The organism is Endozoicomonas sp. (genome assembly GCF_965196975.1).
Taxonomy (GTDB): Bacteria; Pseudomonadota; Gammaproteobacteria; order Pseudomonadales; family Endozoicomonadaceae; genus Endozoicomonas.
Genome location: NZ_OZ239981.1, coordinates 57,672 through 115,342, shown reverse-complemented (window position 1 = coordinate 115,342; position 57,671 = coordinate 57,672). Strand labels below are relative to the sequence as shown.

The following is a 57,671-nucleotide window of genomic DNA, read 5'->3' as shown; positions in this document are numbered from 1 at the left end:
GGTCATTGAAAGGCAGGCAGAGCACCTGATCAACATGGCTTTCAGCCAGTAGGGCCAGCTTCTCCCGAAGGCTGGACAGCCTCGGTGGTGAAGCATCACCCTGAAAATACTCTCTGGGCTGGGGTTCAAAGGTGATAACGCACACCTTGGCATCCAACTCAAAAGCCTGTTGTTTCAGGGCCTCAAGAATGGTTCTGTGGCCCACATGCACACCATCAAAATTACCGATGGTGGCCACGCATCTCTGATGTTCTGGCCTGATATTGTGCAACCCGCGGATCAACTGCATGGAGAGGCTCAGACTCCCTTACTTCCTGTATTCAACCGGTGTTTACCCGAGCCTGCCCATTCTGGCGAAGCTGGCTTAACGACGAAGCCGAGCAGTATACCCCAGCCGGTTCCATGGGTCACTGAGTTGGGAAAGAAGCAAAGGAATTTATGGAGAAATCATCAATCACGAGTAATGAGCCAGGCCATGAACAGTTATAACCAGCCTCAATTTCCAGCCAGCACGAAAAATTTACAACATCTCAAAAGATGCTTTACTGAACTTCGGCAAGTTGCACAATATAGCTATGGATTTCGAAGAATGCTCCAAAACCAGCAGCCATCATCCCTTATCGAATGGCAGGCCAGTCATACAGCCTACCAAATGGATTCAAGTCTGGAGCAGGCTTCGTGGAATTTTCGTAACTTGTACCCTGCTCAACAAGCAAATTATATCCCTATATATAGCTCTGCCCGCCCAGCCTCTTCATTTATTTTCAAACCGCAAAATGTTTACCCACTGGTTGAGCAAGTTCCTTCGGTAGCACCGGTTGATCATGCTCCTCACTCTCTACCCGTTCCTACTCTGCATAATGGCTGGCTTTATAATGGTATGGTGTATTACCCTGCCTCAGGCTTTACTCCTTCACTTCAGTGTCAGCCAGGCCATTCAATTGCCCAACCAGCCTATAGAGAAGCTGTAACATACCCTGTTGAGCCTGTCCGATATATACAAAACCCCGAGGAAGCCTCACAGTACTACCCACAATACTCAAGAGACACTGCTTTCGCAGCGGCAAGTACTTCCGAACAAAATATGGCCTTACCTCCTGTCAGCACTGAAATGAGTATGGCTGATGTCCATCTCTATTGTGAAGGCCAAACGGCAGGAGCCATGACACAAACTTTTAGTCCTCTCAGGATACCCCCAAGTGTTTCCTCTCAGGATTTTCAATGCACTCCAGAAATTCCAGCTGACCTACAATCAATTCAAACGGCCGAAAAAGACGAGCAGCATAAGACTCTCCCTCAAGCTTCATTAGGTAGCCCAGAGAAAACAGAAACTGAATCAGCAGATACATCTATTCAACAAAGCAGTTCGAGCACTGATACTGTTAAAGAAATATCCCATGTAGAACCAGCCTTGGAAACTCCGATAGATCCATTGGTTTCAGTACAATCAACGCCTCTTACTACTGAATCCGGACTTATAAGTCTGCTCCAACGCTTATCAACATTTCAGGCAACAAAACAACAAGAAACTTCCCCCCTTCGCTCAGACTCTGAACTCTCACACTTCAGCGATTTTATTCCCTGTGTTGACGGGGCAACATTTTCTTATCGCCCTTATTATTCATCAGTCAGAAAACTGGATCCTGATATAGAAATTCTTTTTTCCGAGAAAGACAGGAATCAAAAAGAAAAGCATTTACAAAGCTTGGCCAGATTTATGGGGGACCTTCCAAGCTTTAAAGAAACCAGCCAGCAGTTTCTGGAGGCTAAAACCCTCTTCACGGCCAGATCAAAGAAAAAAAAGCGATCAAAGGCAAAGCCTCCCACCAGCCTTACCCCTGAAATCTATATTGATCGAGTAATGTGTCCCGCTCAAAAAGGCAAAGTCGTTTTTTGCAAAGTGAATGCTGGCTTATTAAAACCCTATATCGTTCCCCATCTGGCAACGCCAGCATTAAAAGCTCATTTAATGAGTATCGACAGCCACCTCAGAAATATACTCAAATTTGAAAGATGCAATGTATCGGATTTTTTCAACAGTGAGCGGTATTTATACCTTTATTACTTACCTCTCTTCCAGATGCTTAAAGATACCTTCACAATGAAGCTCTTATCCTACCTGTCAGATGCTCAAGACGCTCCACCTGGCACAGTAACTGCTGATGATTTACACCTCCACGTCAATGTTGCCAATCATCTTCTGCAAATCTGCTTACTAAACTACTTAAGCGGTACCACCAACGGTTCGAAAGACAGCAACCATCACATCATGACAATAATTAATTGTCATATTGCCATGACTGAAACACTTCATTCACACCTGCATGATGACCATTTATCAAGCACCAGGCAGGAGTTTCATGAAGCGCTTTACCTTGACATGATTCGAGCACACATAGCTTTGTTAAACCATGACAATATGAGAATAATCCAACTTATCTCTCGATGGTGCCAGTCTGTACCTCCAAAAACCCGCTTTATTCAAGATGAGTTTTCAATGAGATACCTGATTACAATAAAAAACGTCCAGTCTCTTCTGCTGAATGCTCTTGATGCCACATTCAACAACCCTGACTATCAGCAACTGTATCTTGAAGTTATTCGAGTAATCTCAAACTCAAATCTGTTTTGCCCAATAGCTCCCGATGTTTTAAGAGAGCTACGATCGGCCAGGGTCTTTAATGCGGTGAGGTTTATCAATGATCTCACCGAGCAAGCCACCAGAATTTCAAGACACCTATCTGGGCTTATTGCAAAAATGGATGAACTGTCAGGCAGCGCATTCCCTGACGAGCCAGCAAAGTGCCAACAGCTGCTTAACAGCTTTCAGGAAGTCTGGGTTCCACTGCTGACCTGCAATATCGATAAGCTGTCTGGCGGCACTTTCACGATGAAAAGCTCTGAGAAGACTCGGGCTAAACTGGCAGCAGCCTATGAGGCTCTTAAAGAAAGAGAAAAGAGAGGGCATTGTATTAGAGAAAACGTCGACGAACTCGTTGAAAGCCTACATCTTCTGAGAGAAAAAATCGAAAAACTCAGCCAACAGCTCAGGGCTGACGAAGACGCTGAAATTGACCGGTTTGCTAACGAGATAGGGGAAATTCCACATTCCCGTCAACTCAAGGGCGCCATGAAAAACGCAAAACGACAGCCTCCTCCAACTCAGCTACATTCTGTTGAAGTCTCAGAAAGGTTCAGTGAATCATCTGTTGAGCAAATACCCCAACCGCCTGTTCATAAAGAAGCTTCAGAGTCCCCTCCTGCCAAAAGCCTTTCAGCGTTTCTTGAGACCATCCCCCATCAAAAGCCTGCTGAATGTATATTAGCTTTAATTCACTCCGAGCTTGAGGATGGAAAAGCTCTTCCATCGCAAAGCTTTTGCCTACATGCAGAAGTCGCTCTTCATCTATTACGCTCTCAGGATAAAGCGATGGCAAGACTGGTGAAAGCTATTAAAGACATTCAGGTTCTGCATAAGCAGACAGAAGTGGCTATTAAAGACTTACCCGAATTATGGCCCGACAGATCATCGGCTCTTCAATGGCTCGCTTATTATTTTCCGAAAGGTGAGCTGGAGAGTAGAAACATTATTAAAACTCTGGAAGCTATCCAGCTAAAGAAACTCAATCAGGCTAAAGAATCCATTAATTCAGTGGCTATTCTTCTTAAACATGCTCTTGAGGTCATATCACCCTACATAGATAAAGACATTGCATGGGGGCCCCCACAGGACAGTACAGATGATTCAAACGGTAGTTTAAGCTCCATACCATCCAGAGAAGATGTTGTTTTTTTATTTGACACCAGCATAACCGCACTCGAAGTAGCAGATCGCCTGAAACGGGATTTATCGACAACAATTCCCGTCAACGAAGCTCTGAATAATAGAAGCAATATATTCGCTGCACTGGAACTCCACAGGAAAACCTCAGCCCCCGAGCAAGAAACTCCGGCTTTCCGTGAAAGAGCGTTAATGCTTCAACTGAAAAATGACTTCTCGAAGCATAGAAATCAATTTAACAAACATAATGATGAGCCTGGGGGATTTTGCACAACTGACCTGACCCAGTTAATTAGTAAGTACCAACAGGTTAAACAACAACTACCCCTCAAAGCCAAGATTAAAAAAGATTAACAGGAAAAGCAGTTAAATCTAAAAACATCAAGTCTGCTGATTATCCATGAGAATAAAATCTAACTGAGTGCATTAACAACCAGAGAAGCTACAGATTCACCACTACCAATTAAATCAGCATCTACAATCTAACCTTTCATTTCTCACCAAAACTCTTATACAACTGGATAAGGTAAAGGATTGAAATAATGGATAACCGAGTGTTTCAGAACGTTGCCCACCCTCAACAAGACTCATCTTATGACAGTCCAATGATGGCTCTTAAACAAATGGAGAAAGATCAGGCAGAGTATCACCAATATAGCCTGTCAGTTTACTGCTCAGAAAAAGCAGAGACTGATGAACTAACGGACAGATTTATACAAATAAACAGTGGTCTGAAATATTTCTTTAACTATAAGTAACTAACCATATGAAACCCTATTTTCTGAGTAAGTGGTTAGTCACCCTGAAGCGATACAACTTTGGTCACATAGCTACGGCTATGCTCCCACCGTTGTGCCTTGCATAGTAACTATCCACTCACCCAGAAATATTCGATTCCATATGGCCAGCTACTTAGCAAAGCGACAGGAGCGATCCCCAAACAACACTCTGCCTATCGTAATGGGTGGTATTAAGGATGAAAACAGGTGGAGTAAGTAATGAAAGGTCAATTAAATCACTCCAACACAGGCTGAATATTCATATTTTCAGTGTTATATCAATGCAAACTCTAGTCGCTATATACGGCTAGAGCACATTCACAAAAAAGTATTTAATGCCTGAAGTGTCTGGGCCTGACACCACTGCTCAATAGCACAATAAGGTAAACCACTATCCCGGACAGGACCAGCAGGCCGGTCTGGGATGCCCGCTCCCATAGAGACCAAGCCAGCCATTTCTCAATATCTGCCGATAGCCAGATCAGTGTTGCTGCCATGGCCAGGTTCGCAGCGGACAGCCGTGCAAAATAAAGCAGCCAACCTTTTGCAGGCTGATAAACCTCAGACTGTTTCAAACCACGATAAAGCAAACCAGCATTCAGGAAGGCAGACATCGTTGTCGCCAGTGCCAGGCCCGCATGCTGAAGCGGGAATACCAGAATCAGGTTAAACACCATATTGGCCACCATCGCCTTAATGGCAATTTTTACCGGTGTTTTAGTGTCCTGCCGGGCAAAATAACCAGGTGCCAGCACTTTGATCAGCATGAAAGCAATCAAACCCAGGGAATAGGCTTTCAGACTCATGGCTGACATCAACACATCACGGTCGGTCATCTCACCATAATCAAACAGGGTCGCGATTAATGGCCCCGCCAGTATAAAAAGCGCAACAGCCGCTGGTACGCCAATCAGCAATACCAGACGAATCGCCCAATCCAGCGTTCTGGAGAAGTGCGTACCATCTGCTTCTGCATGCTTAGTAGAAAGACTGGGCAGAATCACTGTGGCAATGGCGATACCAAACACCCCCAAAGGCAGCTCGGATAAGCGATCAGAGTAATAAAGCCAGGAGACACTCCCGGTTTGCAGGAAAGAGGCCAGCACAGTATCAAGTAGCAGATTGATCTGACTGACAGAAACCCCGAACAACGCTGGCACCATCAGTTTCATGATTCTTCGACTGCCCTCATGCCGAGGCCCCCATTTGGGCATGGGCAAAAGACGAACCTGCAATAGAAATGGAATCTGCAATAACAGCTGGGAAATACCCGCAATCGCCACCCCCCAGGCCAGCGCCATGACCGGTTCATCAAAATAAGGCGTTAGCAAGAGCGTTGAGCCAATCAAGCTCAGGTTGAGCAGTACTGGAGTGAATGCCGGCACCGCAAACCGGCCATAGGTATTCAGGATTGAGCCTGCCAGTGCCGTCAGGGAAATTAACAACAGGTAGGGAAAAGTAATCCGCAGCATTTCACCGGCAAGCGCCAGCTTCTCAGGTTCATTGATAAAGCCCGGCGCAAACAGCCGGATCAATATAGGAGCTGCCAGAACACCCATAACCGTTACCAGCAACAATGTACCGGCCAAGGTTCCGCTGACTCGGCTGACCAGTTCGCGGACATCGCCAAAGCTTCTCTGGGAGCGATATTCCGACAGTACAGGCACAAAGGCCTGAGAAAACGCCCCCTCAGCAAACAGGCGGCGGAGAAAATTCGGGATTTTAAACGCCACAAAAAAAGCATCGGCGGAGGCTGTGGAGCCAAAATAGCCAGCAACCACCACATCCCTGGCCAGACCGAGTACTCGAGAGAGCATGGTCATTATCCCCACCACCAGGCTGGATCTCAGCAATCCGGACTTTTTCGGTTCTGGCTGATTGGATGGCGGACTGTTATCGGAATCACTCATGTTGCAATTGCATTAAAAAGCATAAGAATAAACGCTCCATCATATCCAAGGTAATAGCGATTGCCACATTTATTCTGAAAATCGTTGGATTTACCCATAAAAAGCACCACCTCCCAAGCTACCGGAAAACGCCACAGTCCGGCAGATTCAAAGCCCTGCAGGCAGTATGCCTTATTGACAAGACCGGCCTAAGTCGGCATAGTTCGGCGGCTAAATAGCCCTGAGCTGGATACAGCCCTGAGCTAAATTAAAGTGGGATATGGGCTGACAATGTCTTACCCGGGGCATTGACAGTAACTGCGGCAAACAACCTATTCCATGCAGGGTGCCCCAAAGCCGCCCTGAGACAACCCGAACGAAATTGATTTTCCAGGAGCACCGAAATGGCTAACTCTCCTTCTGCTCGCAAGCGCGCTCGTCAGGCTGAAAACCGTCGCCAGCACAACGCCAGCCTGCGTTCCATGGTTCGTACTTCTATCAAGAAGGTAATCAAGGCTATCGACACTAAAGACGTTGAAGCTGCTAAAACTGCCTTCACTGCAGCTGTGCCTGTAATCGACCGCATGGCCGACAAGGGCATCATCCACAAGAACAAGGCAGCTCGTCATAAGAGCCGTCTGAACGCTCAGATCAAGGCCCTGGCTACTGCCTAAGTCTTTCTGAGGCTGACAGCAACTCTGCGTTGTCAGGACATAAAAAAAACCGGCTTTTGCCGGTTTTTTTTTATGCCCAAAAATGCATATACCAATAAAAGAAAAGCATGACCGCTCATTATTTATGACAGTAAGACTAACAGCGATGTTAGGCATACACCTGCCGAAAAATAGGATCATAGTTCAGTTTAATAAAGAAAGAGCTAAACACCTTAGGGAACAGTTATGTATTAAGTAACTGGAGCAAGATAAGAGCTCTTTAATCATGAATACAAATAAGGATAATTGACATGAGTATACTTTCGGGCGTAGCAGATTACGCCCAATCTGCAGCATCATCAACTTGGTCTGTAACTAAGAATCTGGCCAAAACGGGTGCTGTCATGGCGTCAGGGCTCACTGAAGTCACTATGTCGCCAGGTCGATTCGTAGCTAGCTTTGCTGGTCATACCGTTGGCTATGCCATAGGTACAACCGTTGGTATTTTCAAAGCGATAAAATCTGACTCATCCCCCCATACGGAAATGAAACGCTCTATCCGTGACTGGAAGATCAGTGCTAGCAAATTTATTAACTCTCCGCTATCCAACAACATACCATCTATCGGTAAATGTTTGGGTATATGCAGTGCGTTAGCCTTAACAGGAGCTGCTGCCTCTTCACTTGGCCTGCCTGCAGCTACAAGGACAGCTGTAATAGTGGTGGCAAATTTACCGACATTTCACCCCATGCCAGAGTACTGGAGATAAGCTACAGAAGTTCAGACCCGCAAGATTTTAATTCCCAGATTGGGTCTGAACTTCTACAACTTAGCAGCCTCGAGAACCCTACCCAATACCAATTTTAGCCTTCCTTAGACTGACTACAATTCCGTGCTGTTAGGGTATAAGAAATACATATATACCAATATAAGAAAAGCAGTACAGCTTATTATTTATGACAGTAAAACGAACAACGTTGTCATAGATGCACCTGCCGTTAAATAGGAACATAGTACAAATTAATAAAGGAAGAGCTAAACGCCACAAGGAATAGGCATGTGCCAAGGAATTGGAATTAGTAGCTGTCGCCCCGCACTCTTAGAATTTCAAGATAGCCCTATGGCTATGGAGATTCAGAAAAAGGCAGTAACCACAAAATCAAACGACCTGCGTACAGTTAGAGTAATACCTGCCAGCAAAAATATTGCTCCACCCTGGAGTGTATTTAACTATGTTGCAAACCACATCAGTATTGGCTGGAAATGGACTGTATCACTGGTGAGCGCTCACAATCCTTTCCAAAATTACTTTTCCATAGCTACACCTGTTAAAGTAAGTGAAACCGTAACAAACACCATTGAAAACTCAACCACCAGTCCGATTCCAATATATTCTGAGCATCAACAAAAAGGCATCAGCCAGCAAGTGTGGTCTCCTGTTTTAAAGGCCGTAATATCTATCCCCTCTCAGGAGAATGACCCTGTTGGTTACGAGCTAGCCTGTGAAGCCTTTATGAAAGAAGGCCTAAATCCCAGAAAAAACGGAGTTTCACTGCACGTCATATCCAGAGAATTTGAGAGGCTCTCCCAACAATTTGAAAATCTTTTCAAAGAAGGCAAAGACGCCCTGAAAGCCTGTAAAGAACCATTGGAAAAATATGAAGAGCTTTTGGAACAGCTGAGGGATTATGAGGAAACACTCGAATCTGCAATAGAGTATGACACGGTATTAGAATTACTGGAGGAATACGAGGAAGCATTGGAGCGATTAACAGAACATGACAATGCACTCAAAGTGCTCGAAAAGCACGAAGTGGCACTAAAAAAATTAGTGGAATACGAAAAGGTACTGAATAAATACCGTTTATCTGACCCAGACAGCTTTGAAGATGATCAATTCACCGCTGACAAAATGAATCCATTAGATACCTGCGATCGGGAGACTCCCCGAATACCCTATAGTGAGTACAAAAAACTAACAGAAAGAACCACCAAACAAAGCCCTGTTCCAATCACTACTGAAAAAACATATAGGGATAGTGCCGAGCTGGCATACCGAGAACACATTCAAAAATGTGGCCTTTACCCAGTATCCAGCAGAACATCACAAAGCGTCGAATGCCTAGTAATTGAAGCATGAATCCAATAATTGAACTGCCCAGGCACTGAATCCAATATCAGCTTGAGCTGCACACGGCCGTCAGGATGAGAACACCATATTATCCCGATGAAGCAACTCAGGCTCACGCTGATAACCCAACAGTGCCTTAATCTGATGACTGGGCTTACCAATAATACGCTCAGCTTCACTGGCACCGTAATTGATCAGCCCACGGGCTACTTCATTACCGCTTTCATCCAGACAGGTAACCATCTCACCACGCTGGAAGCTTCCTCTCAGCGCTTTTACCCCCACGGGCAACAGGCTCTTGCCCTGCTCTTTCAGTACTCGTACAGCGCCTGCATCGAGCACCAGCTCACCCGCGGTTTTCAGATGTCCCTGCAGCCACTGCTTGCGTGCCGCCATTGGCTCCTGGTCCGGAAGTAACAAAGTACCCAGCTCTTCACCCTCAAAAACCCGGGTAATCACATTGTCCGCACGACCTCCCACAATCACCGTAGCGGCACCGGATGCCGACGCCTGCCGGGATGCGCGCAATTTGGTTTGCATACCACCACGTCCCAGGCGACCACTGCCTCCACCGGCCATGGCATCCAGAGACTCATCACGGGCACGCACTTCATGAATCAGTTTGGCATCAGGATTGGTTCTTGGGTCGGCGGTAAACAGGCCATCCTGATCCGTCAGAATAACCAGAACGTCTGCCTCAACCTGATTAGCAACCAATGCTGCCAGTGTATCGTTATCACCAAAACGGAGTTCGTCGGTAACAACGGTGTCATTTTCATTAATGACCGGCACCACACCCATTTCCAACAGGGTTTTCAGGGTGCTTCGAGCATTCAGGTAACGCCTGCGATTACTGTGGTCATCGTGGGTCAACAACACCTGTGCAGGCTGTACACCGTATTTCTGAAAACCAACTTCCCAGGCCTGCACCAGGCGAGCCTGACCAACCGCCGCTGCCGCCTGCAGCTGATGAAGCGCCGTTGGCCGCTCCATCCAGCCCAGCTTCTCCATTCCTGCAGCAACCGCACCGGAAGAGACCAGCACAACCTCCGCTCCCTGATCACGCAGCTGGCACATCTGGGTCACCCAGGCGTCCATGCGATCAAGATCAAGTCCCTGACCTTCATTGGTTAACAGCGCACTGCCAATTTTGATTACCCAGCGCCGGGCTGTCCGTAACCGATTGCGCTCACTCATACGTAGAACACCTCGACATCATGATCGTCGTCATCATCGTCGTCATCGTTATCAGCCGCTTTTTTCGCAGCACGTCGAGCACGACGCTCTTCGGCCAGCTCCCGCATGCGCATACGCGCCTCAGATTCCATCTTGCTCAGCTGCTCTTCTTCGTGTCTGGCCAGTTCTTCATCTTCACTTTGTTCCAGAGCACGTTCTTCAATGAAGGTCATGATGTTCTGGCAAAGAATCTCGGTACCCAGACCGGAAATTGCTGATGTCTGGTAAACGGGTCCAGTCCAGTTCAGCTCGTTGATAATATGCTGGCAAACGGCTTCACGCTGATCATCCGGCAGCAAATCCACTTTATTCAGTACCAGCCAACGATCCCGGTGAGCCAGTGTTTCACTGAACTGTTCCAGCTCATGAATGATCGCCTTAGCCGACTCAGCCGGATCGGTATCATCATAAGGTGCCACATCAACAAGATGCAGCAGGATGCGACAGCGAGCCAGATGCTTGAGGAAGCGAATACCGAGACCAGCACCTTCAGCAGCGCCCTCGATCAGACCGGGAATGTCGGCAATAACAAACCCACGATGACGATCCACTGCCACCACACCCAGATTTGGAACGAGGGTGGTAAATGGATAATCAGCAACCTTCGGACGAGCCTGGGATACGGCACGAATAAATGTTGATTTACCCGCGTTAGGCATACCCAGAAGACCGACGTCAGCAATCACCTTAAGCTCAAGGCGAAGATCCCGACGCTCCCCTTCAGACCCCGGACTGGTCTGTCTCGGCGCACGGTTCACACTGGATTTGTAGCGGGTATTACCCAGGCCATGAAAGCCACCCTGAGCGACCTTGACGCGCTCACCAACGTGAGTCAGGTCACAGATAACTTCTTCGGTCTCGTTATCCACAACCGTTGTACCCACCGGTACTTTTAATTCGATATCCGCACCTTTGGCACCGGTACAGTTACGACCACGACCCGGTTCACCATTCTGCGCCTGGTAGTGTTTCTGGTAGCGGTAGTCCACAAGGGTGTTCAGATCGTTGTCAGCAATCACATAGATGCTGCCACCATCACCGCCGTCCCCACCATCCGGGCCGCCTTTTTCAATAAATTTTTCACGGCGAAAGCTCAGGCAGCCATTACCACCTTTACCCGCCTGAACCGTGATTGTCGCTTCATCTACAAACTTCATTGCGCAACTCTCCTGCAACAATAATTGCAGCGTAACCAGTCATCTGCCAATGCCTGCAGATAAACCCTGAACAATGAGCAGTTTCAGAGCTTACCTGTAGGCACTGTCTGGTATAACACTTTCAGAGCCTGCCAATACTTTTTTATGGCACAAACAGGCTCTTAGATACACAAAAGCCCCGCGACAGCGGGGCTTTCAGGGCGAGTCGTCAGCAATCATCAGATAATCACTGACAACCCAAACGCCATTATGCAGCGGCTACGCTGACATACTTGCGCTTTTTAGGACCTTTCACTTCAAACACGACTTTACCGTCGGTCTTGGCGAACAGGGTGTGGTCCTTACCGATACCTACGTTAGCACCAGCGTGGAACTTGGTACCACGCTGACGAACGATGATGGCACCCGCCTGGATAGCCTGACCACCAAAGATCTTGACACCAAGGCGTTTACTTTCTGAATCGCGACCGTTGCGGGTACTACCGCCAGCTTTTTTGTGAGCCATCTTGCTCTCCTTTTATCCCGGACCTGTCGCCGGCTACCACACCAGAGACCGTCCTTAGAAGTCTTAAACAGATCCGAAAACCGGACCCATCAGCAATAATTAACCGGCAATTCCGGTGATCTTCAGCTCAGTGAACCACTGACGATGGCCCATCTGCTTGCGGTGATGCTTACGACGCTTGAACTTGATGATCTTGATTTTTGGACCACGGCCGTGGCTGACAACTTCAGCAGTAACCTTGGCACCTTCAACCACTGGAGCACCAACTTTCAGCTCTTCGCCATTGGCGATCAGCAGAACGTCGTTGATTTCCAGGCTTTCGCCAGCGGCGTTGCTCAGTTTTTCTACCTTCAGGATTTCTCCTTCGGTAACGCGGTACTGCTTACCACCAGTTCTGATAACTGCGTACATGATTTGATCTCCGAAAATCCTTAAGAGCCTCTTTGTCAAAGGCATCCGTCTGCCCTGGAAAGGCATAGCGGAATTTTTTAGCTATCTAAAAACCACTTCTTATGAAGCTGAAGCTCCTTGTTGAAGCTGACGGCTCCTGCGGGCTGAACCGGCCATTATGGCCTTGCAGGCACCATCAGGGATGGGCGGCACCTCATGAGCTGAAGGACAGCTGAAACCAGCCTCTACCAGCATCCATGACAAAACGGCACACCGCACCGGATTCTCAGATAGGGGCGCAAATTTTAAGGGAGTCCAGCCCCACTGGCAAGACCTGTTGGCATTTTATCCTGCACAGCCCGGTAAGAGGTCTCAAAAGGCCTGCAGCTTACTTCTCAGAAATAAGTAAGCACCGCGCAAAGGCTCTGTATTAGTGCCTTCATCACAGGCTGCTATTGACAGTTGCAGTAGCACTAAATACGATGCCTCATTTCGCCCCACCAAATAAGCCAAATGCCGGACAGACAACAAGCCTCTTTTCAGACCGCAGTCCATGACGATTTCCGCAGGGTGAACGAGTGCATCCATGAGCAGTTGCACTCTGACGTTGCCCTGGTCAGCAAAATCGGTGAATACATCATTAAGTCCGGTGGCAAACGGCTGCGCCCATTGCTGGTACTGCTGACCGCCCGGGCCTGTGGTTATAACGACTACAATCATGTGCCACTGGCGGCCATTATTGAATTCCTGCACACCGCAACCCTGCTCCATGATGATGTCGTCGATCAGTCGGACCTCCGTCGTGGCAGAGACACTGCCAATGCTCTGTGGGGCAACGCGCCCAGTGTTCTGGTGGGTGACTTTCTCTACTCCCGTGCATTCCAGATGATGGTGGGACTTGAGAGCTTCAAGCTGCTCCACATTCTTGCGGATGCCACCAATGTCATTGCCGAAGGCGAGGTCATGCAGCTGATGAACATCCATGATGCGGATGTCACTGAAGATGGCTACATGGAAGTTATTCGCTGCAAAACTGCCATGCTGTTCCAGGCCTCCAGCCAGACGGCTGCTGTGCTGAGCAAAGCCAGTCCGGAACTGGAAAATGATATGGCCAACTATGGTAATTACCTTGGAGTTGCCTTTCAGCTGGTGGATGACCTGCTGGACTATGAAGGCGACGCCGAAACCATGGGTAAAAACCTTGGGGATGACCTGGCCGAAGGCAAACCGACATTGCCACTGATTTATACCCTGAAACATGGTACCAGCGCACAAAAATCGCTCGTAAGGGAAGCCATTGAGCAGGGTGGACGGGAAAACATTGAAGCCGTTGTGGAAGCCGTTCGCAGCTGTGGCGCACTGAAGTACACTGCAGCCAAGGCACAGGAATACGCGGCCAAAGCCAAACGCTGCCTGAGCCTGCTTCCTGAAGGTGAATACCGCAGTGCTATGGTAGACCTTGCGGACTTTGCGGTTGCACGTAGCTTTTGAACCTCACATCATCAACATGAACCAAACGCCATTCTACCCGCAAAGGCAGTGTAGAATGACGTTTGCCTACTCAACCTCTCTCGCAACAAATGGATTCAGCAACTCTTCGACCGGTGGTACCCGAACCGCCTCAACCAAACTAACTATACATAACCGTTCGCTGGCCAAAGAGTCTATTGGCTTACCAATCAAATGAACGATGCCCGCTTTCTGCAAGGCATCTCCCAAACCCGAGTTGGCCTCATTATCGTTTATTAAAAAAGACGTAACTATTCAGCACCCTTCATATAAATCTGGAATTTTCTGATTTTTCGACCATCATCTTATACTCAATTTTTCTAACAAATCTCCAGTATGGAACCAGACTTCCCAGCTACTCCGTTTACCGAAGCTCTCCTTAAAGAGAATGAAGAGCTTCGGACCGAGAATGCGCTTTTACGGGAACGTTGCAGCGAACTGGAAGAAAGGGTTAATAAAAACAGTCAAAACAGTAGTAAGCCACCATCGTCAGATGGTTATCAAAAGCCCAGTAAAAAAGGGAGTGATAAAGGTGATACATCTTCCAAAGAAGCCCCCTGCTCCTCACAGGAAACACCGAACCCCAAAAGCCTTAGACCATCTTCAGGCAATAAACCAGGTGGCCAGAAAGGTCATCAAGGCTCTTGTTTGAGACGTGTCGCCTTACCCGATTATGTCAGGCATCTGAAGGTTGAAAAATGTTGCTGTTGCCAGTCTTCGCTTATCGATATTAAACCCACCAAATACATTGAGCGACAGGTTTTTGATCCAGGTAGACCCGGAGAATTTGAAGTTACCGCGTACTGGGCAGACGTTAAAGTATGTCCTTGTGGTAAACGGAACACCGCTGAGTTTCCCCAAGGAGTGAAAGCCGCTGCTCAATACGGAGAAGTGACTCAGGCAATGGCTGTTCATTTAAACCAGTATCACTTCATCCCATATCACCGGGTGTCTGAGTATTTCAATACTATTTATTGCATGAGTGTCAGCGCAGGCTCTGTTGCCAATTTTGTTGCCTATACCCATGAGAACCTGGCCTCTACTGAGCAGAGTATCCGCGATGCTTTACAAGAAAGTCCGGTTGCAGGAGCGGATGAAACTGGCATGCGGGTTGACGGTTCACTGTGGTGGTTACACATTATGCGAGATGACCAATGGACGCTTTACTACCTCTCAGAAAGGCGAGGTTGTGAAGCAATGGATGCAATGGGCATCCTGCTGACTTTTGCAGGCATTCTGGTTCACGATCATTGGAAGTCCTACTTTGCCTATGCGGCAGTGCATGTGCTTTGTAATGCCCATCATCTGAGAGAGCTTCAGGGAGTTGTCGATAGGGATGCGAATAAGCTGGCTCTGCGGCTGATGAAATTGCTTACGCTCTCCTGGCACTTCTGCAAGAAATACAAAGCAGCCGGTCTGACTCAAATGCCTGGTGCAATACAGCTTCGCATTGAGACGATATACGACCAAATCCTTCAAAGGGCTCTCACGAAGGAAACCGCTTATATGGAAAAACAACGACAGGTGCTTGGACGTAAGAAGGTCAGGAATACCAAGGCCTACAACCTGTTCAAAAGGCTTATTGAGTTTAAGGTTGAAACGTTGCGCTTCATGTCGGACTTTTCAATTCCCTTCGATAACAATGGCAGTGAACGTGATGCCAGGATGGCCAAACTTAAGCAGAAGATCTCAGGCTGCTTCAGAAGCGAAGACGGAGGTACCATGTTTACCCGAATCCGAAGCTATTTATCATCTGCTAAAAAGCAGGGGTTGAACATATTTCAGGCGCTTCTTAAAGCGGTTCGAAATTACAACAATACGCCTTTGCTGGGTGCTGAATAGTTACAAAAAGACATTTTATTATCTATAAGCAAACGTATTTCATTGCCAACATCAATGTTAGGGTGAGAACAGGAGATGCTTCGAATATCTACGTACCCTTCCCTCCCTTTACCAGCAGAATCGGCGGACACCAGTGAGAGCACTGCAACGCCATCAGGAAGAGTCTGCTTAGCAACAAACCAACACTCACCAGCAAATTTCAGAAGAGGCCACCCCAGACTGAGAGGTATTGGCAAAATACCTCTTAAAAAACTAACGGTCCTTCCATATATTGATAAGTTAACGAAAACACCTTCTTTTTCCTGCTGCTCATCAAAAAAAAGACCTAAACAACTCTGACAAAAAACTGATCTGCCAGCCCTATCAACTCCATCCTGACGAATAGTTCTAGCGCTTTGCCGTTCATATTCAGTGTTTTGAACGATAGCTGCAGGTTGCGCTCCCACATTATCATTGATCACTAAAACGTCCTCGAATGTTGATTTTATTATTTAAGAAAAGGCGAATCGGAATATAGTTTAAGAAGAGAGAAGAGCCATAGATCAATAGAAACAGAGACGGCACCACTAACTGATGACAGGGTAAAAACAAGCAGATATGAAACTTAGACTTAAAAAAACCGACTTCAGTTTTAAGCCGGCTTTGTTACTTATTAAGTGTAAAGATTATCGTAACAGTAGTTTGTCGCCTCAATAAAGCCTTCAATACTGCCACAATCAAAACGCTCACCCTTGAACTTATACGCCATGACACAGCCACGCTGAGCCTGCGCCATCAGGGCATCGGTAATCTGAATCTCTCCCCCTTTTCCAGGCTGGGTATCATGAATCAGATCAAAGATATCTGGTGTCAGAATATAGCGACCAATGATTGCGAGATTGCTGGGCGCATCCTCTTTGGCGGGTTTTTCAACCATATTCTCAACACGGATCAGGTCTTCTGAAATGTACTGGCCAGAGATAACTCCATATTTATGCACTTCATCTTCTGGTACTTCCTGAACCGCAACAATGCTGCAACGAAACTGCTTATAGAGTTGTGCCATCTGAGCCAGAACACCAGGGCCGCCCAGATTGATACAGAGGTCATCCGCCAGCACCATACCAAATGGCTGGTCGCCAATCAGCGTCTGTCCGGTCAGCACTGCATGGCCAAGCCCCTTCATCTCACGCTGACGAGTGTAAGAGAAGGTGCACTGATCAATCACACTGCGGATATCGGACAGCAGGTTTTCCTTGTCTGTACCGGAAATCTGATGCTCCAGCTCATAGTTCACATCAAAGTGATCTTCCAGCGAGCGCTTGCCCCGACCCGTCACAATGCAGATATCCGACATACCGGCCTGCAGCGCCTCTTCAACGCCATACTCAATCAGTGGTTTACTGACGATTGGCATCATCTCTTTGGGCATGGACTTGGTGGCTGGCAGGAAGCGGGTTCCATAGCCTGCTGCTGGAAAAAGGCATTTTTTAAGCATTTAAGGCTCTTTATTTATCCAACTCAAAGTAAGAGACTGCCTTCAAGCAACAGTCCCTTGAAAAATGTCAGTCGCGAATCATCTTCAGCAATTCTGCAGTTTTTTCCTGCATCAACGCCTCATCTCCACGACTTTCTACATTCAGACGAATCACCGGCTCGGTATTGGAAAGACGCAGATTAAAGCGCCACTGCCCCATGTCCAGAGAGATGCCATCGGTGTTATCGACTTCCAGCGCATCTTGCTGATAGTGTGCCAGCACTCGATCGATAGCAGCCTGGGGATCGGTCAACTTGCTGTTTATTTCACCAGAAGATGGGAACATGGCGATACGCTCACTGACCAGCGCTGACAAGGGCTGCTCCTTTCTGGACATCAACTCAGCAACCAGCAGCCAGGGAATCATACCGGAGTCACAATAGGCAAAGTCACGGAAATAATGGTGCGCACTCATCTCACCGCCATAAACCGCATCTTCCTGACGCATCCGTTGCTTGATAAAGGCATGGCCGGTTTTACACAGGACAGGCTCTCCACCCGCTGCTTTGACCTGATCGATGGTGTTCCATGTCAGTCTGGGGTCATGGATGATTTTTGCCCCTGGATTATGCGCAAGGAATGCCTCCCCCAATAACCCGACGATGTAATACCCTTCAATAAACTGCCCCTGCTCATCAAACAAAAAGCAGCGATCAAAGTCGCCATCCCAGGCAATCCCCATATCAGCCTGATGCTCCAGAACAGCATCCGCAGTAGTCTGACGGCATTCTGGCAGTAATGGATTAGGGATACCATGGGGGAAATTACCATCCGGCTCATGGAGGACTTTAACAAACTCCACTGGCACACCCGCGGCCTGGAATCGTTCCTCAATAGCATCCACCACATGCCCTGCGGCCCCATTACCAGCATTGACCACCAGCTTCAGCGGCTTGAGGCTGTCAGTCTGGATATAGCTCAGAACGTGGCTGACATAATCATTCAGAACAGAGACCTTCTGATAGTCACCTCGCTTTACCACAGGTTCCGCAAACCGGTTCTCTTCTGCCAGCTGCTGAATTTCCCTCAAACCATTATCACCACTGATGGGCTGCGCACCGGCTTGCACCAGTTTCATACCGTTGTAGTCAATCGGGTTATGACTGGCCGTCACCTGAACACCGCCATCAACTCCCAGATGGAATGTGGCAAAGTAGATCTCTTCCGTGCCAGACAGGCCAATATCCAGAACATTGACCCCAGCATCACGCAGGCCCTCAGACAAGGCGTGTTTGAGTTCCTCACTGGTCAGGCGGATATCACCACCCACCACAACATCCTTCGGTTTAAGGTACTCGCCATAGGCTCTGCCTATGCGGTAAGCAATATCTTCATTAAGTTCATCCGGCAGGCGGCCACGGATATCGTATGCCTTGAAGCAGGGGAGCTTGTTCATTTCTCAGTCGCAGCGGAAATTAAAAGTCTGTATTTAACTACGAATGCACTCAAATAGACAAACCGTGTTGAACAGAATATGTCTTGACCATGAGAGGTGGAGCAGAGCATCAGAAACACGACCGCCTGAAGGACAGCGACCTATCAAACCATTTCCTTTATAGCCGATAGATTTGTGATAAATGCTGAACCAAGTGAAGCTGGCATTAGCTAAATGGACCAGACAACCCAAAATAGTTCTACTCAACCATGGACACGGCTTTTACAGCTGAGTCTATTGTTTTTCTTTTCTTGGATGCCGCACTTTGCATCAGGCAGCAGCCAACCCTGTAAAGTGGGCGGGCATCCGCTGTTTGGCTATCTCGAAAATGCAACCCTGGTCAATATCAACCAGCTTCAAGTGGAGTCACTGGTAGATAGTGGTGCCACAACAACGGCGCTGGATGCACGAAATATTCGAATGCATATCAAGCGAAATGGAGCCCGCTGGGTTCACTACGATTTCATTCACAAGGATAGTGGTCAGAAAACGCCTATGTACCAGCCTGTTAGCCGGGTTGCCAGAATAATTACTCACAAAGGTGCCCCCAGCGAGCGAGCGGTTGTCCGAAACACAATAAAAGTGGGTAAGATTACACGCTTTGTAGATACCTCTTTAATCAGTCGTAGCAACTTCCCTCAACAACTACTCATTGGCCGAAATTTTTTAAAAGATACCGCACTGATTGATTCTGGCGGGAAATATCTACAGGAAAACTGCCAATGAACTGCTTTAGAAAAAGGGTTCGAAGGGCTTTTTCAAGTCTATTGCCGGTTATGGTTGCATCATTGCTTTCGATTGGTGCTGTAGAAAGTGCACCGAAACAGCGACTGCATAGAGCCTATGAGCCAGCCTCCATCCAACTGGATATTAACCTTCAAGAGAACTCCCTCAGCCTGTTCATTTCCATGAGCTCTGAAGCTGTCACCGCAATCACCACAAAGACTGTCCACTCGCTGGTCGACCAACTGAACGAATTTACCCCACTGGCAGTCTTACCAGAAGATGCCGACTGCAAACAGACACAAAAGCAGTTCATTTCAGAATCAGCGATACTCCCCTCAATGAATACTGAGCCGCATCCCCAAAGCACCACCTCTCAACAGGTAACGGGGTATCTCGAATATGAGTGCGAAAGTCCTGAAAACCTGTCTCATTTGAAATTTCGTGGTTTCAAGGCCATCCCGGGCTTGAAGCATGCCAGCGTCTGGCTAATCAGTGACAACTGGCAAAGCAAACAACAGCTAAACCAAAAACAGAAAGTGATCCAGCTGCAAAAAAAGCGGAGATTGATTCATTTTCTTCTGGAACTTTTTACTGATTAGACAAAGGAAGTCCACATGAACCAGACGGTGATCATAGAGAATTTAGAGCTGAGTAGAGAAAAGAAACACTGCCTCTCTATACCATTATTTACCGTGAACAAAGGTGAACGCCTTCAAATTACCGGGTTAAATGGCTCAGGCAAGACCAGCTTACTTCAATTGCTGGCAGGCTTACTTATGCCTGATAGCGGGAAGATCGAAATACTGGGACAGCGAATGGACAGCCTTTCCAGAGCCAACCGGGAAAAATTCCGGGCAGGACATGTTGGCTACATTTTTCAGCAGCCAACGTTGATTCCCTATCTGAACCCTTTAGAAAACATTTTACTCCCCTGTCGCCTGTCCGAGTTACGACAGCAACGGCTGGAAACGCAGCAGACCACGGCTAATTATGAAGCTTATCAACTCATGGCCGCACTAAAAATGGAGAACCCCGAGCTACTTCGCCAGAGCACTGGAACACTCAGCATTGGTCAACAGCAAAGAGTAGCTATTGCCCGGGCTCTGATTGGCACCCCATCCATCATTCTGGCCGATGAGGCAGCATCAGCACTTGATCCACTGGCTCGAAAAACCATGTATGACATGTTATTGCAATCAACCAAAGAGCATGAACAAACATTAATTTGTGTTGACCATACCCCATACCCGGGGTTTGACCGCTGTCTTGATATGTCAAAAATCAACCGTTCCAAGCAGGTGGCCAAGCTATGGTAAACGTTAACTGGCTCAGCAATACACAAATTACTTTTCAACATGTGATGAAAAGTATGGCTTATCGGAAAAAAAACACAGTGACCATGCTGGCTGTCCTGGCATTTGGCTTTTACCTTCTGTTTCTTTTTCAGAATATAAAGGGACAGTTAACGGAAAATATTGATCATTATTCACTGAAAAGTGACTTGATCCTTGGCAAGGAATCTTCTCCCCTGCCACTTGTCTTATTCTCATTATTCCAGGTGGGATCCCCACCACCAGCCATAAGTCTGGAAACACTGAATGAGTTGATAAAACACCCAGAAATTGAATACGCCATACCCTATGCCTACGGGGAGACCCATCGCGGAATCACGGTTATTGGCACCAGCCCTGAAGGGATAAAACAACTAACCCAGCAACAATCAAACTCTCATATTACGCAGGAGAAAAAACAACAGCTGAATACCTCTGAAACACCATCATCCAATGACTCTCCAATGTGGGCATATATCGGTGCAAACATAGCGAAACAGCTTGGTTATAAAATCAACGACAGGATTACTATTGCCGATGGAAATGATCCATCAATAGAGCAAGAGTACAAGAAAGCATTTACTATCATTGATATTCTTCCTCAAAAACACACCTTTCAGGATGATATGGTCTTTGTATCCTTGGATGGATTGATAGAGGCAAGAAAAAGCCATGCTAGCGACTATGCAGTAAGCTGGTTCAGTCCTGACGATATTTCTTTTATAAGCGTAAAGCTTAGGGATCGCATAGCCCTTTTAGCTATGGAAGAAACATTGACCAAACTGGCTGCAGAGAAGGAGCTGAATATTACAGCCGCCATTCCAGCCAAAGAACTGGACACCCTCTATAACTATGTTAATAAAGCTACTGCCGGCCTGATTTTAATGTCTTTTATCACCCTTGGACTCTGTTTATTAACTCTTTTTTACGCATTAATCAGCAACTTACAGGAGAGAAAACAAGAGGTACGGCTTTATAAAACATTGGGGATGAGTCAAGGCTTTATTAATGTGATGTCAATTCTAGAGCCACTTCTCATTATCACTACAGCATTTTGGGTGGGCTTTATATTAAGCGAGCTATCCTCAACAGCGGTTTCAAAGCTTCTCATTATCAGTTTGCTGAACTAGTTCACCCTGCTGATATTAATAAACAGTCCCCAACAGTACTTACCATTTCCCACCCAGCAAGTAAGTACTTGTACATCCATTGTTAAGAAAAAATAACAACTTACAAACCAAAATCACAGCCCCATTCATTGTAAAAAACGCCAATAAAGAGCGAACCCAGCTTTTCCCATGATAACTGTCTGAAAAAACCAACAAACAAATCAAGAAAACTTAAAGCCATCTCGACGTTCACCTTCCAAACTATCCAAATACGATCCGGCAAGCCTCAAGAAAAAATAAAAAGCATGGAACTTTTTTTCAAAAAAAGATTCAAACTTAAACTACATGACAATCTGAGAACAGACAATTTTATAAAATACAACAAATTAGGATTGAAAATGCTATTCATAATAACTACTAAAAATCAGGCAAAAGCAGCGTTAAAATCCTTATTATTTACTTTGGCTATTTTCTCTCAGCCAAATGCATTTGCTTCTAGCTTTCCTATACTCACAACGCTAAAACCTGCACTCTATCCGATTGATTATCGCCATATGGAGCTTTACGGTTTAAAACTAAACCGTTACTACACTACCGAAAGCGACCAAACCCCAGACAGTCCCGCTATAGAGCATAATCATTGGGGGGTATTATCCTACCCTTTTGGCTATGACCCTCAGCATGGCTTAGCGTTCAATGACAGAGTATATGATGGACTCATTGGCGTTGCAGCAATGGCCATGATGGTAACTATGGTTGCAAACGCAGCTTACTCTACATCCACAGCTCTCTGGCCATATCTCGGTGCAGCCAGCCTGACAGCCATTGAAGTCCCCAAAGACTCTCCCTGGAAAATTACCGGTTACAGTGCTGCTCATGGCGATGTCATCCAGTATTCCGATTTTAATGACAATGAAAAGGCCAAACATTCCGCCATTGAGCACAACATGTTCGACCATAAAATAAACGCTCATGGCCGCTTCCTACTCATTGACCAGGAGAACTGGTGGGGAGTTGCCGACTACCCTGTTGACGTAGATGTTACTTTTACTCGTTTCGATCCGCATTCAGGGAAAACGAATGAACAAGTCACAGTAAACATCAAACGAGAGGTAACAAACGGCTTAAAAGCTGGTGCAATTTCATCAAAAATTGTACGTACAATCGAAAATCAGGAAGAGTACGAGTTGATAACCTCGCCATCCTATCCTGAGTGGCTTGACTTTTACAGCTGGTATCATAAACCAACCTCCTTGATAACGGATTTTCAACCTGCCAACTAATATCGTGGTTTTTACCTCAATACCTGTTTTTGAAGTGCTCCTGTAATAAATCCTGTTTTCTCATAAGCGGAATAGTTTAAACGTTATGCTTGATGCACTTTAGAGAAGTACTGCGCATAACAGGAAATACCGTTTATCAGCTTGCAGTCATCTCACCGATTTGGATAATTCACACAGCTTTTACATATTTGTCATTTTGTACACATCCCATTGTGTACAGAGATGCGTACACAATTTGGAACACAAACATGTCATCACTCACCCGGGAAGTCGAAGCCAGACGCACATTCGCTATCATCTCCCACCCAGATGCCGGTAAAACCACCATTACCGAAAAGCTCCTGCTGCTGGGTGGCGCTATTCAGCTTGCCGGTACGGTAAAAGGCCGCAAAAGTGGGCGTATGGCAACCTCCGACTGGATGAAGATGGAGCAGGAGCGGGGTATCTCCATCACCACTTCGGTTATGCAATTCCCCTATCACGGTCGTACAGTAAACCTTCTGGACACCCCAGGGCACGAAGACTTCTCCGAGGATACTTACCGGACACTGACTGCTGTAGACAGCTGCCTTATGGTTATCGATGGCGCCAAAGGTGTCGAAGATCGAACCATAAAATTGATGGAAGTCTGTCGCCTGCGGGATACGCCAATCTTCACCTTCGTTAATAAAATGGACCGTGAAGTCCGTGACCAGATTGAAGTACTGGATGAAATTGAAGACATTCTGAAAATTCAGTGTGCTCCTATTACCTGGCCTATCGGCATGGGCAAACAGTTCAAAGGGGTTTATAACCTCTATACCGATACCATTCATGTGTTCAAGCCCGGTCAGGCCAGTGTGGTTCCTGAAGATATCCAGATCAAAGGACTGGAATCAGAAGAAGCCAGAACCCTGCTGGGCGATCTGCATGAAGACTTGATGGAGGAAATTGAACTGGTGAGAGGAGCCAGTCATGAATTTGATCTGGAAGAGTACCTTGCCGGTCGTATGACTCCGGTATTCTTTGGTACCGCACTGGCCAACTTCGGCGTCCGGGAAATGCTGGATGACTTTGTGAAGTGGGCTCCATCACCCATGCCCCGGGAAACCAATGAGCGAAAAGTTTCTGCCAATGAAGAGAATTTCTCAGGGTTTGTCTTTAAAATTCAGGCCAATATGGATCCCAAACATCGAGACCGTATTGCCTTTCTGAGAATCTGTTCCGGCAAATACACCCGGAACATGAAAATGAAGCATGTTCGTATTGGCAAGGACGTTAAAATTGCTGATGCGGTAACGTTCCTGGCAGGCGATCGCTCCCATGTGGATGAAGCAATATCAGGTGATATCATCGGTCTGCACAACCACGGAACTATTCAGATTGGGGATACCTTTACCCAAGGTGAAATGCTGAAATTTATGGGTATCCCGCACTTTGCTCCCGAGATGTTTCGCCGGGTTCGTCTGCGAGATCCGTTAAAACTGAAACAGCTGCAAAAAGGCCTCCAACAACTCTCAGAAGAGGGTGCCACTCAGCTATTCATGCCGGTTAACAATAATGACCTGATCCTCGGGGCAGTGGGTGTACTCCAGTTTGATGTGGTAATGCGCCGACTCAAAGACGAATACAAAGTTGAAGCGATCTATGAACCTGTGAATGTGAATACCGCTCGCTGGATTGATTGCAGTGACAATAAAAAGCTGGAAGAGTTCAAGCGTAAGTGCGCTGAAAACCTCGCCATTGATGGTGGCGGCCATCTGACTTATCTAGCACCCACCAGAGTTAATCTTTCCCTGGCTGAAGAACGCTACCCGGATGTTACCTTCCGAACTACCCGAGAGCACTGACCCCTTTAGAACAAGCGAAAGCTCTGGATGAGCTCAAAGCCGATCTCATCCAGAGCACCTCAAAGCATTTATCTGATATATCTATTCAATCTTAACCGGGAACTTTATATACAAAACTATTGTCTCAAAGCTAAAGTAATTTTGAGTAATATAAACTGCATGCCAACACCAACAACCAATCTCACAGTTTCATCTGGGCCTGCACTGAATCCAGACGTTCATAGATCAAGCACCGGTTCAGTAGACGCTGTAGATACAGAAAGTTGGCTTTATTTTTCTAAAGTGGTTGCCATTACCGTAACCCCAGTGCTTTCCCCAATAGCTTACATTGCGAAGCTGGCTGCTCGTGGAATCAGCAGTACCGGAACATTCATCCTGGCCGCTGCAAACTACTGCCATGACTACTTTTTTAATCAACGCCCATCAGATAACGAGTATTCAGAGCAGCAAAAAAAATTAGCCTCTCGTAAGATTACGCAAGTAGAAAATGAACGGTGCGGCATATGTTTGTCTGACATATCTCCTCAATACATTCAACTGGATTGCAAGCACGTTTTTGACCATGAATGCATCAAGACACACTTTAATACAATAAAGGACAACTCATTCACCCCGCCCGACTTATATGGCATTCTCCCTCAGGATCTAGAAAGCGAGTTTAATAAAACAGGTAGTCACTATCATCAGTTAGCAACAGAAGTGCATAAGCATAAAACTCCTGTTGAGATATTTTTGGAAGAGCAGGTCAGAAACGGAAGATTAAAAAACAGCGAGCTTATTCAAATTTTGGAGATGAGGGCATCAAATGAAAGAGCTGCCAAAGAGCACTTAAAGCCTGAAATTCATAGTGACTGCCCTATTTGTCTACAAGAAACCAAAGCTTTCATTGCGTATAGAAATTTTGAAGACGGTGGAGTACCCCATGCTGTCAGAGAGTTCAGACCCCCTTATCTTTTCGGGATACCGTATGTTGGCAAATGGTTGAATTCGGTGGGATTGGTATAAGGGTAATACCAATATCCTAAAGTTATCAAGATTAGCTATCATTGATAGTTTATCATTATCTCGCTTGCTGGTATGTCTATGAGTGATGCTGTCTCGACCAAATCAGAAACGTCAACGGGTGTGCGCCAGATTGTTGAACCCATAGTCCTTCTTATCCTGGCAGGGCTTCTGTTTGGCTACCTTGGCCAGACCATGGGTGTTACCCACATGTTCAACACCCTCTTTAACACCGCACACCAACTTCTGTTAAACACCGTATTGTTCCTGATGGGAATTACCGTTTTGACCGGTGCAGCAGGCCGTTTGCTGATGGAGTTTCATGTTATTTCTCTGATCGAACGGATGCTGGTGCCATTGATGAGGCCAGTGTTCAATCTCCCCGGTCGTGCTGCCATGGCGGCCATGATGACCTTTTTCTCAGACAATCCTGCAATCATTGGACTGGCCAAAGATCGCCGTTTCAGCCATTCATTCAAGGCTTATGAGATCATTTCTCTGACCAACTTCGGTACCTCTTTTGGTATGGGCCTTATTGTCATCACGTTTATGGCCACACTGCAGAACAGTGAAACCGGTGCCACCTACTTTATACCAGCAATGATCGGTCTGGCAGGTGCTCTCTTTGGCGCAGTCATATCTACACGCCTGATGCAGCGCTTTATCCGCAATGATTCCCGACTTCATGAGCTCAGTATTAAAGATACTCACAGCGAACTGCTGGATGACCACAGTTCCACAGACCCAGTCTGGTTGAGATTCCTCAATGCCCTGCTGGATGGTGGTAAAGGCGGCGTCAAAATGGGGGTAGCGATTATTCCCGGTGTATTAATCATCAGTACGTTCGTTATGGTGCTGACGTTTGGTGCGCCTACAACAGGCTACACCGGTGGTGCATTTGAAGGGGTCGCTCTGCTACCAAAACTGGCCAGTCATGTTACCTGGCTATTTGAGCTGCTCTTCGGCTTTGACCACGCTGAGCTGGTTGCTTTCCCCATTACCTCACTGGGCGCCGTCGGTGCAGCCATGTCACTGGTACCCAACTTTATCAGTCAGGGCATTATCAGTGGCAGTGATATCGCGGTATTTACCGCCATGGGCATGTGCTGGAGTGGTTACCTGAGCACGCATACAGCCATGCTGGACTCCCTTGGCTTCCGCCAGCTGACATCAAAAGCCATTCTGGCTCACACGATTGGTGGTATCTGTGCCGGTGTCGCTGCACGTTATCTTTACCTTCTGCTCAGCCCCTTTATTGGCTGAAACTGATCCAGGTGCTCAACTCATATAATGAGTTGAGCGCTTTGCTTATCGCCTCAGGCCGTCAAAAACCGTATCAGCAATAACATCCCCTTCCAGCTCAAGATCTATGGTCCCACCAACAGAGAGCCAACGTTCAATAACCCCATGAAAACAACCGCTGGCAACCAGTGATGCTGCCTCAGGTGTTATGTTCTCCCTTAACAACCCTCGTTCCTGGGCCCTTTGCATCAGCAGAGTAACTTCCCTCTGACTTCTCAAACAGAACTGATTCCACCGCTCAAGCATCTGCAGATCAAAGGCCGCCTGCTGGCTGATCCGGCACACCTGCTGAAATTGCAGATTAGTGGCAACTTCCTGCAGAACCCGCTTACCAAGATTACACAGCACATCCAGTGGGTCCTCATCATCGGCTTCCAGCTGAGCGGCAAAATGCTGATCGAGTGGATCAAAGACCCTTTCCCAGAGAGCCTCCAGCATCTGGGACTTGTCTTTAAAGTGCCAGTAAATAGCCCCCCGGGTTACACCGGCAGTACTGGCGATCTGAGCCAGAGTGACATTGGCAATTCCTTTTTCACTGAACAGCGCCAGCGCAGTTTCCAGCAGCTGAAGCCGTGTTTTCTCAGCATCTTCCTTTGTACGACGAGCCATAATTTTTAACCTGCCTGAAATCCAGGTAATTCAGCACCTTTTTCAGAGCTATTATCAGAGCTGGCAACAGTAGCTTTCACCTCAGAGGTTAATAATACATACAGCGCAGGAACCACCACCATGGCAAAAACAGTAGAAGCCGCCAGGCCAAAAATAATCGCCATACACAGTGGATACCACTGGGGATCACTGCTGGCCAGAGGGATCAGGCCAAGCACAGTGGTTAAACTGGTGCTGATTACCGGACGCAGGCGATCAGCGGCTCCTCTTGCCGCAGAGTTCGCCACCGACAAACCGGACTTCCGGTGACTGTTCATGGTTTCAATCAGAACAATACCGTTATTCACCGCAATACCAGCCAGGGAGACGACGCCCATCAAACCAATAAACGACATTGGTATTTCCGCAAGAAAGTAGCCAATAAAGGTTCCGGTTAATGCCAGGGGAACCACCAGAAGAATAATCAATGGCTGGCGCATGGAGTTGAACATCAGAGTCAGCAGGACAAAAATCATCCCCATGGCCAGGAGCATGGCTCCCCCCATGCTGCCATAGCTTTCATCCGTAGACTCCATTTCACCCGCCAGTCGATAATCATAGCCAATAGGCCATTCACGCTTCATCGCTTCCAGATGAGGAATCATCGCTTTCATAATAGTGGTTGCCGTCTGTCCTTCAGCTCTTGCCTGCACCGTTACCGCTCTCTGGCCATCAGTATGAACATAAACCTGTGGTGCAGCCATCAACTCATATTCAGCAAGATCCAGCAAAGGCACACTTCGCCCATCATCCGTTATTACCCTCATCAGCTGCATTTCGGCAATATGTTGGGGACTGCCAAGCTCACCGCCACGGCTGGCCCAGGCCATGCTGATCCGGATGTCCGGATCATCCTGTATACCGGGCACTTTGAAACGACCAAAGTCGTCTTCTTCCATTGCCATTCGTATCTGCTGGGCAACACTGTGCTCAGAAAGCCCGTGAAAACTTAAACGCTCTGGTATCAGACGAAAGCGAATTTCCCGGTGTGCAGCTCCCAGGTTATCACGCACTCCCTGGGCTCCAGGGATCTGGGAAAGCCTGCTACGAACTTCCCCAGAAATATCACGGAGCAGACCATAGTCCTCACCCAGAATTTCAATCTGAACCGGAGCCGCATTGTAGGGATTACCCCCCACATGGGTCAGGAATATTTCCAGCCCGGCTTCGCCGCTGAGCGCCTCATTCAACCCCTCACGGATGTCATCAAGGTATTCAAACGATATACGGCCCCGGTCTTTCCGGGGTACCAGGATGGCGGTAAACCCCACCTGATTGTAGGCCTTGGATGGCAGCAGTGCTTCATTCAGCGAGCTGCTGGTCACCGGACTTTTCTCTCCTACATAAGCGATATTCTTCTCAATCCAGGGCTGTTCCCGTAGATAAGCCCCCGCCTTGTCGGCAACCTGCTGAGCCTGCTCCAGCGTTGCATCTGGCCCTAACTGGATCGCAACACCAATTTTACGGTCATCGCTTTCCGAAAACATCATCACCGGCAGCTGCCCAGCTGCCAGCAGGCTCAGGACAAACAACCCAAAAGCACCAGCGACCCAGGAAATGGCGGTAATACGGTTTTTTAACACGGCAACCAGCAACCAGTTAGTCAGTTGTCCCCGGTACTTCATGCTCAAACGGTCAATAAGCAGTTCTCTGGAACGGCCGGAGTCTTTTTCCAGCAGATACCGGGAGAGTGGTATACAGACCAGAAAAGCAACCAGCAAACTGACCAGCAGACTGATGGTAATGGTCATGGGCAGTATTCGGATAAACTTACCGGGAATCCCACCGACCAGCATTAAGGGAACCATCGCCAGGATAGTGGTCAGCTGTCCGGCAGTGGCGGGTAACAGGAACGTTTTAACCGTTGAGAGCGCTGCCTGTGAAAAAGACTGTTTACGGACATAGAGCCCATCGTGCATGCCTTCCATCACCAGGATGTACACATCCACCAGCAACCCCAGCGCCAGCACCATACCGACCAGCACTGTCGAACTCAGGGTATAACCGAGCACTGCCATACCGGCCAGTGTGGCCAATAAGGTCACCGGAAGTGCAATACCAGCAATCAGCGCTTCTCGCCAGGTCAGCAGGAACATCAGGACAACAAAAACAATAATGACTGCCTGATACATGGAGCCGGAGATATCCTCAAACGCCAGCTCAATCAGTTCACCGTCATCGGTTACCTTAGTGAGCTGAAGCCCCTGGGGCCAGGTATCACTTCTGACAACCTGATCAGCCAGCCGCTCTGCAGCTCCGATAACTGCAAATGTATCTTCACCGGGACGTTTGGTGATATCCAGAGTAATACCACGGGTAAACTCACCGTGATCAAGACTGAAATAGTTGCGGCTTTTTTCCCGGTCCAGCCTCAGACTGACATCAGCAATCTCACCAAGTCTGACCGGACGGTTTTCATCAAACCGTGTGATGGGCAGTTTTTTGAGTTTTTCAACGCTGTCAAAACGCCCGGCAAGATAGAGTGTAAAGGTACTTTCACTGCCTTCAAACTCACCCCATGCCATGTCCTGATTTGCAGCCTGAAGTCGATCTCTGACCAACAGCGGTGAAATCCCCAGCTCTCTCAACTTATATGGTTTTAGTCGTATATGAAGACTCTTCTCCCGCATTCCCCCCAGCGTCACCTTCTTAACGGTGGGAATGGTTTCAAACTGGGACTCAAGACGCTTCGCAACATCCGTCAGAATCAGGTCATCAACGTTACCATGAAGCACCAGGCTGATCACCGGCATATCGGCAACGGACATCTCCTCAATTTCCGGCTTATCAATATCCGCTTCTGATGGAAACTGACTTTCAGCTTTGTCTACCTTGGCACGCAGCCGCTGGAGTGCCTCGGCAACCGGCATATCAGCCTCAAACTCAACAGCCACCATTGAGTAAGAATGGTAGGAACCACTGGCAAATGTCTTTAACCCCTTAACGCTGCGAATTTCATCTTCCAGCGGTTTGGTCACCTCTTTCTCAACCTGCTCCGGAGCAGCACCTGGCCAGGAGACGGTGATCAACGCTTTGGGAATTTCAAGATCCGGGTAGTTCTCACGAACCATGGTGTTATAGGACAACACACCAGAGAGTAAAAATAGCCCGAGTAACAGGCGGGCAAAGAGCGTCTGCAGAAAGAGCTTTCGAGACAGCCAGTTCATTCAGCGCCTCCTGCCTTCAGCTCATTAATAACGTTAACAGAACTGTCATCAGCCAGAAGGTGCTGACCACGAACCACAACCCGGTCACCATTATGGAGACCATCAACCACTTCCAGGTTCAATAACCCCTGAATACCAATAGACAACCAGCGCAGCTCAACCCGATTATCCGGCTTAACCACGAACACATAGGGCTTGCCATCACGGAATGAGATTGCCTGCCAGGGCAGCGTTAGGACATCGGTTTTCTGTTCGGTGGCAATCCAGGCTCGGACAAACATGCCATCCTGTATGGCCTGGGCATCCCCCTCAGTCCTGACCTTCACCTGTCGTGAGCGATTCTGAAGGCTGAGGGCGGGGCTTACGGACCAGACGCTGCCTTTTACCACTCCTCGCTGATCAAACCCTTCATCGACAGAGTCATAAAGTATTCGGTCATCCTGAGCCAGATAGACAGGCTGACCTTCCTGAATGGAACGCGCTTCCGCTTCAGCAACCTCAAGACTGATTTCATAACGACTGTCGTCTACTACCACAATCGCACTGGTCGCTTCCCGCTCCCTGTTGGTACTGATGCCTGCCGGAGGGTAATAGTAATTATCCTGCAGCACATTCATTGCCGTGATCACGCCATCAAACGGAGCAAACAGGCTGGTTTTTTCAAGGTTGACCGTAGCCCGGTTCAGGTCTGCTGCCACCCCTTTCTCTTCAGAACGTGCGGCTTGCAGGCTGCTTTCTGCTGCTTCAACGCCCACCTGGGCATTGAGCATTCCGGTTCGATAGCGATCATACTCATCTCTGGATACCACACCTTTTTTGTAGATCGCTTCAATCCGGGCAAAATCTTTTTCAGCCTGTTGCTTATCATTCTGGGCCATATGAACACCGGCCTCGGCTTCTTTCCGCCGCTCTCTGGCAGACTGTAGCCGGGCCTCCAAAGCAACCACTTCGGCCGTATTTTCCCGGTTATCAATTCTGGCCAGCAACTGCCCTAAGCGGACATCATCATTGGGGCCAAAAACACGAACGCCTTCACGCAGTGGAGAGCCTTCAGCCGATGAAGAGCCATCAGCCAGAGTGCCAATGTGTACCACCTTCCCAGGCTGTTCAAAGTTGAGAAATGCCTTTTGCAAGGCCTCCACGGTGCCTTCTGCAAAAGCCCAGGCCGACAGCTCTCCCGGAACGACCTGCATCACATCAACACGAACCGGTGGCGTCTCATAAACCACGGCAGCAGAGTCACCACTGCTTTGAATTCGATAACCGGCCAGTGCCAGACCTGCCAGCACCAGACTGATGACAACAACTTTGCTGAATTTCATGGGCTTCTGCTTATTTTTTGCATATTAGTATCTATTTATAATTTTACATACATACATGAATGCTTGTATATAACCCATATTGACGAGGCCGCAGGTTCAGATCGTGATCAAGTGACTCAAACGAAGGTCTAACGGTCAAAAATCATTTCCGGAGCCATAGTTATAGATTCTGCAGATATAAGCAGAGCATTTATAACAACCAGATTTTTTAAAGCAGTGCTCTGAGCGACTTGGGAAAAACGAATTGGTAAGGAGAGAGGTATGCGCCTGAACCTTCTGTTAGCACCGTTACAGCACGTAATAGACGCCATGCAAAAAGGTGAGACCTTTAAGATCCGGGTGCTGATGGAGGAGCTGGGCCTGTGGGAACATCAGGATGACCTGCAGAAAATGAGAATAGCCGCCAGTTTCCGGTCCATGGTGGAGAGTGGTGTGCTAACCAATATTCAGTTGCTCACTCACCATAAAACCCGGCATGCCGTGTACATAACCATCTAATCAATGCCAGAAGATCATATCGACATAAAAAAAACCGGCAAATGCCGGTTTTTTTTATCATCAGTGAACATGCCCACCCGGTCCATGCACATGACCATGGTCCAGCTCTTCCTTGGTAGCTTCACGAACCTCAACCACTTCAATACTGAAGTGCAGATTCTCACCCGCCAGCGAGTGGTTAGCATCGATCACAACCTGGTCACCTTCGTCATCAATAGCGACCACAGTTACAATACGTGGGCCAATGGCAGTATCGGCATGAAACTGGTTACCCACCTCTACCGGATGGTCACCAAACTGTTCTTTTGGTACCGGCTGAACCAGGCTTTCGTCGTACTCACCATAGCCTTCAGCAGGCTCAACAACCACTTCAAACTTGTCTCCGGCCTGCTTGCCTTCGAGGGCATTTTCAAGACCTTCTACAATATTATGCTCCCCATGAAGATAAGCCATGGGAGACTCGCCTTCAGAACTGTCGAGAACCTCTCCTGCATCATTTTTCAGAGTGTAATGGAACAGAGCCACTTTCTCTTTGGCTATCTTCATCTGTTTACGCCTTTAACAAAGTAAACAACTATCTTAACTGCCATTGCTATCAGGAGCCAGAAAACTGCAAATAAATGCGGTTTCTGGTGTAATTGGCAGGCAAACCCTATTTGAAAGCGCCTAACAAACGGAGTTTTTTCTCTTGAGCGATTCTCGATGCAGCTGGTGTCATGGCGATGAACTCTATACCCGATACCATGATGATGAGTGGGGCGTTCCCTGCCATGACGATCAGAAACTCTTTGAATTCCTGATTCTGGAAGGAGCCCAGGCAGGTTTGAGCTGGATCACCATCCTGAAGCGCAGGGAAGGCTACCGGAAAGCGTTTCATCAATTTGATGTTCAACAAATCGCCAGAATGACAGAACAGGATGTTGAAACGCTGATGTTGGATGAGGGCATTATTCGCAACCGACTGAAGATCCAGAGTGCTGTTAAGAATGCCAGGGCGTTTATCAGGGTTCAGGAGGAGTTTGGCAGCTTCAACCAGTACCTCTGGTCGTTTGTAAACCACCAGCCCATCATCAACCATCGACAGTCAATGAGCGAAGTACCGGCCACCACCGATATTTCAGACCGGATGAGTAAAGACCTGAAAAAACGCGGTTTCAGCTTTGTGGGCAGTACCATCTGTTATGCCTATATGCAGGCCATGGGGCTGGTAAATGACCATCTGGTCAGTTGCCCATCCTATTTAACCAAAGCAGATAACAATCACACCAATTAATAACAATATCGAACCGATTGATGTCAACGACTGAAGCAATTTAGTTGACAAAAATAGAGCATATCTGGAGTTGCTCGCTGGGAGATAACAGTATGTGCGGTATCGGGCGATATCCCGCACAATTCTAGCGAGAGGGTGCCAGAATAAAAAATTCTGGCACTGCTACAGAACAAATAAATTCTTTTTCTTTTCTAATCGCTAGTTAAAAACGTTATATCTACCAGAGCCAATCAAGCCACTTATAATATGGGAAAATGAATCCGGAGACTGGTACTCTGGATACTGACGAAACATTTCTATGGCGCGATCAATTTCGGAAAACTCATCTAAATGAGCCAGTAATGCGCTTCTACCAGTGTCTGCGACTTCTTTTATTAAAATGGTGTCTTTTTCAGACACTGTTTTACCTTGTTTTATAGCTCTCGCGGCATGCTGGTGACACTGACAGGTATTTTTCTTATTCACTAACCCACAGTTGTTTGTCATAAATTTCTGTAACGACTTCCTGCCTCGAGAAAGACGAGTCCTGAACGCTTCAGGAGTGATTCCCAATATAAATGCGCCCTCTTTGCTGGTAACACCATAGGTTTCGCCAAGTATAAAAGCCACTCGCACATCCTTTTCCAGACAGGTCAGAGCACCCTGCATACACTTGAGCCTGACTTCCTCCAGCAGGAGACCTCTTTCCGGATCAGAAACCTCCAAGGGTGGAGCATCAATGGTGACAGTAGAAATAATTTCCCCGAGAGAATCGAATGTTAGCTCTGGGTGTGTACTTTGATATTTGCGTTTTGTTAGCAGGTGATTACAGGCAATTTGGTAAACCCAGGTGTTAAAGCGACTCTCTTCCCGAAAGTCGCTCAGGTGCGTAATCACTTTGATTAAAATTTCATGTGTTTGATCTTCGGCATCTTCCGGATGGTTTAACATTCTCAATGCCAAACCATAGATATTCTCTTTGATGCTACAGATAATGGCATCAAGTGCCTCTTGATCTCCATTCTTTGCAAGCTTGACATATTGCTCGAGATTTAAACTCATTGAGTAGTTTTTCCGTTTCAATTTTTTTATTTAGACTTTTTCCGGAAAAATCTAAATAAAAAAACTCAGACGATGATGCCTGGTTTTTGACCACGGCCTCGATGGTGCTGAGCATCAGCAAACGCTCGATAATAACTTAAATCCGAAGCCAGATATAAGTAGCTAAGGATTGGTCCCGGAATAACTTCGTCATTTTACCAGGATTTGTAAAAAAGCCGCCGCCCGCTGCCCGCAAACGCACAGGCGGCTTCGGCTTTTTCGGGGAGCGGGCGGCGGGTAGCGTTTGTTGAAATGTTGAAGTTATTTAAGGACAGTTACTGACCATATGGAACACGTTAATGAAGGGCTATTTCAAGACCTGGCTGACCAAAACCCGGGCAGCAAAGCAACTTTTTCCATTTTTCATGTCACAATTTTTTTCTAAAAAGTCTAAATAGGAATGAACCAACAGCACAAGGTCAAGTTCATGAGGTTCAAGTATTACTCGAGATATTATTCAACAGCTAAGGAGAAAATCAGCAATGAATAGACGTGAGTTCGTGAAAAATGGACTGGTTGGTGTTGGTGTTGGTATCGCATCCTCTAATGTCATAGCCAAGGAATTGGCCACAAAGCCAGCAGACAAGCCGCATATCAATTTCCCATCGGTCGGGAACAAAATTATTGCCAAAGTCATTTCCAGCGAGGCCCCCTGTACGATTGGTATGAAGCCGGGGTATGAGTTTGAGTTGGGTTTCCGTAAATGCGGTGACTTCTGTGGTTTTTTCTACAGCAACATTCATGAATCAATAATGGCACTTCAATTCAGTGATTCCGCTTCATCCAAACCAGGTTCAGATATCCAGGTCTTCGAGTGTCCAAATTCCAAGAATCGGGTCAAGATTGAGTTGAGACGAATCGCAGCTTAGAGTGTATCGATTACATTTCAGTCATATTTGTAACTATTACTTGGGACTGGCGTCAAAGTAATACGACGCCAGACTTATTTGCTCTATAGACCTGATAACCAGTAAAACCGCATTAATTTACCACTAATTGTTGATCCCGGACTTCTTACCGCCGGAGTCACGGCACTGGTCAGGAGCAGCGACCATCGGGGGAAACACATTATTGATGCCAGAGACATACTCGGCGACCAGTGTGCTGTGGTCTTTTGTTATGCCTATATGCAGGCTATGGGGCTGGTGAATGACCACCTGGTCACATGTCCGTCATTTAGCAATGTCAGCCAAGCGACCTGAAGTCAGCCTGACCAGATCAGCAGGAGCCAGTTCAATTTCAAGACCTCGACGCCCCGCACTGACAAACATCGTATCAAAGGACGCTGCACTGCTGTTTACTACTGTAGGCAAACGCTTTTTCTGGCCCAGTGGACTGATGCCGCCAAGAATATAGCCAGTGCTCCGCTCCGCTTCCTGTTGCTCCGCCATTGCTGCCTTTTTTGCGCCACAGGCACCGGCCATGGCTTTTAAGTCCAGTTTAGCGGCTACCGGTACCACCGCGACGGCCAGTTGCTTACCGTCCAGTTTCACCATCAGGGTTTTAAAGACCCGCTGAGGGTCCTGCCCCATTTTTTCAACCGCCTCCTCACCATAGGACTGGCTGTTGGGGTCGTGGTGATATTGGTGAACCTGATGGATGGCTTTGGCTTTTTTCAGCGCATTAATAGCAGGAGTCATGGTAATCCCAAATCAATGATCAATTCGACCACGCAATGTTTTCGTCTGGGCCCGTCGCTTTTTCTGATCAACACGCCGTTTTTTTGAGGCCAGAGTCGGACGGGTAGCCTTACGCTGTTTATGAACAACAGTTGCCTTACTGATCAGCTCTTTGAGTCTCAATAAGGCATCTTCACGATTCTTTTCCTGGGTGCGGAACCGCTGCGCCTTGATGATGATAATACCTTCCCGGGTAATACGGGCATCGCGGAAAGCAAGCAATCGCTCTTTATAAAACTCGGGCAATGAGGAAGCCCGGATATCAAAGCGCAGATGGACAGCGGAAGAGACCTTGTTGACATTCTGGCCTCCCGCGCCCTGGGCTCGAATATAACTGAACTCAATGTCATCTTCGGTAATGATGATACCGTCAGCAATCTCCAGCATTCAGACTGTTATCTCCTTTCTTTTCTCAAAACAGCTCCTATGACAATTCCTGTTCTCTTTCCTGAACAAGCACCCAGGGTCTAACCACAACAGCCCACAGATCACGGTCGTCTGCAAACCAGGACTGTGCCTGTTCATCACTAACCGCTCCCAATACGCCCTGTTCCACCCAGGCTTCTACCGCTGACTTATTATCGACTGAGATCTGGTAGCCAACATCAATCAGATCCAGTGAATCATCCACACAAAGCACAACACCTTGGGCAAAGTAACGCTGCAGTTCAGACCAGGCTATTTTTGAGGTTTCCTGATTGAGTTTGGCCTTTTCAAGTGTTTCCCGACTGACGGACTCAGACATCTTTTATGACTTCCCGTTACATTGCACACATAGTGTACAAATCGACATTTTTTTAAAACAATGAGCGGGAGAATAACAGCACATGACACTAAAGTTAAAACGCTCAATTTTGCGTCAACCGAAAGACGATTATTCGGGAGTCGGTGTCTATAAGAGCAGCGACTGAATAGATAGATGTTCAAGCTGAAAAACAAAAATCATCATGGTTCTTTATCCTGCTTTTCAAAAGAGCAGCAGATCATTCTACTATTTCATTCCCATTTAAATGAGCACGATATTCCTCGGTTACACCGTATTTCCTGACAAGATAAATAGCCAGACTATTACCCAAAAGGCCTGATTTATCCCTCTCCACATCCAGCCAGAAACACCCTTAAACATCAGCAGATGCGAAATATACCTATTTTTCCCTGATGAAAATTTAGCTAAAAATATAAAAAAAATACGAAATACAACTGATTAAAAAATAATTTTCAGCATTTTTTGCTGAATAAATGAACAACAAAATCTGAGAAGCTCAAAAGAGCCCGTGGCTGCAATTTCCAATAGCGATCACCCCGTAGAGGCAAGCTTGCCTATGAATCAGGGGCAAAAAATTTGGACTGTCATGTGAGTAAATTATTAGAAACACGTCATCTCAATGTGAATTTCGACACCTTGCTGGGGACAAAACAGGTGTTGAAAGACATTAACATCGGCATGGCATACAACGAAATACTGGCCATTGTGGGAGAGTCCGGTTCTGGCAAGTCGGTTTTCAGCAAGTCCATTATGGGCCTGCTGGGGGAAAGAGCCGATGTTCATGGCTCCATCTGGCTGCATAAGGGGACAGCTGATGATACCGCCATTGAGAACAATGGACTGGATCTGGTCAGCCTGAAACAAACAGAACTGGAAGAGATCCGGGGGGATCAGATCTCCATGATCTTCCAGGACCCAATGACCTCACTTAACCCGGTGATGACCGTCGGCAAACAGATTGCCGAAGCCATCTGTATTCACCAGAACAAAACCATGAAGGATTCTCTGGAAGAGGCTGGCAGGCTTCTGGACCTGGTTCGAGTTCCCAGTGGTCGCAAGATTCTTTCCGTTTATCCTCACCAGCTGTCTGGTGGTATGCGGCAGCGGGTCATGATTGCCATGGCACTGGCCTGCAAACCCAAACTGTTGATTGCCGATGAGCCGACCACTGCACTGGATGTGACCATTCAGGCACAGATACTGGGTCTGATTAAAGAGCTGCAGAAAGAATTGAACATGGCGGTCATATTCATTACTCATGATATGGGCGTGGTGTATGAAATCGCCGACCGCGTGGCCGTAATGTACAAAGGTGAACTGGTGGAAACCGGTACGCTGGAGCAGATCTTCACCTCACCACAACACGCCTATACCCGAGCCCTGCTCGCCGCAGCCCCAAAGTTGGGAGAAATGAGCGGAACCGATCTGCCTCGCTCGTTCCCGGTACTGACCATGGAAGAAGAGCTGGCGGGTAAAGGTGGTAACGTTGCACAGATTGACGGGCATCAGGTGGACTACAGCCAGAAGCCTATTCTTACCGCCAGCAACCTGCAGGTAATATTTCCCCGCCGTCACAATTTCTTCGGGCAGGTAACTCATCAAATTCATGCGGTTGCCAATGTGTCGTTTGATCTCTACCACGGCGAAACCCTGGGAATCGTGGGTGAATCCGGTTCCGGTAAATCTACCATCGGAAACGCCATTCTCGGCCTGCTGACAGAAGCGACGGGTGACGTGCATTATGGTGATATCAATCTGCTGGAGCCAACGCCTGAGCAGCGTGAACTGATTCGGAAAGATATCTCGTTTATTTTCCAGGATCCCCTGGCGTCACTGAACCCCCGTATGACCATCGGCGCGGCAGTAGAAGAACCTCTCATCATTCACTGCCCGGAAATGACCTCGGCAGAAAGGGAGATTCGTGCCAAAGAACTGCTGCAGCAGGTAGGCATTGCACCAGAGCTGTACCGCCATTATCCCCATGAGTTTTCCGGCGGCATGCTGCAAAGGGTCAATATTGCCCGGGCATTGACCACCAACCCGAAAATCATCGTTGCCGATGAGTCGGTTTCCGCACTGGATGTATCCGTACAGGCCACCGTGCTGAACCTGATGATGGAACTTCAGCGCGACCTCGGTGTGTCCTTTATTTTCATATCCCACGATATGGCCGTTATCGAACGTGTCTGCCACCGTGTACTGGTCATGACCAAGGGGCAACTGGTGGAAGTGGGTCATCGCCGCGCCATTTTCGAGAATACGCAACACAGCTATACCCGTAAGCTGCTGGCAGCCATACCACAGATTGATTTCTCAACCCGTCGCCAGAAAACCTTCGAATTGATTACCGACGAAGTTCCAGACCCGGTATTTCCGGTGGGTGATTCGCCAGCCCCTCAGGAAATGATTGACGTGTCGCCTGGCCATAAGGTGGCGATGGAACGATACACAAGGGATGTCATAAACGTCAGTAGTCAACCGATGCGTGAAGCGGTGTAAATAACAATCAATCCAGTCCTGAAGCCCCGGGGGGAAATTACCGAGCGGGGGTTCAGGAAACATCATAAATAATCCAACCAAAAGGATTAACCATGAACCGAATGAAGTCACTGGTTCTTTCGGCGGCTCTTGCCGCCAGTTTTACCGGGCAGGCGCTGGCCTCCCATATCGTGGTCGCGATTGAAAGTTCCGTCCGAACACTGAACCCACACAACGCTTCCATCACACTGGATATGTCGGTAGCCGGTGCCGCCTATGAAGGTCTGTTTACCTTTAACAATAAGATGGAAGTGGTGCCCAACCTGGCCACCGGTTATAAGGTCAGTGACGATGGCAAAATTTACACCATCAACCTGAACAAAGGCATCAAGTTCCACGATGGCACGGATTTCAACGCAGCTGCCGTCAAATACAACTTTGAGCATGAAATTAAGCACAAACTCCGTCGCGCATCTCTGCTGTCCAACGTTGCGGAGTTTAATGTTCTGGCCGAAGACACTCTGGAAGTCGTTCTGAAAGAGCCATCCAATAACTTCATCAACTCCATCACGCACCCTTCCCAGGGCATGATCAGCCCCGCAGCCCTTGAAAAATACGGTGAAGACATCCAGAAAAACCCCGTAGGTACTGGGCGATTTGTCTTTGACAAATGGGTTCGCGGCAGCACCGTCAGCTTTAAGGCTAACCCAGATTACTGGCGTGGACCGGTAAAAGTCGATGGTATTGAGTTCCGTACCGTTGCGGAAGCCGGCTCCCAGCTGGCCATGCTGCAATCGGGTCAGGCCCAGTTTATTGCCAACGTAGCCCCGGCCATGAAAAAGGTCATCGCCGCCAATCCGAAAATTGAAAATGTTCAGGTACCCACCATCATCGGTCGCTGGTATTCACTGAACACCAAAAACGACATTTTCGCGAATGAGAAAGTGCGTCATGCGATGAACTATGCCTTCCATAAAGAAGCATTTGCCAAGGTGGTTTATAACGGCGACGCCGCACCTCTCAAGTCACCCATCCCGGATAATCTGGAGACGTTTGCAGAACAGCCTGCCTACACCTACAACCTGGACAAAGCGAGAACCCTTCTGAAAGAAGCTGGCTACCCCAATGGTTTTAAAGCCGTCCTCTGGGCCAAGAACAATACGCTCTCTCTGCGCTCTGCCGAGTTCCTTCAGCAGCAGCTAGCCGCCATTGATGTTGAGTTGGAAATCATTCCACGGGATACCGCCAGCCACTATGCCGCGGGTGACACGCTGAAAGATGACCCATCACGTCCAGTTATCTTTGATGCGGGCTGGTCTTCTTCCAGTGGTACTGCTGACTGGGCACTGCGTCCGATTTATGGCACCGGTGGTGGCTCCAACTACTCCCTGTACTCTAACGATGAGATTGATTCACTGCTGAAAGAAGGTCAGCTGGTTCAGGATCCGGCCCAGAAGGAAAAGATCTATCACCAGATTCAGACACTGGCCTGGCAGGATGCTCCGGTTATTTTTACGACAGTTGACTACCGCACCATCGGCAAGAGCAGAAAACTCAGTGGTATTGAGTTCCTTCCGGACGGCTCTATCAGTGTCGGTGACGTAGCACTGGTAAATTAAGGTAAAAGACCGTAATGCCGCAATATATCCTCAAACGCCTGATGGGCACCCTGGGCGTCATGCTGGTCATTGCCATTCTGGCTTTCTTCTTTGTGCACATGCTGCCGGGTGACCCGGTACGCATGATTGCCGGTGAAGATGCGACCTTTCAGGAGATGGAAATTCTGCGACAGAAGCTGGGACTCAACCTCCCGCTTCACCAGCAGTTTTATCTCTTCATGGTCAACCTGCTGCAACTGGACTTTGGCACCTCACTCATTTCCGGTGACGCCGTCTATGACGTATTATCCCATCGCTATGTGCTGACTGCCAAACTGACCCTGGTATCCCTGTGGTTTATTCCCGCTGGTATTATCCTGGGTGTGGTTGCTGCAACCCATAAGTCCAGGTTTCTGGATCGGGCATGTATGGTCTTTTCAGTATCGGGCATTTCGGTGCCCGAATTCTGGTTCGGCCTTATTCTGATCCAAGTCTTTGCCGTGAAGCTGCAATGGTTTAATCCGACCGGTTTTCAATCACTGGCCGACCTGACCCTGCCTGCCATTACCGTTGGCATGATGGGTACAGCGGTAATCGCCCGTTTTACCCGTTCCGCATTTCTGGATGTGCTCTCAGAAAACTATATCCAGACTGCCCGGGCCAAAGGGGTAAAACGCTTTAACGTGACCTATGTGCACGCTCTGCGAAACGCCATGCTGCCCATTATCACGGTCATTGGTCTGCAGATCGGCTTTATTCTCAGTGGTTCCATTGTCGTTGAAGCCATTTTTGGTCTGCCCGGTCTTGGCTCTTTGCTGATTGAGTCGGTCGTCGCCCGAGACCATCCGGTGGTGCAGACACTGCTGCTGCTCTACTCATTCCACTTTGTCATGATCAACTTCGTCGTTGATGTGCTTTACACCGTTATTAATCCGCAGGTTCGACTCAAATGAGCAGTACGACGACCTCGCCATCCGTTTCGCCGTTCCAGCTCTTTCTTATGCGTTTCAAACGGGAAAAGCTGGCCATTGCTGCAGGCATCACCCTGCTCATTATGATACTGATGGCGCTATTTGCCCCGCTCCTGCTGAGCCATGGGCCAAACGACTTCGACTATAACCGTATTCTGATGCCACCCTCACCAGAGAACTGGGTCGGCACGGATATCTACGGCCGTGATCTGTTTACCCGTCTGGTCTATGGCGCTCGTGTCTCGCTGACGGTTGGTTTTCTTTCCGTTACGATCGGTGCGCTGGTCGGGTCATTTATCGGCATTCTGGCCGCCTACCGGGGCGGCTGGCTGGACAGCATTGTCATGCGTGCGGCCGATGTCCTGTTTGCCTTTCCCAGCTTTCTGCTGGCCATTGCCATCGTTGCGGTGCTCGGCGGCGGCATTATGAACGTCATCATTGCCATTGCCATTTTCAGTGCGCCGACCTTTGCCCGGATTACCCGCAGTTCGGCACTGTCAGTGCTTAACTCACAGTTTGTTCGCGCAGCAACCACCATGGGCGCGAGCCATAGTCGCATCATGTTTGTGCATATTCTGCCCAGCACCATCAGTGGCATTCTGGTCTATTTCACCATGCGGGTAGGCACATCGGTTCTGACGGCTGCCAGCCTCAGCTTCCTCGGTATGGGTGCTCAGCCACCGTCGCCTGAGTGGGGTGCCATGCTCGCTTCCAGCCGGGACTTTATAGCAGTAGATGGTTATATGTACCTCACTCTCTATCCCGGGCTTTGTATTTTTCTTACCGTTTTGTGCTGCAACGTTCTGGGTGACGGCCTGCGCACGGCACTGGACCCGAAATAGGAATTTCGAATCATGCAGCTATTGATCAAAGGCGCCGATGTTTTTGCTCCCGAAGCCCTCGGCCGAAAAGATATTCTGATTTCTAATGGCAAAATTCTGGCCATAGAAGAAAACATCAATGAATCCGGTCTGATTGGCCCTGTTGAAGTGGTTGATGGTCAGGGCAAACTGGCTATCCCCGGTCTGGTTGATACCCATCAGCACTTTATTGGTGGTGGGGGCGAAGGTGGTTACCGAACCCGAACTCCGGAACTTACCCTGACCCAGCAAACTCTTAACGGTGTAACCACTGCACTTGGATTACTGGGCACAGACTCACTCTCCCGGCATGTTGAAAGCCTTTACGCCAAAACCAAAGCGTTCAATGAAGAAGGCATCACCGCAGTAATGATCACCGGTGCTTATCATCTGCCATCCCCAACGATTACCGGCTCGGTACAACGGGATATTGCCTTTATTGACCCGGTTATCGGTGTAAAGCTGGCCGTCTCTGATCATCGCGGCCCGTTTGTCACCCGCGATGAACTGGGCCACCTGGTCAGTGAAGTGCGGGTTGCCTCGTTGATTGCCAATAAGAAAGGCATCATCACGGTACATACCGGTGCTGGAAAAGCCTGCCTTGATCAGGTGTTCGACATCCTTGAAGTAAGTGATTACCAGCCAGAACGTTTCGTGCCTACCCATATTAACCGCCCGGATACCTGGGAATCTGCAGTAAGACTGGCGAAGATGGGTGCCTATATAGACGGCACTGGAATTCTTCATGATGATGGTGGAGCCGGCAAAATCACCTGTGCTGATGCCACCCGGATGAGTATTGAAGAAGGTATTGAATCACGCTTTACCTTCAGTTCCGATGCCGGCGGTTCAATGCCAAAGTGGAATGAAAACCGTACCCGTATCATCGGTATGGGCGTTGGTACTCCGGACTCCCTGCTGATCGAAGTTCGCCGTGGAGTGGAGAAAGGATTAACCCTGACCCAGATGCTGGCTCCTGTAACCATCAACGCAGCCCATCAGATTGGTCTTGAAGACAGAAAAGGGCAATTGCTGCCTGGTTTTGATGGTGATGTGGTTCTGCTGGATCAGGACTCCCTGCAACTGACCGATACCATCGCCAAAGGGCAGTGGATGGTTGCCAGTGGTGAAGCCATTGTTAAAGGGACGTTCGAATAAACAGGATTCCTTAAAGCATCTGAATAAAACCACAAAGGCGCTAAGACACAGAGGGTATCATTTTACATCTTTGTGTCTTCGTGACTTTGTGTTTAAAAAACCTGAAACACTCATATTCAAAACAAATATCACCAGTTTGGCAATCAAGGCGGATTATGGGAGGATAGGTTTCTCGAAACAGAGAAGGTTACGTTGTTTATGCCCCTCGCTCTCGAAGGCCCCCTGAAAGATCACCCTAGGCTGACGCGTGAATATTTCACCGTTACCCGCATGATTGAACTGTACTGCAAGCACCATCACCAGCACCCCACCCTGTGCAATGATTGCCTCTCACTGCTGGCTTTCAGCAAGCGCCGCCTTGAGCGCTGCATCTATGGTGATGAAAAACCCACCTGCGCTAACTGCAATGTTCACTGCTACAAGCCGGATCAACGGCAACAAATTCGTGAAGTGATGAAGTGGGCTGGGCCTCGTCTGCTATTGAAGCACCCGGTGCTGACGATTCAGCATCTTATCGATGACCGAAAGACTGCCCCAGAGCATCCTAAAAAGCAGAGAACGTTGAATTAGTCGATAAGTAGTTAACCAGATGAAATCATATATTTCTGATTTCTTGTTCAGGCACTTTGCTGTGTTACAACTCCAGTCACATAGCTAGGGCTATGCTCCTTCCGTTGTGCCTTGCATAGTACCTGCTCAAGTAGCCAGAAATATTCGATCCATATGGCCAGCTACTTAAACCTTGCCGGGCTGAAAGGAGAGACATCAATAACCGGTTTTCCTCCACTGATAAGCTCGGCAATCAACCGCCCTGTTATCGCCCCCATACCCACACCGGCATGACCATGCCCAAAGGCAAACCAGAGGCCAGGGTGTCTCGGTGCTTCGCCAATGACCGGCAGACCATCGGGCATGGAGGGTCGGCTGCCAATCCAGACTTCTCCGACTGGATTGCCCATAGAAAAAACGTCACGGGCATTATGACTCGCCTGATAAAGCTGTTTTGAAACCGGCGGCGCATCGCGGGCAGACAACTCAATACCGGTGGTCAGTCTCAAGCCACTTTTCATTGGTGACATAACATAGCCACCTTCCACATCATGGATCGGCCGACTTAGCTGAAAGGCATCCGAGGGTTGGAAGTGCTGGTGATACCCTCGCTCAGCAGCCATGGGAAAGCGATAACCCAGCTTTTCACAGAGTTCTCCACTCCATGGGCCGAGTGCCAGCACCACTATACGGCTTCTGATGTTTTCCCCATGGGTCTCAATCAGAAAGTTGTCACCCTCTCTGGTAATAGTTTGAGCAGATGCCTGACAGAACTGACCACCGGAGGATTGAAAAGCTGTTACATAACCATTGATGACTTCGGAAAGATCCTTAAACGAAGCGGTATCCCGGATCAAAACCCCTTTACGGAAACCAGAGGTGATTGCCGGTTCCAGTTCCGAGATCCCCTCCGGATCGAAAATATCATATCGAATACCTAACCGATCATAGTAATCTCTCTGGTATTGGACAGCCTGGAAGGACACCTCTTCCCGGTATAACCGGAGCCAGCCTTTTTCCAGAAGCGTAACTATTCAGCACCCTTCATATAAATCTGGAATTGTAACTATTCAGCACCCTTCATATAAATCTGGAATTTTCTGATTTTTCGACCATCATCTTATACTCAATTTTTCTAACAAATCTCCAGTATGGAACCAGACTTCCCAGCTACTCCGTTTACCGAAGCTCTCCTTAAAGAGAATGAAGAGCTTCGGACCGAGAATGCGCTTTTACGGGAACGTTGCAGCGAACTGGAAGAAAGGGTTAATAAAAACAGTCAAAACAGTAGTAAGCCACCATCGTCAGATGGTTATCAAAAGCCCAGTAAAAAAGGGAGTGATAAAGGTGATACATCTTCCAAAGAAGCCCCCTGCTCCTCACAGGAAACACCGAACCCCAAAAGCCTTAGACCATCTTCAGGCAATAAACCAGGTGGCCAGAAAGGTCATCAAGGCTCTTGTTTGAGACGTGTCGCCTTACCCGATTATGTCAGGCATCTGAAGGTTGAAAAATGTTGCTGTTGCCAGTCTTCGCTTATCGATATTAAACCCACCAAATACATTGAGCGACAGGTTTTTGATCCAGGTAGACCCGGAGAATTTGAAGTTACCGCGTACTGGGCAGACGTTAAAGTATGTCCTTGTGGTAAACGGAACACCGCTGAGTTTCCCCAAGGAGTGAAAGCCGCTGCTCAATACGGAGAAGTGACTCAGGCAATGGCTGTTCATTTAAACCAGTATCACTTCATCCCATATCACCGGGTGTCTGAGTATTTCAATACTATTTATTGCATGAGTGTCAGCGCAGGCTCTGTTGCCAATTTTGTTGCCTATACCCATGAGAACCTGGCCTCTACTGAGCAGAGTATCCGCGATGCTTTACAAGAAAGTCCGGTTGCAGGAGCGGATGAAACTGGCATGCGGGTTGACGGTTCACTGTGGTGGTTACACATTATGCGAGATGACCAATGGACGCTTTACTACCTCTCAGAAAGGCGAGGTTGTGAAGCAATGGATGCAATGGGCATCCTGCTGACTTTTGCAGGCATTCTGGTTCACGATCATTGGAAGTCCTACTTTGCCTATGCGGCAGTGCATGTGCTTTGTAATGCCCATCATCTGAGAGAGCTTCAGGGAGTTGTCGATAGGGATGCGAATAAGCTGGCTCTGCGGCTGATGAAATTGCTTACGCTCTCCTGGCACTTCTGCAAGAAATACAAAGCAGCCGGTCTGACTCAAATGCCTGGTGCAATACAGCTTCGCATTGAGACGATATACGACCAAATCCTTCAAAGGGCTCTCACGAAGGAAACCGCTTATATGGAAAAACAACGACAGGTGCTTGGACGTAAGAAGGTCAGGAATACCAAGGCCTACAACCTGTTCAAAAGGCTTATTGAGTTTAAGGTTGAAACGTTGCGCTTCATGTCGGACTTTTCAATTCCCTTCGATAACAATGGCAGTGAACGTGATGCCAGGATGGCCAAACTTAAGCAGAAGATCTCAGGCTGCTTCAGAAGCGAAGACGGAGGTACCATGTTTACCCGAATCCGAAGCTATTTATCATCTGCTAAAAAGCAGGGGTTGAACATATTTCAGGCGCTTCTTAAAGCGGTTCGAAATTACAACAATACGCCTTTGCTGGGTGCTGAATAGTTACCCAGAAGCAATTCCCGACAACCGGACATATCCAGCAATTTCCTATGCTCAGCAACAGCATACTGGAAGAGACTGTCCAGCCCCTTTACCGACGCTTCATAGCGAGACTGGCTGTTTCGAACCAATAGATAATAGAGCCAGCGCCAGTAATGCGGGAGCTGACTCAAATGAACATGCACATTCGGGTGATTTTTTAACAGGGCCGCGGACAGGTGATGGGTGATATCCGATAAACTGAGCGGAAAGACAGAGCCACGGTTAATGAGCCCGGCATTACCATACGAGGTTTCCATCCCGGGCGCTTTCCGGTCAACCAGTGTCACCTGGTAGCCACTTTTCTGCAGATGGAGTGCAGAGCAAACACCCACCATTCCGGCTCCAAGTACCACCGCACTTTTCCCCGCCATGGCCACATACCTCGAACACTGAGTCAGTCAGATTAACTTATCATAATGAGATCAAAGTGCGATGTTTTCTGTGTGAAAACACCTTATGCCGTTTGCCGGGTAGCCGTCACCACCAGTTCACGGATACAGACATTCTGCGGTTGCTGATAAACAAAGGAAATACAGCGGGCAATATCTTCTGCAGTAATAACGCCTCCCATGCCATCTTTCCACTGTTCATAGCCATCCTTGATTTCACTGGATGTTGTATGACTCAGCAGCTCGGTTTCTACCGCTCCCGGTGCGATGGTTACCACTCGTACACTGTCGTCAGCCAGTTCTTCTCTTAGCGTTTCAGACAAACCATGCACTGCAAACTTGGTTCCACAATAGGCCATATGGTTTGGAAATCCCTTAATACCAGCCACCGAACTGATATTAATAATGGTTCCCCCTTTTCGGGCTTTCATCTGACGAGCAACGGCATAAATGCCATTCAGGACGCCTTTGATATTCACATCAACCATCGCATCCCACTCGGCAGGGTTCTGTTCGTCGGCATGCCCCAGCTGCATTAACCCTGCATTGTTGATAAGACAGTCCGTATCTCCGTAGCGGGACTCCGCCTCTTCGATGGCCAGCTTCAAGGCATCACGATCCGTTACATCCACTCGCCGGCAAAGTGCATCCGGAAGACCCAGAGCCTCCAGGCGCTCGACCCTTCTGGCCAGTAATAACAATGGATGCCCAAGTTGACTCATGGCCCTGGCAACCGCTTCACCGATACCAGAGCTGGCTCCGGTAATCACGACCAATGGCTTATTCATGGCGGGACTCCTGCGGGAGTTTATCCTGAGGTTTCAGTCCACCAGCGTGTGGTGAACCCGGGTATCTGTATTTAAAGAACAGATAGTTAGGGGGTGTTACCAACTGGCCATTCAACCAGTTGGTAACACCCCCTAAGATAGTTGATCTAAAAAGGCTTATTTATGAGGAAATAGCATGCATTGTTTGTGATTCGGTAACCTTCAACTTCATTACAGGCATCACTACATGCATCCTGCCTGTTGTGGCGTTATAATCCCCGCCTCCTGAGCCAGGGCTGTTCAATTAAGACCTGATGAGTCTTCCGGAAAAAGCACCCAAATCGGTTACCGGTTTATCGTTATTCGATTTGTGTCTTTAAACGTCATTTATCTGCTTTTTCCAGGAATATATACTTGACGCCTTCCATCAGGTATCCAACCGCATTTTTGATCGGCCGGCTCTTTAAAAGTCAGGCATTGCAGCAGGGAAACCAATGAGCGAACTGATACTGATTCTGGTCAGCGCCATACTGGTCAACAACTTTGTACTGGTCCAATTCCTTGGACTCTGCCCCTTTATGGGCGTTTCCAACAAACTGGAATCGGCCATGGGCATGTCAATGGCCACCACCTTTGTGCTCACACTGGCCTCTATCTGCAGCTATTTAACGTACAAGTACATCTTGCTGCCACTGAATCTGGAATTTCTGAAGACTATCTCATTCATTCTGGTAATTGCCGTGGTAGTGCAATTCACCGAGATGGTGGTGCGCAAAACCAGCCCGCTGCTGCATAAGGTGCTGGGCGTATTCCTGCCACTGATCACCACCAACTGTGCGGTACTTGGAGTTGCCCTGCTGAACACCAACCGTATGGACAGTTCACTGGTGGATTCGGCCACCTACGGTTTTGGAGCTGCGGCCGGCTTTTCCCTGGTACTGGTGCTGTTTTCTGCCATGCGTGAGCGCATCGCCGCTGCGGATGTACCAACACCATTCAGAGGGGCAGCCATTGGTATGATCAGCGCAGGCCTGATGTCACTGGCTTTTATGGGATTCACCGGGCTGATTAAACTGTGAGCGCAGGATTTCGAGCAATGATGAGAAATGCCAGACGACATAAAAAGCTGAAGGAGCGGTTGCGCTAGTCCATGGAAATTGTTCTTTACGCTATTGGAGCCCTTCTGGCTCTCGCCCTGATTTTCGGGGCCATTCTCGGTTTTGCTTCTATTCGCTTCAAGGTGGAAGGCAACCCGATTGTTGACCAGATTAACGAAATTCTGCCTCAGACCCAGTGCGGCCAGTGTGGCTATCCCGGCTGTCGCCCTTATGCGGAAGCCATTGCTAATGGTGATGCCATCAATAAGTGCCCTCCCGGTGGCCAGGCAACCATCAACACGCTGGCTGACTTGCTGGATGTCGAGCCTGAACCGCTGGATGCGGAACATGGGCAGGAGTCGGTCACGAAAGTTGCGTTTATTCGGGAAGCAGAGTGCATTGGCTGTACCAAGTGTATCCAGGCCTGTCCTGTGGATGCCATTCTTGGTGCCGCCAAGCAGATGCATACCGTGATTTCCGATGAGTGCACTGGCTGCGATCTCTGTGTTGAACCCTGCCCCGTTGACTGCATCGAAATGCGCCCTGTGGATATCACGGTCAGAACGTGGAGCTGGGAATTGCCGCAACCTAATCACGCAAAGGCTGGTTTGATTGCCACTGATCGCAGGGGGCTGACCGTATGAATGCAATAGCAAAAAGCCCAGCCCATCAACAAATAGACACGCAAAGCAACGTGATCGCAAGTTCTGAACGTAAAATCTGGCCGCTGACCGGTGGGGTCCACCCGGAAGAAAACAAGCATCAGTCAACCGGCAGCCCTGTCAGCGTTCCGCCTCTGCCCAAAACACTGGTTCTGCCATTGTCGCAGCACGCGGGAGCACCTGCTGATCCGGTTATCAGCGTTGGAGACAAAGTACTCAAAGGTCAAATGATTGCCAAAGCGTCCGGCTTTGTCAGCGCCGCTTTGCATGCGCCCACCTCAGGCATTATCACGGCCATTGAGAACCGCCCAATTCCTCACGCCTCAGGCATGTATGACCTGTGCATCATTCTGGACACCGATGGACAGGACCAATGGTGTGAATTGGCTCCAGTCGCGGATTATCGTCAGTTGTCGCCTTCTAAACTGGTAGAGAAAGTTCGTAATGCCGGTATCAGCGGCATGGGGGGCGCGGGTTTCCCAACGGCCATCAAACTGGCTCCCAACACAGCAGTCAACACGCTGATTCTCAATGGTACGGAGTGTGAGCCCTATATCACCGCTGACGACATGCTTATGCGCGAAAAGGCGGAAGCGGTTATTCAGGGAGCAGAAATCCTCCAATACATGCTTGGGGCCCAGGAGTGCCTGATCGGTATTGAAGACAATAAACCGGAAGCCATTGCCGCGATGCGAAAAGCAGCGACCGGAAAGAATATAGACATCGTCGTTTTTCCAACCATCTACCCTTCCGGTGGTGAAAAGCAGCTGATCCAGATCCTTACCGGTCATGAGGTGCCATCTGGAAAGCTGCCAGCAGATCTGGGTATGGTGGTCCAGAACGTGGGAACCGCCGTTGCGGTCAAAGAAGCCATTCTCGAAGGCAAGCCGCTGATCTCTCGCATCACCACGCTCACCGGCGATGCACTGGCAGCGCCGCAAAATGTAGACGCATTAATCGGTACACTGGCGGAAGACCTGCTGCACTACGCTGCGCTGAAAGAGGCCGAGCTAGCGACACTGGTGTTTGGCGGCCCCATGATGGGCTTCAGTGTGGACCGCCTGGATATCCCGGTGATCAAAACATCAAACTGCCTGATTGCCGCGACTCAGGATGAGTTTCCAGACGCACCGGATGCCCAGGCCTGTATCCGTTGTGGGCATTGTGCAGAAGCGTGTCCATCGTCATTGCTGCCTCAACAGCTTTACTGGCATGCCAAGGCTGAGAACCATGAGCAGCTTATGCACCACAATCTGTTTGACTGCATCGAGTGTGGTGCCTGCTCCTTCGTCTGCCCCTCGTCTATTCCACTGGTTCAGTATTACCGGGCATCCAAAGGAGCTATTCGAACCCAGGAAGCCAAGCACGCCAAATCCGAGCGCTCTAAACAGCGCTACGAAGATCGCCTGGCCCGACTGGAACAGGAAAAAGCAGAGAAAGAAGCCAAACGTAAAGCCAATGCCGAGCGGGCTGCAAAACTGAAGGCCGCCAAGGCAGCAGAAAACACCGAGAGCGATGCCAAAGTAGAAGAAGACCCAATTCAAGCCGCCATCGCCCGGGCAAAAGCACGCAAGGCAGCTGCTGCAGGGTCCTCGGAGTCTACACCTGCCAGACAAGAGTCTTCAGCGGGAAATAGAAAGCCTTCAGCGCCCAATCAGCAGCTTTCCGCCAAACAGAAAGAACTGAAAGTTCAGCTATCCATGGCCAAAGCCCAGGCCAAAAAGACGGAAAGAGCGCTTGCGGCTGCCGAAGCCTCTGGCAATGGGGATATTGAACAGCTGAAGTCTAACCTTCAGATGTTGAATGATCAGGTCGCCAAGCTTCAGCAGTCATTTGACGAAAGCGCTCAATCTGATACTGCTAATGGCAGTAATACAGACAAACCCGCCAAATCAGCCAAACCGGTACTCTCTGACGATGAGAAGAAACGCAAAGTTGAGTTGGCCATGGCCAAAGCTGCTTTGAAAAAAGCAGAACGAGCACTGGCAGAAGCGGTTGAAAGCAACAATGAAAGTACTGAGTCTCTTCAGCAAACCGTCGATGAGTGTCAGGCGAAAATCAAGAGCCTTGAAGTCACTATTTCAGTCCCTCCGGCAGAAACGGCGATACCCCCTTCCGCTGATGCAAAACCATCGGCAAAAAAGGCCAAAGCTCCGTTAAGCGACGAAGCCAAGAAGCTGAAAATCGAGTCGGCTATGGCCAATGCAGCCGTTAAAAAGCTTCAGCGAGCCATCACCAGTGCCAGTGACGATGAGCTGGAGACACTGAAACAGCAACTGGTGGAAGCCCAGCAAAAAGCAGCTGAAATGCAGCAGGCGCTGGATAATTTTACCAACGGCGCTGTAGCCGAAGGAGCAGTAAAGCCTTCAGCCAGCGAAACACCCTCTGCAGAGGTAAGTCCGTCCGCTAAAAAGACCAAAGCCCCATTAAGCGATGAAGCCAAGAAGCTGAAAATCGAGTCGGCCATGGCCAATGCTGCGGTGAAAAAGCTTCAGCGAGCGATCGCCAGTGCCGGTGGAGATGAACTGGATACGCTGAAACAACAGCTGGCAGAAGCAGAACAAAAGGCGGCGGACATGAAACAGGCTCTGGAGACACTTTCATGACCAGCAGCCTTAAGCTAAATAAGCACGAGAAAGACACACAAGAGCGGAATCGTTGAATGGCTTTGATTAACAGCAGATCATCCATCAGCCAGAGGGGAAGAGAGACCTCACCCCACACGCTGGGACAAAACAGCACTCAGCGAGTCATGAGCCTGGTGATCATGGCCACCATCCCCGGCCTGATCGTACAAACGGTCTTTTTTGGCTGGGGCACACTGATCAATGTTCTCTGGTGTTCCCTGATCGCAATGGGCTGTGAAGCGGCAGTGGTATCACTGCGCAAACGGTCCGTGAGCTTCTATTTGAGTGATTGCAGCGCCCTGGTAACCGGTTTACTGCTGGGGCTGGCATTACCACCTTTTGCTCCCTGGTGGCTGTCACTGGTCGCTGTATCCTTCGGTATGGTCATCGGCAAACACCTCTATGGAGGCCTGGGTCAGAACCCCTTTAACCCGGCCATGCTGGGCTATGTTCTGGTACTGATTTCGTTTCCACAGGAGATGACCACCTGGCTGCCACCACTGGGGCTGGAAGGCCATAACAACAGTCTGACCGATGCACTGTTCACCATTTTCCCCCTGGGGCAGGGTGTCAGTGTTGATGCCATCAGTATGGCCACCCCACTGGATGTGTTGAGGGAAAACAAAAGTCTGACCATCAATGAGCTGTGGGAAGCCAACCCGGTATTTGATGGACTGGCCGGTCGTGGCTGGATGTGGGTTAACCTGGCCTACCTGGCCGGCGGTGTCTTTCTTATCTGGCGAAAAGTATTCACCTGGCATGCTCCGATGGGGATGCTGGCAGCGATTGCCGTTATGGCTACCCTCTTCTGGAGTGGTACCGGGTCAGACAGTCATGGTTCCCCACTGTTCCACCTGCTCAGTGGTGCCACCATGCTGGGTGCATTTTTCATCATTACGGATCCGGTCAGCGGTGCAACCAGTAACCGTGGACGCCTGATTTTTGGTGCAGGTGTCGGCGTGATGGTGTACATGATCCGAGCCTGGGGTGGTTACCCGGACGGTGTCGCCTTTGCGACGTTGCTGATGAATATGGCAGCCCCCACCATCGACTATTACACCCAGCCACGCACGTATGGCCATCGCAAGGCCAATAAAGGCCTGCCAAAGAAGGACTGAATCATGAGTGACGGCCAGATTCCTTTAAAAGACACAACCGACAGCAAGGCCACCGGCGGGAATGGTCTGCTTCAGAGCATTTTTCACAATAGCCTGGGCCTTGGCCTGTTTGCCGTATTTACCGTAGGCCTTATTTCCGTTACCTGGATCATGACTCAGGAGCGAATAGAAACACAGGTTCGTGCCTATGAAGCCAAAGCACTGATGGAGATTTTACCGGCAGACACTCACGACAATGTGCTTGTTGATTCCAAAATTGTTCTGGAGCCATCCCGTTTGCTCTCAAGCCAGGATCAACGCGAAGCCTATATTGCCCTGAATGATGGGGAGGTCTCTGCTGTCATTCTGCCCGTCACCGCACCTGACGGTTATAGCGGGCGAATTGAGCTTCTGGTTGGCATCAACCGCAATGGCACACTGGCAGGCGTCAGGGCCATTACTCACAAAGAGACTCCGGGGCTAGGCGACAAGATCAACACCAATGTCACTGACTGGATTCTCGACTTTGCCGGCAAATCGTTGAGCAACCCTGCAGCCCAAGGCTGGGGCGTGAAAAAAGACGGCGGTGAATTTGATCAGTTTACCGGTGCCACAATAACCCCTAGAGCAGTTGTTGCCGCGGTTTACCGTGCACTCCAATACTTTGAGGCAAATCGCAATCTATTGCTGGATCCGCTCAAGATGACCGGAGTCCGCGAGGAGATTCAAAATGACAAATGAAACATCTCCCACAAGTCAGGCCGCAAAGATTGCCCTGGACGGTCTCTGGAAAAACAACCCGGCACTGGTCCAGCTGTTAGGCCTGTGTCCGCTGCTGGGGGTTTCCAGCAGCGTAGTCAATGCGCTTGGCCTGGGTATAGCCACCATGCTGGTTGTCATGGGCTCCAACGTTGCTGTCTCTCTTATACGGCACCAGGTTACAGATGCCATTCGCCTGCCGGTGTTTGTGATGATTATTGCGTCATTCACCACCTGTATCGAACTGCTGATGCAGGCCTACACTTATGAGCTTTATCGAATACTGGGTATTTTTATTCCGTTGATTGTGACCAACTGCATTATTCTGGGTCGAGCCGATGCCTTTGCCTCCAGAAACCCATTACTACCAGCCGCTTTTGATGGTTTGATGATGGGCACCGGCTTTGCTGTGATTCTGGTATTGCTGGGCGCTCTGCGGGAGCTGATTGGTCAGGGCACCCTGTTCTCCGGCATGGACCTGCTGCTGGGATCTGTTGCGGCTGACTGGACCATTACAGTGATTCCCAACTATAAGCAGTTCCTCTTTGCCATTCTGCCTCCCGGCGCCTTTGTCTTTATGGGCTTTCTGATTGCGATTAAAAATATTATTGATCGTCGCCTGGAAGAGAGAAGGAAAAATAGGGAGCCAGTAACACCAAAAGGAACCAAGCGGGTAAGGGTTACAGGTAATGTTTAGTAACTCTTAAAGCCTGTTTAGGAACTTTTTCCCTGAACACCTGTCTGTTAAATCAAATCCGCCTGCATCAGTAGAGCTATTTTGATTTAACAGGTACAGGCATTCGTTATACCAGAGGAAAAAGTTCTACAATGCTTACCACTTCTTTGCCTACGGCCCCACTTCCACAGTCTCCTACAGTATCAACAGGCTCAGAGAAAACCGGTGAAGACTGTAAAACAAGCACATTAACCAAGCCTTCGGAACTGACGCCATTCCAAAAGTGCATTCTGGCCAGTCAGTCCTTTATTCTGAACTCAGTTCAGCTTTACAGGGTTATGAACGATGTCTTCGGAAAAACTCAGCCTGAAGCCCTGCAATGGATACCGGAAGATTTTTACGCGCTGCCAGAGCTGGAAAAGTCTGAACGCCTAACTGACATTGTTAAGCAACTTGATGTCGGTTTCCACAAAAGTCCCATTCACAGAGAAGAGCAAGGAAAAATAGTAGAACGCTGGGAGGCCAGTGAACAAATTACAGCAATTGGAAACCTGAGTGAAACATCAAGAGGACAGCTGAGATCAGCACTTGAATCCTTAAAACTTTCTGAGGTAGAACCCCTGGAATTTACCGAGCAAACAACTCTTATTTTTCCAGGTGCCGCCATTCCCAGAATGCATCTTCGTCCTGAGTTCGCTATTACCCAGAACAGTGATAATAAATCTCCCGCACACCTGATTTGCACTGGTTCTTCAAGGCCTTTGAAGGATATCGATCAGCTTCAGAACCCTGAAAACAACCAAAAGCTGCATAAGCGTATAAGTGAGCTTGTCGAACAGTTTAAGAGTGACCTCGAGCACTCTGCAACAGAAGCTCATGCTCAAATGGCCCTTATGGATATGCTCCGCACTGATAACCCGGATTGTTTTCTAAACAAACAAACAGTGTATGTAACTTATACCGGAGACATTCACTACTATAAGCAGTCTCTACAGGAAAATGGCGAATATACGCTGGACAGAGATAATATCTGCGAAGGTAGGCCAAACACCGAAGCAACGATGGTGTCTGTATTAAATGCGTTAGAACAACTGCCTGTAAGTAATTTTGGTGATATCGTTATAGTCAGCAACAAGCCTCACACACCCGCTCAGAAACTTGCAACCCAACGTGCAGTTGCCAATAGATCTGAAAACTGTTGCTGTAACCCGATCACTATCCGTGCCTGCGGTGATCAGGCGTCCCTCGAGAGTCCAAAGGATCTATTCCTTGCAATCGACTCTGTCAGAAAGTCGACTCAGTTGTTAAACCCTAATTATCATGTAACAACCAATTGGGCTGGAGATCCGGAATGCAAACTGTTTAAATCTGAACACCCAGGTGAATGGGAGTTGGTTAAGCCTGAGCCTGTGCCCTCCCCTGAACGGCTGATTTAAAGACTTATATTT

54 protein-coding genes (1 of these 54 only partly in view) are annotated in these 57,671 nt (G+C 48.4%); 33 read left to right on the top strand and 21 right to left on the bottom strand.

Going from position 1 to position 57,671, the window contains the following annotated elements; translation table 11 throughout:
• A protein-coding gene (ribF, locus tag ACOCLE_RS00585; protein ID WP_419535076.1) for a bifunctional riboflavin kinase/FAD synthetase crosses the window boundary here: on the bottom strand, positions 1-289 show its 5' end (the start). 638 nt of this gene lie to the left of the window's left edge; only the first 289 of its 927 coding nucleotides appear in the window; its start codon is at positions 287-289; its stop codon lies off the left edge, out of view.
• Between the two features lie 174 nt (positions 290-463).
• Here ribF and ACOCLE_RS00580 point away from each other — a divergent pair, with 174 nt between their 5' ends.
• Together ACOCLE_RS00580 and ACOCLE_RS00575 are read left to right on the top strand one after the other, a co-directional pair.
• The gene (locus ACOCLE_RS00580) at positions 464-4,135 is read left to right on the top strand and encodes a hypothetical protein (RefSeq protein ID WP_419535075.1); all 3,672 of its coding nucleotides are present in this window, start codon (positions 464-466) and stop codon (positions 4,133-4,135) included.
• A 188-nt stretch (positions 4,136-4,323) separates the two neighbouring features.
• Positions 4,324-4,539 carry a hypothetical protein gene (locus tag ACOCLE_RS00575; RefSeq protein ID WP_419535074.1) on the top strand — a complete coding sequence of 72 codons (216 nt, stop codon included), beginning with the start codon at positions 4,324-4,326 and terminating at the stop codon, positions 4,537-4,539.
• 353 nt (positions 4,540-4,892) lie between these two features.
• On the opposite strand, the gene murJ is transcribed toward ACOCLE_RS00575, so the two are convergent.
• Positions 4,893-6,470, bottom strand: a complete 1,578-nt coding sequence (murJ, locus tag ACOCLE_RS00570; protein WP_419535073.1) for a murein biosynthesis integral membrane protein MurJ — start codon at positions 6,468-6,470, stop codon at positions 4,893-4,895.
• A gap of 383 nt (positions 6,471-6,853) precedes the next feature.
• Between murJ and rpsT the strand changes: the two genes are divergently transcribed.
• The 3 genes from rpsT to ACOCLE_RS00555 all read left to right on the top strand — a co-directional run bounded on the left by rpsT (position 6,854) and on the right by ACOCLE_RS00555 (position 9,243).
• Positions 6,854-7,123: a 30S ribosomal protein S20 gene (gene rpsT, locus ACOCLE_RS00565; protein WP_419535072.1), complete on the top strand. Its 270-nt coding sequence runs from the start codon at positions 6,854-6,856 to the stop codon at positions 7,121-7,123.
• A 290-nt stretch (positions 7,124-7,413) separates the two neighbouring features.
• A complete protein-coding gene (locus tag ACOCLE_RS00560; protein WP_419535071.1) occupies positions 7,414-7,872 on the top strand; it encodes a hypothetical protein in 459 nt (152 codons plus the stop codon).
• A 351-nt stretch (positions 7,873-8,223) separates the two neighbouring features.
• Positions 8,224-9,243, top strand: a complete 1,020-nt coding sequence (locus ACOCLE_RS00555) for a hypothetical protein (RefSeq protein ID WP_419535070.1) — start codon at positions 8,224-8,226, stop codon at positions 9,241-9,243.
• A gap of 60 nt (positions 9,244-9,303) precedes the next feature.
• Here ACOCLE_RS00555 and proB read toward each other — a convergent pair whose 3' ends face one another.
• The 4 genes from proB to rplU all read right to left on the bottom strand — a co-directional run bounded on the left by proB (position 9,304) and on the right by rplU (position 12,543).
• On the bottom strand, positions 9,304-10,431 hold the full coding sequence (gene proB, locus ACOCLE_RS00550) for a glutamate 5-kinase (RefSeq protein WP_419535069.1): 1,128 nt from the start codon (positions 10,429-10,431) through the stop codon (positions 9,304-9,306).
• Positions 10,428-11,627: an Obg family GTPase CgtA gene (gene cgtA, locus ACOCLE_RS00545; protein ID WP_066014157.1), complete on the bottom strand. Its 1,200-nt coding sequence runs from the start codon at positions 11,625-11,627 to the stop codon at positions 10,428-10,430. Before cgtA ends, proB begins: the two co-directional genes overlap by 4 nt.
• A gap of 247 nt (positions 11,628-11,874) precedes the next feature.
• A complete protein-coding gene (gene rpmA, locus ACOCLE_RS00540; protein WP_066014158.1) occupies positions 11,875-12,132 on the bottom strand; it encodes a 50S ribosomal protein L27 in 258 nt (85 codons plus the stop codon).
• Positions 12,133-12,231: 99 nt separating this feature from the next.
• Entirely contained in the window at positions 12,232-12,543 is a 312-nt protein-coding gene (gene rplU, locus ACOCLE_RS00535; RefSeq protein ID WP_066014159.1) for a 50S ribosomal protein L21, read from the bottom strand.
• A 492-nt stretch (positions 12,544-13,035) separates the two neighbouring features.
• On the opposite strand from rplU, the gene ispB reads away from it, so the two are divergent.
• Both ispB and tnpC (ACOCLE_RS00525) read left to right on the top strand, forming a co-directional pair.
• Positions 13,036-14,013, top strand: coding sequence for an octaprenyl diphosphate synthase (gene ispB, locus ACOCLE_RS00530; protein WP_419535068.1), 978 nt, complete (start codon positions 13,036-13,038; stop codon positions 14,011-14,013).
• Between the two features lie 354 nt (positions 14,014-14,367).
• On the top strand, positions 14,368-15,873 hold the full coding sequence (gene tnpC / locus ACOCLE_RS00525; RefSeq protein ID WP_419532963.1) for an IS66 family transposase: 1,506 nt from the start codon (positions 14,368-14,370) through the stop codon (positions 15,871-15,873).
• Here tnpC (ACOCLE_RS00525) and ACOCLE_RS00520 read toward each other — a convergent pair.
• From ACOCLE_RS00520 to cpsG, 3 genes are all read right to left on the bottom strand, one after another.
• The gene (locus tag ACOCLE_RS00520; RefSeq protein ID WP_419535067.1) at positions 15,840-16,334 is read right to left on the bottom strand and encodes a hypothetical protein; all 495 of its coding nucleotides are present in this window, start codon (positions 16,332-16,334) and stop codon (positions 15,840-15,842) included. The two genes, tnpC (ACOCLE_RS00525) and ACOCLE_RS00520, sit on opposite strands and share 34 nt — an antisense overlap.
• A 191-nt stretch (positions 16,335-16,525) precedes the next feature.
• Positions 16,526-17,350 (bottom strand): UTP--glucose-1-phosphate uridylyltransferase GalU, encoded by an 825-nt coding sequence (gene galU, locus ACOCLE_RS00515; RefSeq protein ID WP_419535066.1) that lies wholly within the window; start codon positions 17,348-17,350, stop codon positions 16,526-16,528.
• Between the two features lie 67 nt (positions 17,351-17,417).
• On the bottom strand, positions 17,418-18,785 hold the full coding sequence (cpsG, locus tag ACOCLE_RS00510; protein WP_419535065.1) for a phosphomannomutase CpsG: 1,368 nt from the start codon (positions 18,783-18,785) through the stop codon (positions 17,418-17,420).
• 213 nt (positions 18,786-18,998) lie between these two features.
• Between cpsG and ACOCLE_RS00505 the strand changes: the two genes are divergently transcribed.
• The 8 genes from ACOCLE_RS00505 (at position 18,999) to ACOCLE_RS00470 (ending at position 27,367) form a co-directional block, all read left to right on the top strand.
• Positions 18,999-19,550 (top strand): RimK/LysX family protein, encoded by a 552-nt coding sequence (locus tag ACOCLE_RS00505; RefSeq protein WP_419535064.1) that lies wholly within the window; start codon positions 18,999-19,001, stop codon positions 19,548-19,550.
• A gap of 62 nt (positions 19,551-19,612) precedes the next feature.
• On the top strand, positions 19,613-20,149 hold the full coding sequence (locus ACOCLE_RS00500) for a ZrgA family zinc uptake protein (RefSeq protein ID WP_419535063.1): 537 nt from the start codon (positions 19,613-19,615) through the stop codon (positions 20,147-20,149).
• 15 nt (positions 20,150-20,164) lie between these two features.
• Positions 20,165-20,866 carry an ATP-binding cassette domain-containing protein gene (locus ACOCLE_RS00495; RefSeq protein WP_419535062.1) on the top strand — a complete coding sequence of 234 codons (702 nt, stop codon included), beginning with the start codon at positions 20,165-20,167 and terminating at the stop codon, positions 20,864-20,866.
• A complete protein-coding gene (locus tag ACOCLE_RS00490; RefSeq protein WP_419535061.1) occupies positions 20,860-22,011 on the top strand; it encodes an ABC transporter permease in 1,152 nt (383 codons plus the stop codon). Before ACOCLE_RS00495 ends, ACOCLE_RS00490 begins: the two co-directional genes overlap by 7 nt.
• 284 nt (positions 22,012-22,295) lie before the next feature.
• Entirely contained in the window at positions 22,296-23,273 is a 978-nt protein-coding gene (locus ACOCLE_RS00485; RefSeq protein ID WP_419535060.1) for a hypothetical protein, read from the top strand.
• Between the two features lie 248 nt (positions 23,274-23,521).
• Positions 23,522-25,102, top strand: a complete 1,581-nt coding sequence (locus ACOCLE_RS00480; protein WP_419535059.1) for a peptide chain release factor 3 — start codon at positions 23,522-23,524, stop codon at positions 25,100-25,102.
• 27 nt (positions 25,103-25,129) lie between these two features.
• Complete coding sequence (locus ACOCLE_RS00475) at positions 25,130-26,107, top strand: RING finger protein (protein ID WP_419535058.1); 978 nt, start codon at positions 25,130-25,132, stop codon at positions 26,105-26,107.
• Positions 26,108-26,185: 78 nt separating this feature from the next.
• A complete protein-coding gene (locus ACOCLE_RS00470; RefSeq protein WP_419535057.1) occupies positions 26,186-27,367 on the top strand; it encodes a nucleoside recognition domain-containing protein in 1,182 nt (393 codons plus the stop codon).
• Between the two features lie 45 nt (positions 27,368-27,412).
• Here ACOCLE_RS00470 and ACOCLE_RS00465 read toward each other — a convergent pair whose 3' ends face one another.
• The 3 genes from ACOCLE_RS00465 to ACOCLE_RS00455 are packed head-to-tail and all read right to left on the bottom strand — an operon-like array spanning position 27,413 to position 32,543.
• Positions 27,413-28,015 carry a TetR family transcriptional regulator gene (locus tag ACOCLE_RS00465; protein ID WP_419535056.1) on the bottom strand — a complete coding sequence of 201 codons (603 nt, stop codon included), beginning with the start codon at positions 28,013-28,015 and terminating at the stop codon, positions 27,413-27,415.
• 5 nt (positions 28,016-28,020) lie between these two features.
• The gene (locus ACOCLE_RS00460; RefSeq protein ID WP_419535055.1) at positions 28,021-31,221 is read right to left on the bottom strand and encodes an efflux RND transporter permease subunit; all 3,201 of its coding nucleotides are present in this window, start codon (positions 31,219-31,221) and stop codon (positions 28,021-28,023) included.
• On the bottom strand, positions 31,218-32,543 hold the full coding sequence (locus ACOCLE_RS00455; protein WP_419535054.1) for an efflux RND transporter periplasmic adaptor subunit: 1,326 nt from the start codon (positions 32,541-32,543) through the stop codon (positions 31,218-31,220). Before ACOCLE_RS00455 ends, ACOCLE_RS00460 begins: the two co-directional genes overlap by 4 nt.
• A 261-nt stretch (positions 32,544-32,804) precedes the next feature.
• Here ACOCLE_RS00455 and ACOCLE_RS00450 point away from each other — a divergent pair, with 261 nt between their 5' ends.
• On the top strand, positions 32,805-33,041 hold the full coding sequence (locus ACOCLE_RS00450) for a hypothetical protein (RefSeq protein ID WP_066014176.1): 237 nt from the start codon (positions 32,805-32,807) through the stop codon (positions 33,039-33,041).
• A gap of 60 nt (positions 33,042-33,101) precedes the next feature.
• On the opposite strand, the gene ACOCLE_RS00445 is transcribed toward ACOCLE_RS00450, so the two are convergent.
• Positions 33,102-33,587 (bottom strand): FKBP-type peptidyl-prolyl cis-trans isomerase, encoded by a 486-nt coding sequence (locus tag ACOCLE_RS00445; protein ID WP_066014177.1) that lies wholly within the window; start codon positions 33,585-33,587, stop codon positions 33,102-33,104.
• 142 nt (positions 33,588-33,729) lie between these two features.
• Between ACOCLE_RS00445 and ACOCLE_RS00440 the strand changes: the two genes are divergently transcribed.
• On the top strand, positions 33,730-34,314 hold the full coding sequence (locus ACOCLE_RS00440) for a DNA-3-methyladenine glycosylase I (protein WP_419535053.1): 585 nt from the start codon (positions 33,730-33,732) through the stop codon (positions 34,312-34,314).
• Between the two features lie 198 nt (positions 34,315-34,512).
• Here the strand turns inward: ACOCLE_RS00440 and ACOCLE_RS00435 are convergent, their stop codons facing one another.
• The gene (locus ACOCLE_RS00435; RefSeq protein ID WP_419535052.1) at positions 34,513-35,355 is read right to left on the bottom strand and encodes an RNA polymerase sigma factor; all 843 of its coding nucleotides are present in this window, start codon (positions 35,353-35,355) and stop codon (positions 34,513-34,515) included.
• 521 nt (positions 35,356-35,876) lie between these two features.
• On the opposite strand from ACOCLE_RS00435, the gene ACOCLE_RS00430 reads away from it, so the two are divergent.
• Complete coding sequence (locus ACOCLE_RS00430; RefSeq protein ID WP_419535051.1) at positions 35,877-36,263, top strand: TIGR04076 family protein; 387 nt, start codon at positions 35,877-35,879, stop codon at positions 36,261-36,263.
• Positions 36,264-36,386: 123 nt separating this feature from the next.
• On the opposite strand, the gene ACOCLE_RS00425 is transcribed toward ACOCLE_RS00430, so the two are convergent.
• Complete coding sequence (locus ACOCLE_RS00425; RefSeq protein ID WP_419537283.1) at positions 36,387-36,551, bottom strand: hypothetical protein; 165 nt, start codon at positions 36,549-36,551, stop codon at positions 36,387-36,389.
• Between ACOCLE_RS00425 and ACOCLE_RS00420 the strand changes: the two genes are divergently transcribed.
• Complete coding sequence (locus ACOCLE_RS00420) at positions 36,522-36,596, top strand: hypothetical protein (RefSeq protein ID WP_419537272.1); 75 nt, start codon at positions 36,522-36,524, stop codon at positions 36,594-36,596. The two genes, ACOCLE_RS00425 and ACOCLE_RS00420, sit on opposite strands and share 30 nt — an antisense overlap.
• Here ACOCLE_RS00420 and ybaK read toward each other — a convergent pair.
• The 3 genes from ybaK to ACOCLE_RS00405 are packed head-to-tail and all read right to left on the bottom strand — an operon-like array spanning position 36,567 to position 37,818.
• Positions 36,567-37,034 carry a Cys-tRNA(Pro) deacylase gene (gene ybaK / locus ACOCLE_RS00415; protein WP_419535050.1) on the bottom strand — a complete coding sequence of 156 codons (468 nt, stop codon included), beginning with the start codon at positions 37,032-37,034 and terminating at the stop codon, positions 36,567-36,569. The genes ACOCLE_RS00420 and ybaK overlap by 30 nt on opposite strands.
• A gap of 12 nt (positions 37,035-37,046) precedes the next feature.
• Entirely contained in the window at positions 37,047-37,460 is a 414-nt protein-coding gene (gene arfB / locus ACOCLE_RS00410) for an alternative ribosome rescue aminoacyl-tRNA hydrolase ArfB (protein WP_066014182.1), read from the bottom strand.
• Positions 37,461-37,497: 37 nt separating this feature from the next.
• Entirely contained in the window at positions 37,498-37,818 is a 321-nt protein-coding gene (locus ACOCLE_RS00405; RefSeq protein ID WP_419535049.1) for a DUF2288 domain-containing protein, read from the bottom strand.
• A 609-nt stretch (positions 37,819-38,427) separates the two neighbouring features.
• Here ACOCLE_RS00405 and ACOCLE_RS00400 point away from each other — a divergent pair.
• The 6 genes from ACOCLE_RS00400 (at position 38,428) to ACOCLE_RS00375 (ending at position 45,474) form a co-directional block, all read left to right on the top strand.
• Positions 38,428-40,338 (top strand): dipeptide ABC transporter ATP-binding protein, encoded by a 1,911-nt coding sequence (locus tag ACOCLE_RS00400; RefSeq protein ID WP_419535048.1) that lies wholly within the window; start codon positions 38,428-38,430, stop codon positions 40,336-40,338.
• 92 nt (positions 40,339-40,430) lie between these two features.
• Positions 40,431-41,936 (top strand): ABC transporter substrate-binding protein, encoded by a 1,506-nt coding sequence (locus ACOCLE_RS00395; RefSeq protein ID WP_419535047.1) that lies wholly within the window; start codon positions 40,431-40,433, stop codon positions 41,934-41,936.
• Positions 41,937-41,950: 14 nt separating this feature from the next.
• The gene (locus tag ACOCLE_RS00390) at positions 41,951-42,868 is read left to right on the top strand and encodes an ABC transporter permease (protein WP_020581582.1); all 918 of its coding nucleotides are present in this window, start codon (positions 41,951-41,953) and stop codon (positions 42,866-42,868) included.
• Positions 42,865-43,728: an ABC transporter permease gene (locus tag ACOCLE_RS00385; RefSeq protein WP_020581583.1), complete on the top strand. Its 864-nt coding sequence runs from the start codon at positions 42,865-42,867 to the stop codon at positions 43,726-43,728. Before ACOCLE_RS00390 ends, ACOCLE_RS00385 begins: the two co-directional genes overlap by 4 nt.
• 12 nt (positions 43,729-43,740) lie before the next feature.
• Positions 43,741-44,904 carry a beta-aspartyl-peptidase gene (gene iadA / locus ACOCLE_RS00380; RefSeq protein ID WP_419535046.1) on the top strand — a complete coding sequence of 388 codons (1,164 nt, stop codon included), beginning with the start codon at positions 43,741-43,743 and terminating at the stop codon, positions 44,902-44,904.
• Between the two features lie 198 nt (positions 44,905-45,102).
• A complete protein-coding gene (locus ACOCLE_RS00375; RefSeq protein ID WP_419535045.1) occupies positions 45,103-45,474 on the top strand; it encodes a nitrous oxide-stimulated promoter family protein in 372 nt (123 codons plus the stop codon).
• A 161-nt stretch (positions 45,475-45,635) separates the two neighbouring features.
• On the opposite strand, the gene ACOCLE_RS00370 is transcribed toward ACOCLE_RS00375, so the two are convergent.
• Complete coding sequence (locus ACOCLE_RS00370) at positions 45,636-46,439, bottom strand: NAD(P)/FAD-dependent oxidoreductase (protein ID WP_419535044.1); 804 nt, start codon at positions 46,437-46,439, stop codon at positions 45,636-45,638.
• Positions 46,440-46,604: 165 nt separating this feature from the next.
• Between ACOCLE_RS00370 and tnpC (ACOCLE_RS00365) the strand changes: the two genes are divergently transcribed.
• Positions 46,605-48,110 (top strand): IS66 family transposase, encoded by a 1,506-nt coding sequence (tnpC, locus tag ACOCLE_RS00365; protein ID WP_419532963.1) that lies wholly within the window; start codon positions 46,605-46,607, stop codon positions 48,108-48,110.
• Here the strand turns inward: tnpC (ACOCLE_RS00365) and ACOCLE_RS00360 are convergent.
• Both ACOCLE_RS00360 and ACOCLE_RS00355 read right to left on the bottom strand, forming a co-directional pair.
• A complete protein-coding gene (locus ACOCLE_RS00360; protein ID WP_419535043.1) occupies positions 48,077-48,520 on the bottom strand; it encodes an FAD-dependent oxidoreductase in 444 nt (147 codons plus the stop codon). The genes tnpC (ACOCLE_RS00365) and ACOCLE_RS00360 overlap by 34 nt on opposite strands.
• 83 nt (positions 48,521-48,603) lie before the next feature.
• Positions 48,604-49,326, bottom strand: a complete 723-nt coding sequence (locus ACOCLE_RS00355; protein WP_419535042.1) for an SDR family oxidoreductase — start codon at positions 49,324-49,326, stop codon at positions 48,604-48,606.
• Between the two features lie 473 nt (positions 49,327-49,799).
• Here ACOCLE_RS00355 and rsxA point away from each other — a divergent pair, with 473 nt between their 5' ends.
• From rsxA to ACOCLE_RS00320, 7 genes are all read left to right on the top strand, one after another.
• Complete coding sequence (gene rsxA / locus ACOCLE_RS00350) at positions 49,800-50,384, top strand: electron transport complex subunit RsxA (RefSeq protein ID WP_020581588.1); 585 nt, start codon at positions 49,800-49,802, stop codon at positions 50,382-50,384.
• A gap of 71 nt (positions 50,385-50,455) precedes the next feature.
• Positions 50,456-51,046: an electron transport complex subunit RsxB gene (rsxB, locus tag ACOCLE_RS00345; RefSeq protein ID WP_419535041.1), complete on the top strand. Its 591-nt coding sequence runs from the start codon at positions 50,456-50,458 to the stop codon at positions 51,044-51,046.
• 50 nt (positions 51,047-51,096) lie between these two features.
• Positions 51,097-53,670, top strand: a complete 2,574-nt coding sequence (gene rsxC / locus ACOCLE_RS00340) for an electron transport complex subunit RsxC (protein WP_419535040.1) — start codon at positions 51,097-51,099, stop codon at positions 53,668-53,670.
• Between the two features lie 56 nt (positions 53,671-53,726).
• Positions 53,727-54,809 carry an electron transport complex subunit RsxD gene (rsxD, locus tag ACOCLE_RS00335; protein ID WP_419535039.1) on the top strand — a complete coding sequence of 361 codons (1,083 nt, stop codon included), beginning with the start codon at positions 53,727-53,729 and terminating at the stop codon, positions 54,807-54,809.
• 3 nt (positions 54,810-54,812) lie between these two features.
• Entirely contained in the window at positions 54,813-55,529 is a 717-nt protein-coding gene (gene rsxG, locus ACOCLE_RS00330) for an electron transport complex subunit RsxG (protein WP_419535038.1), read from the top strand.
• Positions 55,519-56,244 (top strand): electron transport complex subunit E, encoded by a 726-nt coding sequence (locus ACOCLE_RS00325; RefSeq protein ID WP_419535037.1) that lies wholly within the window; start codon positions 55,519-55,521, stop codon positions 56,242-56,244. The genes rsxG and ACOCLE_RS00325 overlap by 11 nt, the downstream gene beginning before the upstream one ends.
• A gap of 131 nt (positions 56,245-56,375) precedes the next feature.
• Positions 56,376-57,659, top strand: a complete 1,284-nt coding sequence (locus ACOCLE_RS00320) for a hypothetical protein (protein WP_419535036.1) — start codon at positions 56,376-56,378, stop codon at positions 57,657-57,659.
• Positions 57,660-57,671 lie beyond the last annotated feature (12 nt).

Bases quoted from the DNA above. Each gene is read 5' to 3' on its own strand.
- ACOCLE_RS00430 (WP_419535051.1), top strand. From the start codon at position 35,877: ATGAATAGACGTGAGTTCGTGAAAAATGGACTGGTTGGTGTTGGTGTT.
- rpsT (WP_419535072.1), top strand. From the start codon at position 6,854: ATGGCTAACTCTCCTTCTGCTCGCAAGCGCGCTCGTCAGGCTGAAAAC.
- ACOCLE_RS00580 (WP_419535075.1), top strand. From the start codon at position 464: ATGAGCCAGGCCATGAACAGTTATAACCAGCCTCAATTTCCAGCCAGC.
- ACOCLE_RS00395 (WP_419535047.1), top strand. From the start codon at position 40,431: ATGAACCGAATGAAGTCACTGGTTCTTTCGGCGGCTCTTGCCGCCAGT.
- ACOCLE_RS00320 (WP_419535036.1), top strand. From the start codon at position 56,376: ATGCTTACCACTTCTTTGCCTACGGCCCCACTTCCACAGTCTCCTACA.
- arfB (WP_066014182.1), bottom strand. From the start codon at position 37,460: ATGCTGGAGATTGCTGACGGTATCATCATTACCGAAGATGACATTGAG.
- ACOCLE_RS00445 (WP_066014177.1), bottom strand. From the start codon at position 33,587: ATGAAGATAGCCAAAGAGAAAGTGGCTCTGTTCCATTACACTCTGAAA.
- rsxD (WP_419535039.1), top strand. From the start codon at position 53,727: ATGGCTTTGATTAACAGCAGATCATCCATCAGCCAGAGGGGAAGAGAG.
- cpsG (WP_419535065.1), bottom strand. From the start codon at position 18,785: ATGAACAAGCTCCCCTGCTTCAAGGCATACGATATCCGTGGCCGCCTG.
- ACOCLE_RS00505 (WP_419535064.1), top strand. From the start codon at position 18,999: ATGGACCAGACAACCCAAAATAGTTCTACTCAACCATGGACACGGCTT.
- ybaK (WP_419535050.1), bottom strand. From the start codon at position 37,034: ATGACTCCTGCTATTAATGCGCTGAAAAAAGCCAAAGCCATCCATCAG.
- cgtA (WP_066014157.1), bottom strand. From the start codon at position 11,627: ATGAAGTTTGTAGATGAAGCGACAATCACGGTTCAGGCGGGTAAAGGT.
- galU (WP_419535066.1), bottom strand. From the start codon at position 17,350: ATGCTTAAAAAATGCCTTTTTCCAGCAGCAGGCTATGGAACCCGCTTC.
- ACOCLE_RS00355 (WP_419535042.1), bottom strand. From the start codon at position 49,326: ATGAATAAGCCATTGGTCGTGATTACCGGAGCCAGCTCTGGTATCGGT.
- ispB (WP_419535068.1), top strand. From the start codon at position 13,036: ATGCCGGACAGACAACAAGCCTCTTTTCAGACCGCAGTCCATGACGAT.
- ACOCLE_RS00465 (WP_419535056.1), bottom strand. From the start codon at position 28,015: ATGGCTCGTCGTACAAAGGAAGATGCTGAGAAAACACGGCTTCAGCTG.
- rplU (WP_066014159.1), bottom strand. From the start codon at position 12,543: ATGTACGCAGTTATCAGAACTGGTGGTAAGCAGTACCGCGTTACCGAA.
- rpmA (WP_066014158.1), bottom strand. From the start codon at position 12,132: ATGGCTCACAAAAAAGCTGGCGGTAGTACCCGCAACGGTCGCGATTCA.
- ACOCLE_RS00470 (WP_419535057.1), top strand. From the start codon at position 26,186: ATGAGTGATGCTGTCTCGACCAAATCAGAAACGTCAACGGGTGTGCGC.
- ACOCLE_RS00405 (WP_419535049.1), bottom strand. From the start codon at position 37,818: ATGTCTGAGTCCGTCAGTCGGGAAACACTTGAAAAGGCCAAACTCAAT.
- ACOCLE_RS00480 (WP_419535059.1), top strand. From the start codon at position 23,522: ATGTCATCACTCACCCGGGAAGTCGAAGCCAGACGCACATTCGCTATC.
- ACOCLE_RS00325 (WP_419535037.1), top strand. From the start codon at position 55,519: ATGACAAATGAAACATCTCCCACAAGTCAGGCCGCAAAGATTGCCCTG.
- ACOCLE_RS00490 (WP_419535061.1), top strand. From the start codon at position 20,860: ATGGTAAACGTTAACTGGCTCAGCAATACACAAATTACTTTTCAACAT.
- tnpC (WP_419532963.1), top strand. From the start codon at position 14,368: ATGGAACCAGACTTCCCAGCTACTCCGTTTACCGAAGCTCTCCTTAAA.
- murJ (WP_419535073.1), bottom strand. From the start codon at position 6,470: ATGAGTGATTCCGATAACAGTCCGCCATCCAATCAGCCAGAACCGAAA.
- ACOCLE_RS00485 (WP_419535060.1), top strand. From the start codon at position 22,296: ATGGAACTTTTTTTCAAAAAAAGATTCAAACTTAAACTACATGACAAT.
- ACOCLE_RS00360 (WP_419535043.1), bottom strand. From the start codon at position 48,520: ATGGCGGGGAAAAGTGCGGTGGTACTTGGAGCCGGAATGGTGGGTGTT.
- ACOCLE_RS00560 (WP_419535071.1), top strand. From the start codon at position 7,414: ATGAGTATACTTTCGGGCGTAGCAGATTACGCCCAATCTGCAGCATCA.
- rsxA (WP_020581588.1), top strand. From the start codon at position 49,800: ATGAGCGAACTGATACTGATTCTGGTCAGCGCCATACTGGTCAACAAC.
- ACOCLE_RS00555 (WP_419535070.1), top strand. From the start codon at position 8,224: ATGGCTATGGAGATTCAGAAAAAGGCAGTAACCACAAAATCAAACGAC.
- iadA (WP_419535046.1), top strand. From the start codon at position 43,741: ATGCAGCTATTGATCAAAGGCGCCGATGTTTTTGCTCCCGAAGCCCTC.
- ACOCLE_RS00575 (WP_419535074.1), top strand. From the start codon at position 4,324: ATGGATAACCGAGTGTTTCAGAACGTTGCCCACCCTCAACAAGACTCA.
- ACOCLE_RS00495 (WP_419535062.1), top strand. From the start codon at position 20,165: ATGAACCAGACGGTGATCATAGAGAATTTAGAGCTGAGTAGAGAAAAG.
- ACOCLE_RS00390 (WP_020581582.1), top strand. From the start codon at position 41,951: ATGCCGCAATATATCCTCAAACGCCTGATGGGCACCCTGGGCGTCATG.
- ACOCLE_RS00450 (WP_066014176.1), top strand. From the start codon at position 32,805: ATGCGCCTGAACCTTCTGTTAGCACCGTTACAGCACGTAATAGACGCC.
- rsxG (WP_419535038.1), top strand. From the start codon at position 54,813: ATGAGTGACGGCCAGATTCCTTTAAAAGACACAACCGACAGCAAGGCC.
- rsxB (WP_419535041.1), top strand. From the start codon at position 50,456: ATGGAAATTGTTCTTTACGCTATTGGAGCCCTTCTGGCTCTCGCCCTG.
- ACOCLE_RS00385 (WP_020581583.1), top strand. From the start codon at position 42,865: ATGAGCAGTACGACGACCTCGCCATCCGTTTCGCCGTTCCAGCTCTTT.
- ACOCLE_RS00460 (WP_419535055.1), bottom strand. From the start codon at position 31,221: ATGAACTGGCTGTCTCGAAAGCTCTTTCTGCAGACGCTCTTTGCCCGC.
- ACOCLE_RS00375 (WP_419535045.1), top strand. From the start codon at position 45,103: ATGCCCCTCGCTCTCGAAGGCCCCCTGAAAGATCACCCTAGGCTGACG.
- ACOCLE_RS00455 (WP_419535054.1), bottom strand. From the start codon at position 32,543: ATGAAATTCAGCAAAGTTGTTGTCATCAGTCTGGTGCTGGCAGGTCTG.
- ACOCLE_RS00435 (WP_419535052.1), bottom strand. From the start codon at position 35,355: ATGAGTTTAAATCTCGAGCAATATGTCAAGCTTGCAAAGAATGGAGAT.
- tnpC (WP_419532963.1), top strand. From the start codon at position 46,605: ATGGAACCAGACTTCCCAGCTACTCCGTTTACCGAAGCTCTCCTTAAA.
- ACOCLE_RS00475 (WP_419535058.1), top strand. From the start codon at position 25,130: ATGAGCTCAAAGCCGATCTCATCCAGAGCACCTCAAAGCATTTATCTG.
- proB (WP_419535069.1), bottom strand. From the start codon at position 10,431: ATGAGTGAGCGCAATCGGTTACGGACAGCCCGGCGCTGGGTAATCAAA.